The organism is Arthrobacter sp. B0316-1-20 (assembly GCF_059091865.1).
In genome coordinates this window covers 1-56412 of the sequence record NZ_JBNHHC010000004.1, presented here as the reverse complement: position 1 = coordinate 56412, position 56412 = coordinate 1, and the positions used below count along the sequence as shown (strand labels likewise).

Below are 56412 nucleotides of genomic sequence, written 5' to 3'. Positions count from 1 at the left end.
GCACATCGGCCTGGAAGTAGCGGTCCTTGGAGAAGGACGTGTTCTTGCCGCGGGTCTGCATGGCGCCCAAGGAGCCCATGCCGCGGTAGGCCTTGAACTGCTTGCCGTTGACGAACACCAGGTCACCCGGGGACTCGGCGGCACCGGCCAGCAACGAGCCGAGCATCACGGTGTCGGCGCCGGCGACGAGGGCCTTGCCAATGTCGCCGGAGTGCTGCAGTCCGCCGTCGGCAATCACCGGGATGCCGGCCGGGATGGCTGCCTTGGCCGACTCGTAGATCGCGGTGATCTGCGGGACACCCACGCCGGCCACCACGCGGGTGGTGCAGATGGAGCCGGGGCCCACACCCACCTTGATGGCGTCGGCACCGGCGTCGACCAAAGCCTGCGCACCCTCGCGGGTGGCTGCCTGGCCGCCGATGACGTCCACGTGGGCCGCGGCGGGATCCTTCTTGAGCCGGGCGATCATGTCCAGCACGCCCTGGCTGTGCCCGTTGGCGGTGTCCACCACCAGCACGTCCACGCCGGCCTCGATCATGGTCATCGCACGCTCGTAGCCGTCACCGAAGAAGCCGACGGCGGCGCCGACGCGCAGCCGGCCGTCGTCGTCCTTGGTAGCCAGCGGGTACTGCTCCGCCTTGTCGAAGTCCTTGACCGTGATGAGGCCCTGCAGAATGCCGGCATCGTCCACCAGCGGCAGCTTTTCGATTCGGTTCTTGCCCAGCAGTTCGATCACGTCGGGACGGCTGATGCCGACCCTGCCGGTGATCAGCGGCATCGAGGTCATCACCTCGTGCACCTTGGTGGTCGGGTAGTCGGCGCGGGGCACAAAGCGGGTGTCGCGGTTGGTGCAGATGCCCAACAGCTTGCCCTCGGAGTCCACCACCGGCAGCCCGGAAACGCGGTAATTAAAGCAGAGCTCGTCCAGTTCGGCCAGCGTGGCGTCCGGTGCGATGGTCACCGGGTTGGTGATCATGCCGGATTCGCTGCGCTTGACCCGGTCCACGTGCTCGGCCTGGTCCGTGATGGAGAGATTGCGGTGGATGACGCCCAGTCCGCCCTGACGGGCCATGGCGATGGCCATCCGGGACTCGGTCACGGTGTCCATGGCGGCGGAGAGCAGCGGGGTCTGCACGGTGATTCGGCGGGTCAAGCGTGAGCTGGTGTCGGCCTCGGACGGAATCACATCAGTGGGGCCGGGCAACAGGAGAACGTCGTCGTACGTCAGACCCTCGAAAGCGAACGGATTGAATTCTTCGGACACTGCAGGGCCTTTCGAACGATACCGGTGGCGGCCTCCGGGCACGGTCCCAAAGACCGGCTCAAGAGGTTGGTTACATCCTAAACGTTTCCGGCGCACCCGGTATTTCTGCCCGCTGCGGATGTGGTGGAGCTAACGGTCACGGCGGGCAGCACAAAGGGGACCAGGCTTGGCCTGATCCCCTCTGTACTGCGGGCACCGGTGGATCTCCGCGCGGCGCGGCGACCCTGCGGCTGTTAGTGCTGGTGGTTGTGCTCGTCCTCGTCGGCCGGCTTCTCCACGACCAGGGTTTCGGTGGTCAGCACCAGGGCTGCGATCGAGGCTGCATTGCGCAGCGCCGAGCGGGTCACCTTCACCGGGTCGATGACGCCGGCGGCGAACAGGTCCTCGTATTCGCCGGTGGCGGCGTTGAAGCCATTGTTGACGTCCAGTTCGCCCACCTTGGAGACGACGACCATGCCCTCGTAACCGGCGTTTTCGGCGATCCAGCGCAGCGGCTGGACCAGCGCACGGCGGACCAGTCCGACGGCGGTGGCTGCATCGCCTTCAAGGGCCAGCACGTTGGGGTCGGTGTCCAGAGCCTGGGATGCGTGGACCAGGGCGGAACCGCCACCGGCAACGATGCCCTCTTCCAAAGCAGCGCGGGTGGAGGACACTGCGTCCTCAATCCGGTGCTTCTTCTCCTTCATTTCGACCTCGGTGGCGGCGCCGACCTTGATCACGCCGATACCGCCGGCCAGCTTGGCCAAGCGTTCCTGCAGCTTCTCGCGGTCCCAATCGGAATCGGTGCGCAGCACCTCTGCCTGCAGCTGGGCCACACGGTCCGCCACGTCGGCGTCGGAACCGGCGCCATCCACAATGGTGGTGTTGTCCTTGGTGACGGTGATCCGGCGTGCGGTACCGAGTACCTCGAGGCCTACCTGATCCAGTTTCAGACCGACGTCGGCGGACACCACCTGGGCGCCGGTGAGCACCGCGATGTCCTGCAGCATGGCCTTGCGGCGGTCGCCGAAGCCAGGCGCCTTCACCGCGGCAACGTTGAGCGTGCCGCGGATCTTGTTGACCACCAGGGTGGACAGGGCTTCGCCGTCGATGTCTTCGGCGATGATGAACAGCGGCTTGTTGGCCTGCAGGACCTTCTCCAACAGCGGCAGGAACTCCTGCACCGTGGAAATCTTGCCCTGGGAGATCAGGATCAGCGCGTCCTCAAGGACGGCCTCCTGGCGCTCCTGGTCGGTGACGAAGTACTGCGACAGCAGCCCTTTGTCGAACTGCATGCCTTCGGTCAGCACCAGTTCGGTCTCCATGCCGGAGGCCTCTTCGATGGTGATGACCCCGTCCTTGCCCACCTTGTCGAAGGCCTCGGCCAGCAGCTTGCCGACCTCGGGGCTCTGGGCGGAGATGGTGGCGACTTCGGCCACCTTGTCCTCGACCTCGCGGGCGTTCTCCAGCAGGCGGGCGGCCACTGCCTCGACCGACACCTCAATGCCGTGCTTGAGAGCCCCCGGTGCGGCGCCGGCGGCCACGTTGCGCAGGCCTTCCTTAACCAGCGCCTGGGCCAGCACGGTAGCGGTAGTGGTGCCGTCGCCGGCGACGTCATTGGTCTTGGTGGCGACTTCCTTGGCCAACTGCGCGCCGAGGTTCTCGTACGGGTTGTCGAGCTCCACCTCACGGGCGATGGTCACGCCGTCATTGGTGATCGTGGGAGCGCCCCACTTCTTGTCCAGGACCACATTGCGGCCGCGCGGACCGAGGGTGACCTTGACGGTATTGGCGAGCTTGTCGACGCCGGCTTCCAGCGCCTTGCGGGCCGCGTCGTTGAACTCCAACTGCTTTGCCATGAATTTGTTCCTTTCACGCGAAATGCCCCGGTTGCGCTGCAACACAGCGGCAGCCGGGGCATTTCGGTTGTCCGTGGTTCCGGCTGCGGGCGTCGACTGCGCGCGCCCGAGCCGCCGGACTCAGCTGATGGGCCTTACTTGGTGACGATGGCCAGCACGTCGCGGGCAGAGAGCACCAGGTACTCTTCGCCACCGACCTTGACCTCGGTTCCGCCGTACTTCGAGTAGATGACTACGTCACCCTCGGCTACGTCAACGGGAACCCGGTTGCCATTGTCATCGACGCGGCCGGGGCCGATCGCGACAACTTTGCCTTCCTGCGGCTTTTCCTTGGCGGTGTCCGGGATAACCAGGCCAGAGGCCGTGGTCTGCTCTGCTTCGAGCGGCTGGACAACAATACGATCCTCAAGAGGCTTAATGGAGACCGACACTCGGCTCTCTCCTTTTCATGAGCTACGAATAGGTTGGCCAAGGAGATGTCTGCCGTCGTCGCGGTGCCGGCAGGCGGTTCCTTGTATTAGCACCCACACGGGGAGAGTGCTAACAGCGACTCTATGAGACGGGTTAGCACTCGGTCAAGGCGAGTGCCAGCGGGGCGTCGATCCCACCTCTAGCCGGCCCGCATGTGACGCCACGAGGCTTTCCGACCAGCTGGCCCAAGTTGCGTAAGGCTAACCTAACCCGGTAGCTTTCACAGTGCGCGCAAATAGCAAACGTTTATGTTGCCTAATGCCGGTTCCCTCTCGGGGCCCGGATTGACGAACGATGGAGTGTCAGTGAAAAAGCCCCTGAAGTCCGGCCTGATGGTCGTGACCGCAGCCGTTTCCATGCTTGCTCTGAGCGCGTGCGGTCAGCAGACCGATGCCGCAGCAGGCGCAGACGCAGAGACGATCAGCGTTGAACATGCCTCGGGAACCACCGACGTGCCGGTGAACCCGGAGACCGTTTACACCTTCGACTTGGGCGTGTTGGACAGCCTGACCGCTTTGGGGGTCGAGGTGGACGGCGTCCCGGAGGCAGTGTTCCCCGAGTCTCTGGCGCAGTATGGCGAAGACAGCTACACCAAGATCGGCTCCATGAAGGAACCCGACTTCGAGGCGATCAGCGAGGGTGCACCGGATTTGATCATCATCTCCGGCCGTACCGCCGAGGCTTACGGCGAGCTGAGCAAGATCGCGCCGACTATTGATCTGAGCGTCGACGCCGCCGCACCGGTGGAAAGCTTCAAGGAAGTCTCGACGACGCTCGGCGAGATCTTCGGCAAGGAAGCCGAAGTTGACGCAAAGCTTTCTGCCCTCGACACCAAGATCGAGGACACCAAGGCCGAAGCTGCCGACGCCGGCACCGGCTTGGTAGTGATGACCAGCGGCGGCGAGATGACCGCCTACGGCGCCGGATCCCGCTTCGGCATCGTCCACGATGTCCTGGGCGTGCAGCCCGCCGCCGAGGTGAAGTCCGAGGGCCCGCACGGCGAGGCGATCTCCCACGAATTCATTGCGAAAACCAACCCGGACCACCTGTTCGTGATCGACCGCGACTCGGCTGTCGGTGAATCCGGAGAGGCGGCCTCGGCGGTTCTGGACAACGAACTGGTCAACGGCACCAAGGCGGCAAAGAACGACAGCATCACCTATCTGGATTCAGCCTCCTGGTACCTGGTGGGCTATGGCCTGAACAACACGGACGCCATGATCAGCGCCGTTCAGGCAGCCGTTACGAAGTAGCACCCCGTACGGCCGCCGGCAGATTCGCCGGCGGCCTGCGCGGTGGTCCGTCCTATGGCTTCCTCCACGATTTCCACTCCAGCACCGGCTCCGGTTGCAGCCGCCGCCCGGCGTGCCCGCCCCCTGGGATCCGGTGCGCAGCTCGCCTGGGCGGGCACCGCCGTCGTTATTTTGGCTTGTGCCAGCATGTTCGTGGGGGTCAGTGATGTCTCCCTGCCGGCGCTGCTGTCCGGTGACCAGTCCGCCTGGGACATCTTCTGGATCAGCCGGCTGCCGCGGACCCTGTCCGTGGTCTTGGCCGGTGCAGCACTGGGCATTGCCGGGCTGATCATGCAGCTGATGGCGCGGAACAAATTCGTGGAGCCGTCCACCGTGGGAACCGTGGAGTCGGCTTCGCTGGGCATCCTGGTGGTCACGGTGGTGATCCCCGGCGCCTCGCTGCTGGCCAAGATGTCGGTGGCCACCGTGTTCGCTGCGGCCGGAACCGGGCTGTTCCTGCTGGTGTTGCGCCGGATCCCGCTGCGCAACACGCTGATCGTGCCGCTGGTGGGCATCATGCTGGGCGGCGTGATCGCGGCCGTCACCACCTTCTTTGCCTACCGGTACGACCTGCTGCAGTCCCTGAACAGCTGGATGATCGGCGACTTTTCCGGCGTGCTGCGCGGCCGCTACGAGCTGCTCTGGATCGTTGCGGTCCTGGCGGTGGTCGGCTATCTGTGCGCGGACCGGTTCACCATGGCCGGCATGGGCCAGGAATTCTCCACCAACCTCGGGCTGAGCTACGGCCGTGTGATGACGCTGGGACTGGTCATCGTCTCGCTGATTAGCGCTGTGGTTGTGGTCAACGTCGGCGCCATTCCCTTCCTGGGCCTGGTGGTGCCCAACCTGGTATCGCTGGTGTTCGGTGACAGCGTCCGACGCGCGGTCCCCTGGGTGGCCGTGTTCGGCGCCGGCTTCGTCCTGCTGTGCGACATCATTGGCCGCACCATCCGGTTCCCCTACGAGATTCCCGTGGGCGTTATTGTCTCCGCCGTAGGCAGCGCCATTTTCCTGTACCTGCTGTTGAGGACCCGCAAGAATGGCTGACACCGTTCTGCCCGCCGCACTGACGCAGCACAAGCGCCGCACCGTCAAGACCCTCCGGCCGCGGACGTGGATCATCCTGCTGGGACTGCTCACTGCCGTCCTTGTCGCCGTGTTCATGGCCATCGACTTGCGCGGCAATCTCGGCTACATCCTTCCCCGGCGGGCCATCAAGGTCGGGTCGATGCTGCTGGTGGCGTACGCCGTGGGCGTGTCCACTGTGTTGTTCCAGACGGTGACCGCCAACCGGATCCTGACGCCGTCGATCATGGGTTTCGACGCCCTTTACCTGCTGATCCAGACCGGGCTGACGTTCGCCATCGGCGGCCAGGCGCTGCTGAGCATGGGTGCACCTGCTCGGTTCGTGATCGAGGTCATGCTGATGGTCGCGTTCTCCTTCCTGCTCTACCGCTGGCTGTTTACCGGCGGCGGCAAGAGCCTGCACCTGATGCTGCTGGTGGGCATCGTTTTCGGCACGATGTTCCGCGGTATCTCCTCGCTGCTGCAGCGTCTGATCGACCCGAGCGAATTCATCATCCTGCAGGACCTGTTCTTCGCCAGCTTTAACAACGTGGATGGCCTGCTGCTGGCCGTCTCGGCGTTGGCCGTTGCCGCCGCCAGCATCCCCGTCTGGCGGATGCGCCGGGAGCTGGACGTATTGGCGCTGGGACGTGACACCGCTCTGAACCTGGGCGTGAACCACCGGCGGGCCGTTACCAAGGTGTTGATGGTCTGCGCCGTTCTGGTGGCCGTCTCCACCGCGCTGGTGGGTCCGATTACCTTCTTCGGACTGCTGGTGGCGAGTCTGGCGTACCTGCTCTGCTCACATTTCCGCCACATCTATGTGCTGCCCATCGCCGTGCTGTTGGGCGCCATCGCACTGGTCGGCGGCCAGTTGGTGCTTGAGCAAGTGTTCAGCTTCGACACGGCGCTGAGCATTGTCATTGAATTTGCGGGCGGTCTCCTGTTTATCGCCCTGCTATTGAAAGGCTCCGTCAAATGATCCACGTCTCCGGCGTCTCTAAGACCTACGGCACGCAGACGGTGGTGGACGATGTCAGCTGCTACATCAAAGACGGCGGCATCACTTCGATCATCGGTCCCAACGGGGCGGGCAAGTCCACGCTGCTGTCCATGGTCTCCCGGCTGCTGCCGATGGATGCCGGAGCCGTCACCATCGACGGCCTGGACGTCAGCAAGACCGCGGGCAAGGAACTGGCCCGCAAGATGGCCATCCTGCGCCAGGACAACCAGCTGACAGTCCGCCTGACCGTCCGGGACCTGGTGGGCTTTGGCCGTTTCCCGCACAACAACGGCCGGCCGACCGCCAACGACGAAGCACACATCGAACAGGCCCTGGAGTACCTGGACCTGACCTCCATGGCGGACAAGTTCGTGGACGAGCTCTCCGGCGGCCAGCGCCAGCGCGCTTTCATTGCCATGGTCCTGGCGCAGGACACCGACTACTTGCTGCTGGACGAGCCGTTGAACAACCTGGACATGAAGCACGCGGTGGAAATGATGCGGCTGCTGCGCCGGCTCACCGATGAGCTGGGCAAGACCGTGGTGCTGGTGATCCACGACATTAACTTCGCCTCCTGCTACTCCGACTCCATCATCGCCATGCGCTCCGGCCGGCTGGTCCACCAGGGCCCGCCGGCGCAGATCATGCATCCCGAGGTACTGCGCGATGTCTACGAGATCGACATCCGGATTGAGGAAATCGAAGGCAACCGGATCGGCGTCTACTTCGCCTGACCGCCGCCGGGCGGGCGTGGCCAGCTGCGTGCTGAGCGGCGGGCGCAAGCGGCCGCCGCGCCGTCACTGCTTCAGGACCGCAAGGACGTTGCCGGCGGGGTCCTTGAACCAGGCGATGTCCGGGCCGTTGCCACGCATGATGCCCTTGTCATCGGTGGGCAGATCGGGATTGTCGTAGATCTTGGTCTGCACCCCGCGGTCGTTGAGCTCGTCAACTGCGGCTTCAACATCCTCGACGGCGAAGTTCAGGATGGTGAACGTGGCCGGTTGGTGGTCCGGCTTCGGGTACATCATCACTTTGGCGCCATCGGGCAGGCGCAGTTCGACGATGCCCATGGGACCGTCGGCTACGTCGAGCCCCAGAATCCCGTTGTAGAACTGTTTGGCGGCAGCGGTGTCATTGACGCTGAAGCCGCTGAAAACTTGGGTGGGAGTAAATCCGACGTTGTTCATGGCGGTCTCCTTCGCTCTGCGGGCGGGCATCTTCCAGACTGGCACAGCAGCGAGGGCTGGACCAGAGCTCCGCCCGCTAAGTCTGCGGGGCCCTCCCCCGGTGCACAGTGAAGAAAGTGAAGGTGCCGCGCGTCCGTGAAACCAACATCGGGGCGCGGTAGAATCCCGGTTCATGCCTTCGCGCGGCCAGCCGGCTGGTTCCGAACCCCCTGAGTCTGTATCTTTGCGGAGCTTGTCCGGTGAAGCCACCGTCATTCTGGTGGCCATTCTGGCGTCCTTCGTGGCCTTTTTAGACGCCTCCGTCGTCAACGTCGCGCTGCCGGCCATTGACCGTGACCTCGGCGGAGGCCTCGCGGTCCAACAGTGGGTGGTGGGCGGCTACCTGCTCTCCCTGGGCGCGCTGATCCTGGTGGCTGGCGCCCTCTCCGACGCGTTCGGCCGGGTCCGGATCCTGCGGCTGGGGCTAGTGGTCTTCGGTGTGGCCTCGCTGGCCTGCGCGGCGGCACCGGCGGCGGCCGGGCTGGTGGCCGCACGGATTGTCCAGGGTGGGGGCGCCGCCCTGCTGGTGCCGGCTTCGCTGGCCCTAATCACCTCGACCTTCGCCAGGCGGCGCCAACACCGGGCGATCGGCGTCTGGACTGCCTGGACCGGCACTGCCTACATCGTCGGCCCGGTACTCGGCGGCCTGCTGGTGGACACGGTGGGCTGGCGGGTTGTCTTTGCGGTGAATGTGCTGCCCATCGCCGTTACGCTCTGGCTGGTGGCCCGGCTGGCAGACCCACCCCGGCAGGCGCCGCGCGAACGAATCGATCTGCCGGGCGCGTGCCTGGCCGCCGCCGGGCTCGCCGGACCCGTGTTCGCACTGATCGAGCAGCAACGGGTCGGCTGGGCAGACCCCCCGGTGCTGGTCCCGCTGGCCGCCGGGCTGATATGTCTGGGGCTCTTTTTGTGGTGGGAACACCGTGCGCCCTTCCCGATGATGCCGCTGCAGTTGTTCGGCGAGCGCAACTTCGGCGTCGGCAACATCGTCACGGCGGGGGTTTATGCGGGGCTGTCCCTGGGGCTGTTCGCGCTGCCGGTCTTTCTGCAGCAGGCGGCCGGGTTCAGCGCTGCAGCCGCCGGTCTGGCGACCTTGCCGATGAGCGTTCTCTCGCTCGCGTTTGCCGCCTGGTTCGGCCGGCTCTCGGGCCGCTACGGGCCGCGCCTGTTCATGGCCGCGGGGCCGCTGCTGGCCGGGACCGGATTCCTGCTCATGATATCCGCGCACGAGCCTTTGGGCTTCTGGCAGCAAATCCTGCCAGGCGTGCTGCTGGCGGGCTTCGGCTTGGCGGTCACCGTCTCCCCGCTGACCGCCGCAGTGCTCGGCGCGGTAGCGGCGGAACGCAGCGGAATCGCCTCAGCGGTGAACAACGCAGTGGCCCGCATCTCCGGGCTGGTGGCCATCGCCGCGGCCGGTGCCATTACCGGCGGCATGCTGGACTATGCAGGGTTCCGCCGCACTGCCCTGGCCGCCGCGCTGCTGCTCTTTGCCGGCGGCGCGGTCTCCGCCGTTGGCATCCGCAACCGGCCCTAGGACGTGAGGCCTACACCACGGAAAAATCGCCCGGCAGGATGGTCCGGCCGGTCAACGCCAGCAGGACCATCGCGCCGTCCCCGCGTTCGGAGGCGATCTGGATGGCGAGCCGGCCAGCCTCCAGTTCCACGTCGCTGGGCAATTCGGCCACCAGGCCGCACGCACGCGACAAGTCAAGGGTGTGCACGGCCAGTTCGAAGATCCGGGTGGGCAGATAGTCGCTGAACCGCATTCCGCCGGCAGCCGTTTCAATGATCCGGTCTTCGGCCAGCGGCAGCGTGTTCTCCAATTGGGCCAGCAGGCGGTCCACCATGTCCACCGGGTGCGGCCCCAACTCCTTGCCTGCCGCGATGGCCCGCTCGGTGACGCCGGGATCATCAGCCAGTCCGGTGGCCAGATAATAGTCGGCGGCCGACTCCACCTGAACCTTCGCAGCCGGACGCCCCAAGTAAGTCAGCACCGTGGACAGGGCGCGGCTGGTGTGTCCGGCCAAGGTCCTGACGGTCCAGTCATCCAATCCGGGCGCGTTCCACGCGGTAGAGGGCACGTTGGCCAAGACTTCACGGAAGTAGCGGCCCGCGGACAGGAAAGTTGCCGCCGTTGCAATCATGCGCCCATGCTACGGCCGGCGGCTGCCCGCGGCCAGCACCTCGGCGCGGCCAAATGAGGTTCGGGCGGGATGCAGGTGCCTTAGGCCAAGCGCCGCATGTCCCGCTGCCACGCCGGCGCGGGGACGGCGACTTCTTCCCACAGGGCCTGCCATCCGCGGTGGACACGATTGCTGGACGCAATCAACTCGCCCAGTTCCGCTTCAATTTCCGCCTGGCAAGCATCCGTATCGATGTCGCTCCAGTCACAGGGTGTTGACATAATCCGGGCCTCCTCACAGTAAGCTTCCTTCTGATCTTACGGATGACTTGCTGATCCGGCTATGGGGAGAACTACCCATAGCCGGATGCGGCCGCCAGCCCGAACCGGGGCCGTGCGCTGGCCCCAATCTGCTGCACTAGGCTTGAATCCATGGCATCCGAGACCCACGCCGAGAGCATCGCCCCGATTCTGACTCCGGAAGGCTGGGAACTGCTGAATTCTCTCGGCCCCTACTCCGAGGCCGAGAGCCTGCACACCGGAACCGAACTGCGCAAGGCCGGCCATTCCCCCGAACTGGTCTCCGCCGCGATGACGCAATCCCGCCTGCGGGCCAAGGCTGAGGCAAAGTTCGGCCCGTTCGCGGCGAAGATGCTTTTTACGCAGGCAGGACTCGAACAGGCCACCCGGCTGAACATCGCGGCCCTGCACGCCCAGCGGTTCCAGGCTGCCGGGGTGGCCCACGTGGCGGACCTCGGCTGCGGAATCGGCGCGGACTCCATCGCGCTGGCGACCCTTGACCGCAGGGTCACCGCCGTCGAACGTGATGAGACCACCGCCGCGGTGGCCACCATCAACCTGATGCCCTGGCCGGACGCGAGAGTGGTCAACGCCGAAGCCGAAGACGTTGACCTGACCGGGATCGACGGCGTGTGGCTGGATCCGGCACGGCGGACCACGACGACGTCGGGCACCACCAGGATCTTTGATCCGGAGGCGTTCTCGCCGCCGCTGTCCTTTGTGGAGAAGCTCGCCGACCGGGGCCTGCCGGTGGGAGTCAAGATGGGGCCGGGAATTCCCCACGACGCGCTGCCGGAGAACTGCGAGGTGCAATGGATATCCGTCAGCGGTGACGTGATTGAGGCTGCCTTGTGGTTCAACGCGCTGGCCCGTCCCGGCGTGCGGCGCGCAGCCCTGGTGATTGGCGCCCGCGGCACCGCCGAACTGACCAGCGCCATCAGCTTTGATCCGGCACACCAGAACGTGGAGACCGGTCCGGCCGAGGGCTACCTGTACGAGCCCGACGGTGCTGTGATCCGTGCCGGGCTGGTCGCCGACCTTGCCCGCGGCCTGGGTGGGCACCTGCTGGATGAGCACATCGCCTACATCTGTGCCCCGCAGCTGCAGGAAACCCCGTTTGCCCGCGCGTACAAGGTGCTGGAGGTCAAGCCCTACAACGTCAAGAAGCTCAAGGCGTGGGTCAAGGCCAGCCGGATCGGCACGCTGGAGATCAAGAAGCGCGGCACGTCGGTCACGCCGGACGAGTTGCGCAAAACCCTGCTGACCGGTTCCGGCAAAGGACCGAACAAGGCCACGCTGGTGTTGACCCGGATCGGCGAGGACCGGGTGGCGATCGTCGTCGAGCCTGTCCCGTCCGCGGGTGGCCGCAGCCGAGAGCGCGCGGCCCGGCCCTGACGAACTAGAATCAATTGAGTGTCGCCGCCCGTTCCGCGCGAGACGTGCATCAGCCGGCGGCAGCCGGTACCGCCAGATACGGAGCAGCGTTTGAATATCGATTTTGCCCAGTCCGCCCAATCTTCCTTGGGTGTCGAGTGGGAACTGGCGCTGGTGGACGCACAAACCGGCGAGCTCGTCTCCGTGGCCGAGCACGTGCTGGAGGCCGTCCGCGCCGGACACCCAGAACTGCAGGACGACGACGAGCACCCGCACGTGAAGCAGGAGTTGCTGCTGAACACGGTTGAGCTCGTCACCGGCGTCTGCCACACCGTCAGCGAGGCCAAGGCCGACCTGAGCAGTGCGCTGACGGCGGTCCGCGACGTCACCGACCCGATGGGCGTGGAGCTTTTCTGCGCCGGCAGCCACCCCTTTGCCGCACCGCGGTCGCAGCCGGTGACGGACAAGGCACGCTACGCCAAGCTGATCGACCGCACCCAGTGGTGGGGCCAGCAGATGGTGATCTACGGCGTGCATGTGCACGTAGGCCTGGATCACCGGGACAAGGCACTGCCGGTGATGGACGGGCTGCTCAACTATTTCCCGCATTTCCAGGCACTCTCCGCTTCCTCCCCCTTCTGGGCCGGAGAGGACACCGGATACGCCTCGCAGCGCGCACTGATGTTCCAGCAGTTGCCCACCGCCGGACTGCCGTTCCAGTTCCCCAGCTGGGCGCTGTACGAAGACTACGTCCAGGACATGTTCACCACCGGGGTGATCGACACCATCAGCGAGATCCGCTGGGACATCCGGCCGGTGCCCGCGCTGGGCACGATTGAAATGCGGGTCTGCGACGGGTTGTCGACGCTGCGCGACGTCGGCGCCGTCGCCGCACTCACGCAGTGCCTGGTGGACGAGTTCTCCACCGCGTTGGACAACGGCTGGGCCATCCCCACCATGCCGCCGTGGCATGTGCAGGAGAACAAGTGGCGCGCCGCCCGCTATGGCATGGACGCCATCATCATCCTCAACGCCGCCGGCAAGGAAATGTTGGTCACCGAGCACCTGCGCGAGCACGTGCTGAACCGGTTGGAACCGGTGGCCCACAAGCTCGGCTGCGCCGATGAGCTGGCAGACGTGGAGAAAATTATCGACGGCGGTGCCGGCTACCAGCGCCAGCGCCGCGTGGCTGCAGAGCACGACGGCGACCTGCGCGCCGTCGTGCTCGACGTGGTCAGCCAGCTTCGCGGGACTGCTTAAACCCAGATACCTACTCGGCGAGCTTCGACAGCTCGGGGTTGTCGGCAAACACCTTGTGGGCGTTGAGCTGCGTCACCGGTTCGGCTTCGGTGAGATAGGCCGCGACGGTGGTTTGATCGTTGCCGTAAGAATCTTCGTCGTCTGCCTCGGGCGCGTCGTCTTGCGCAAACCCCTTGACGAGCGTCATCGCCTCGGCCACCATGGCTGCCGGGTCGGCGTAGGTGGTGGCGTACTGCTTGCCGGCCATGACCGATTTCACTCCTTCCGGGGCGGATCCGCTGCCCACAACTACGGCAGAGTCCTGCCCGCCGTCTTGGGCCACCCGGATAAGAGCCTGAGCGGTGGCATCATCGGCTGCCAAGATTCCATCCAACTTGTGCGAGGCATAGTTGTCAGCCAACAGGCCCGTCAACCGCTTTCCGGCAGCCTCCGGGCTTTCGCTCGCGGTCGCCTCATAATCCGTCTGCCCGGACATGACGGCCACGGTGCCCTCGTCGATCTTTGGTTGAAGTACGTTCATTACTCCGTCGAACGCAAGGCGTGCCGCGCGGTCGCTAGGGTGGCCGCTGAACAATTCGACGTTGTAAGGTCCTTCGCCGTGTCGTTCAGCCAGCCCGTCGAGCAGTGCCTGCGCCTGAGTCTGTCCGTTTTGGAATGCATCCACACTGACCAGGTACTTGGCCGCGGCAGTGTCCGTGACCATGGTGTCGAAAGCTATCACCGGAATCCGTGCCTCCTCCGCGGCCGCCAACTGCTCCCCCAAGCCTGCCGGGTCTGCCGCGTCCACAATGAGCACTTTCAGTTTTCCATTGAGCATGCTGCTGATCTGTTGCTGCTGTTCTGCGGCATTTGCCGCAACCTGAACGTCCGGTTCAAAGTTCGAATCCTTGATCTGTTCGGTGAACAAGTCTTCAGCGTGCGCTGTGTCTGCGGAGAGGGAAACACTGACCAAGGAACCGGTCTCAAAACCTCCCGCACCTCCCGCTTCCGGCCCTTCGCCGGGTTCGTCGCCGGTTCGGGAACAAGAAGTCAGCAGGAGCGACGCCGCCACCAGCACGGCGGCGGACAGTTTCACAGTTCCAGCTTGAGGTCCCATGGTCTTTGCCTCCGTCGTTCCGGGGCTTCCGCCCGGAGAGAAGAGTTATGGGGAAAAGGAGCAGCGAGGGCCGCCATAGTTTCAGCCTAGAACGCCGTCACTGATTGTGACAGGCAGTGTCGTCGGCCAGGGGTTGCCCGAGCGGGGGGCAGGATTGCCTTACGGAGGTCGCTCTGCCTAAAGGTGCACGCTGGTGACCGGCATGGAGGAATCCGGCGCGAATTCGATGCCGGATGGCTGGCCGCCGGCCATCACCACCTGGGCGCCGAGCGCGGCGACCATGGCGCCGTTATCCGTGCACAGGGACACCGGCGGCACCCGCAGCGAGATGCCGTGTTGGGCGCAGCGCTCTTCGGTCAGCGCCCGCAGCCTCGAGTTCGCCGCCACCCCGCCGCCCAGCAGCAGGTTGCTGATGCCGTGCTCGGTGCAGGCCAGCATGGCCTTGGCGGTGATCACGTCTGCCACCGCCTCTTGGAAGGACGCCGCAATGTCGGCCACCGGAAGCGGCTCGCCCGCGGCTTCGAACTGCTCCGCGCAGCGGGCCACGGCCGTCTTCAGGCCGGAGAAGGACCAGTCGTAGCGGTGCGGTCCCGGCGCCTCGGCCGAGCCCATGTACTTGGGCTGGCTCAACCCCCGCGGGAAGCGGATCCGCTTCGGATCGCCCTCGCGGGCCAGTTTGTCGATGGCCGGACCGCCCGGATAGCCCAGGCCGAGGATGCGGGCCACCTTGTCATAGGCTTCGCCGGCAGCGTCGTCGATGGTGGCGCCGAGCAGTTCCACGTCGTCCGTCAGGGAGCGTACGCGCAGGATCTCCGTGTGGCCGCCGGAGACCAGCAGCGCGCCCAGGTTCTCCGGGAGCACTCCCCCATCCAGCACTCCGACGCCCACGTGGGCCACCAAATGGTTGATCGCGTAGAGCGGCTTGCCGGTGGCCAACGAGAGCGCCTTGGCCGCACAGACGCCGACCATCAGGGCGCCGGCCAGCCCGGGCCCGGAGGTCACGGCGAGCGCGTCCACCTCGTCCAAGCTGACGCCGGCGGTGTCCAGCGCCTGCTCCAGCGTGGGGATGAACGCGTCCAAGTGGGCGCGCGAGGCGATCTCCGGGATCACCCCGCCGAAACGAACGTGCTCGTCCATCGAGGACGAAACCGCGTTGGCCAGCAGGGTGTCGCCGCGGACGATGCCGACACCGGTTTCATCGCAGGAGGATTCGATCCCCAGGACCAGCGGCTGGGTGCGGTTCATCGGGTCTCCTCCGTGGTTTCCGGTTGCTCGCCTGCTGTGCCGGCCGCTGCAGCATCATGGCCGGCACCTGCTGCGCCCCGGCCGGTACCGGGCAGGCCGGTCCAGTCCTTGAGCTTCAGCCGCATGATCAGCGCGTCGGTGCCGCCGCGGTAGTAGCGCGGCCGGACGTGGATCTGCTCGAAGCCGAACCAGCGGTAGAGCCGCTGCGCCCGCGGGTTGTCCGCGCGCACTTCCAGCAGCACGTCGTCCGCCCGCTGCTCCGCGGCCTTCTCAATCAGCAGGGTCAGCAGTCTGGTGCCGATCCCCTGCCCCTCGCGCTCGGGCACCACGGCAATGGTCTGCACGTCGGCGATCGGCCGCACGCACATCAGTCCGGCATAGCCGATCACGTCGCCCAGCGCATCCACGGCCACGTAGTAGCTGCGGGTGTCCTGCGCCAGTTCCTCGTAAAACATTTCGGTGGGCCAGGCATCGTCCGGAAACAACTTCTGCTCCAGCGCATCCACCGCCGGAACATCGGCCTCGGTCATCGCCCTGATGCGGCCCGCGGGCTGCGCGCCGGCGGTCACAGTGCCCGCTTCCGCGGCCCGGGGACCTTCGCGTCAGATTCGCGCAGGTACAGCGGCGCGGTGTCCAGCAGGTCCAGCCCTTTGTCCAGCTTGACGACGGCGGTGCGGCCCAGCGCTTCGGCCGTCGGCTGTGTGCCGCTGTACTCGGTGACGCCGCGGAGTTGCTCCGGGTACAGTCCGGCGCCCATGCCGTAGGCCGGCAGGTCCGGGACCTCGGACGGCGCGCTGACGTGCGGGCCGTCCAGCAGCTCATGCGTGCCGCCGGTACTGCGGTAGCGCGCCCAGTACACTTCCTTGCGCCGGGCATCGGTGGCCACCACAAACTCGTCCACGCCGGCCCGCCAGGCATCCAGCGCCGCATCCACGGCGATGGCATCCAGGCTCATCACGCCGTGCAGCGGCTTACCCCAGGCGAAGGCCAGCGACCGGGCGGTGGCAATCCCGGAGCGCAAGCCGGTGAACGGCCCCGGGCCCACGCCCACCACCAGGGCGTCGATGTCTGCGCCGGTGACGTCCGCCGTCGTCATGATCTTGCCGATTCCGGGGGCCAGAACTTCCGCGTGGCTACGCGTGTCCTCGGTGGCGAAGGCGGCCAGCGTCTCTCCTTGTCCGGTCAGCAGCGCGGCGCTGGCGATGGCGGAGGTATCAAGGGAGAGGATCAGCACGCATCAATTTTACTTGAGGTACTCCGCGGCCCGTGGCATCCGCTCCGGCGGCACCTGCGCACCGTGGGCGCACGGATGGGTTACGACGGCGACTGCCCCGCGATATTGACCATCCAGTGGACGCCGAACTTGTCCGTGCACATACCGAAGGTGTCGCCCCAAGGCGCTTGTTGCAGCGGTTCGGTGACGTTGGCGCCGTCGATCAGCTTGTCCCAGTAGCCACGCAGTTCGGCCTCGTTGTCGCCGCTGAGCGAGAGTGAGTGGCTGGAACCGGGCGTGTAGTCCATGCTGTTCGGCGTGTCAGCTGCCATCAGCACCAGGCCGCGCTCGGTGGCCAGCTGCGAGTGCATGATCTTGTCGGCCTCCGCCGGGTCATCGCTGGCGTGGAAGTCGCCGAAGGTGTTCAACGTCAATTCGCCCCCGAACACCGAATGATAAAAGGTCATCGCTTCTTTGGCCTGGTCGCGGAATCCCAGGTACGGGGTCAGCGCAGTGTCCATGGTTGGCCTCCTCGCGGGTCTGCTCTCGCCATCGATTATGGACCTGTGCCTGCAGGCAGTGAAGACCGAGTGCGTCCGCAGCCCCTCGCGGTGCAGTAAATCGCGCTGAGGACCGCTGCTGCGTCAGGCGAAGATGTACGCCGCCCAGCGCGGCCCGTAGGCCGCCATCCGGATCAGCCGGGGCTCGCCGTCGTCGGGTTCTTCAAAATCGAGCACGACGCCGGGGCTCGCCTGCGTGCCCGCGGCACCGTCGGTGGAACCCTGCTCGGGCCCGCCGCCAGTCGGTGCCGCGCCCTCGGCCGGTCGGTTCATCAGGTCCGCCCCGGTGGGCCGGACCAGCGAAATGTCCAGCCAGTTGTCGGAGAGGTGCTCCACGCGGCCGCGGCCCCACTCCACGACCGTCACGGCCTCGTCCAGGGTGTTCTCCAGGTCGATGTCGTCGATCTCGCCCTCCGACTCCAGCCGGTAGGCGTCCACGTGGACCAGGTCCGGGCCGCCGTTCATGCTCGGATGGCTGCGCACCAGAACGAACGTGGGCGAAATGATGCCCGGGCGAACGCCGAGTCCCTCGCCCAGGCCCTGGGTGAAGGTGGTTTTCCCTGCGCCCAGCTCTCCGCTGAGCACCACCAGGTCGCCTGCCCGCAGTATCCTGCCCAGCCGGGCGGCGAGCGCCTGCGTTTCCTCCGCGGAGCCCACGTGGAACTCGCGTTCCCACACCGGCGTGGGCTGTTGCTCCCGGGCCACGTCTGCCGCGCCTGGCTGGCCCGCCCCGCTGGTCATGCCAGCACCGCGCCGGCATCCCCGGCGCTGTCCGTGTTCCGATCGTCCGTCGTGGCCAAGGCCGCGCGGACCTGTGCTGCTGCGGCGGCCTGCTCCGCCGCGGATGCGGGGAGTACCGCCGCCTCCGCCACGGGAGCGGCTTCCCCGGCGTCGTCCCGTTCATCGGCAGTCCCGGCGTAATAGCGCGGGACGCGCTGGCTCACGCGGGTGACTATCTCATAGTTGATGGTGCCGGCGCCGAGCGCCCAGTCCTGGGCATCGGGAACATCCCGGCCCGGGCCGAAAACAATCACTTCCTCGCCCAGGAGGTCACCGGCGTCGTTGGTCCTCAAGTCCACCACGAACTGGTCCATCGCCACCCGGCCCACCACGTCATACCGCTGACCCGCGATGGCCACCTGCACGCCGGCGGCGCTGCGCGGGATGCCGTCGGCATAGCCCAGCGGCACCAGCACCAGCGTGGTTGGCTCGGTGGTCAGGTAGTTCAGCCCATAGGAGACGCCCTGGCCATGCGGTACCTGCTTGCAGTTGGCCACCCGCGCGCGCAGCGTCATTGCCGGCACCAGCCCCAGTTCCTCGGGGGTCTGCGACTCGAAGGGGGACAGCCCGTAGATCCCCAGGCCCACCCGGACCATGTCGAAGTGCGCATCCGGACGGCTGAGCGTGCCCGGCGTGTTGGCCAGATGCCGGACTTCCAGATCCAGCCCGGCGTTTTCCGCCACCGCCACCGCCTCCCGGAAGCGGTCCACCTGGTCGTCCGTCTCCGGCCGGTGCGGTTCGTCGGCGACGGCCAGGTGGGAGAACACTCCCACCACCCGCAGCAGCCCCAGTTCCTGGTACTCCACGGCCCGATTGACCAGGTCCTCCCACAGCGCCGGCGGGCAGCCGTTGCGGCCCAGGCCGGTATCGATCTTCAGGTGCACGCGTGCCGGCCGTTCCAGCTGCCGGGCGGCCCTGACCACCGGCTCCAGCTCCCAGCCGGACACGCCCACGTCGATGCCCGCCTCAATTCCGGCGGCGAAGTCGGTATCCGGAGTGTGCAGCCAGGCCAGGATGGGAGCGTCGATGCCCGCTTTGCGCAGGGCCAGTCCCTCGGTGAAGTGGGCCACGCCCAGCCAGCCGGCACCGGCTTCCAGTGCGGCGCGGGCCACCGGAATGGCGCCATGGCCATAGGCGTCCGCCTTGACCACGGCCATCACCCGGGCGGGGGCTGCGATCTCTCGCAGCTGCCGCACATTGGCGCGGATCGCGTCGAGGTTGATGACGGCTTGGCGGTCATAGGGCAGCGGCGACGTTGTAGAGCTCACGGATCCATTCTCCCATCCGAAGCTTGCTTTCCAGCTGAAGAGTTACGCACAGCAAAACGTCCGCCTGCACCATGCGGGGCTCTTCAGCCGGGCCGCGCGCTTAAGCGGCCCGAGCCCGGGACGCGCCCTAGCTGGCACAATACAAGCAAGGGCGCGTCCCGGGCTCGGGGCCGCCGATTGTTATCCAACGTCAATGTTCGGGGGAAGCAGTGGCAACACTTGCCATTCTGGGCGGCGGCGGCTTCCGCGTGCCGCTGGTTTACCGCGCGCTGGCCGAGGGGCCGGCTGCGGGGCTGGTGGACCGGCTGGTGCTGCACGACGTGGACCCCGGCCGCCAGCAGGCGATCGCCCGGGTGCTGGCGGATGCTCCGCTGTCCGGAGGTCTCCGGACGCCAAGCATTGAATCAGCGCGCAGCCTCGACGACGCGCTCGCCGGGGCCGACGTCGTCTTCTCAGCCATTCGTCCCGGCGGCACGCAGGGCCGGACGCAGGACGAACGCATCGCCAGCCGGCTGAACCTGCTGGGCCAGGAGACCACCGGAGCAGCCGGCATTGCCTGCGGCTTGCGGGCCGTTCCCGCCGCCCTGGACATCGCCCGGCGGCTGCGCGAGCTGAGCCCCGACGCGTGGCTGATCAACTTCACCAATCCCGCCGGGCTGGTCACCGAAGCGGTGCTGCCGGTACTCGGCCACCGGGTGATCGGCATCTGCGACACGCCCCTCGGGCTGGTCCGGCGCTCCGCCAAGGCCGCCGGCGCGCCGTTGCGGCGCGGCTCGTTGGCGGGTGTGGACTATGTGGGCCTGAACCATTTGGGTTGGCTGCGCGGATTGGAGCACGACGGCGCGGATCTGCTTCCGGGGCTGCTCGCCGACCCCGGCAGGCTCCAGTCGTTTGAAGAAGGACGGATTTTCGGTACCCGGGAGCTGCAGGTCCTCGGGGTGATCCCGAATGCCTACCTGTTCTATTACTACTTCCGCCGCGAAGCGACGATGGCGCTGGCCGGGGCCACGCAGACCCGCGGCGAGTCGATCCACGAGCTGCAGCAGGAGCTGTACGCCAGGCTGCAGGCCTCCGGGGCTCCGTATGCAGAGTGGGAGGACGCGCTGCGGCGCCGCGAGGAAAGCTATCTGTCCGAGGCCCGGGAGATCGGCGTTTCCCGCGACGAGGAGGACCGTGCGGCCGGCGGCTACGAACACGTCGCCGTGGACACCATGCGGGCCCTGCTCACCGGCCAGCGCAGCGAGCAGATCCTCAACGTCCGCAATGCCGGGACCATCCCGCAGCTGCCGGAGGACGCCGTCATCGAAGTGCCTTCGGTGGTCGATTCGGACGGCGCCCGCCCACTGCCGGTGAAACCGCTGACCCTGCACCAGGCCGGCTTAATGACCCAAATCAAAGCGGTGGAGCAGGAGGTCATCCGCGGCGGACAAGGCGACCGTGCTGCCGCGCTGCGGGCCTTCATGATCCACCCGCTGATCACCTCCGGCCATGTGGCCCACCGGCTGCTCGAGGCCTATGAACAGGCCCACGGATACCGCTGGAACTGAGATGGAACGGGCATCGGGCGGTTCACCTTCAAGGCTCCCGGCCGTACTCCAGATTGCGGGCTGCATCCTGGCCGCGGCAGCCAGCGTCTCTGCCTTGCTCCTGCCGGTGATGGCGCAGGAAACTGTGACCAGCTCCCCCGGCACGGAGCCGCAACGCACTGTCGAGTCATTGACGCTGCTGCAGACCCATCCGCCCGCAATCCTTATTCCGCTGGCCGTTCCGCTGATCTTGACGCTGGTGCCACTGCTGGTGCCCCGCCGCACTGCTTGGGCGGCAGCCATCATATGCACGGTCTTGTTGTTTGCCTTCATCGCCCTGGCGATGGCAAGTATCGGCTGGCTCTATCTCCCGGCCCTTGCGGCGGCGACCGCTTCCGCCGTCCTGCACCGGACATCCCGGCCGCCTCACAACCGGCATGCGAAATAAGCGACCCTCGTCGGCCGTTGCTTCCGAGTGGATAATCACACCATGGACTTTGTCGGCAGTCTGATCGCGCTGGGACTGGTGGCGTTGATCATCGCCGCCGCCGTGGCGATGGCGTCCCGACCGTGGCGCGGCTTTCCCGGGTCCACGGGAATTTCCGGCGCGTTCGGCGCCATGGAAGAGGTCTTCGCCCCGGGCCGTTATGAAGCGCGGATGGAACAGGAGCGGCAACAGCAAGCACCTGCCCCGGCCCCGGCTCCCGGCGACAAACCCAGGCCAGGCGAGGACCCTGAGACCGAAGGGCCAGCCCACGGCGACAACAAGGGCGACGGAGGGTAACGGGAATGCCTACCGAGGACGATGTGCGCCGCCTCTGCCTGGCCCTGCCCGGCGTCGCCGAACGGCCCAGTTGGGGCCAGCCGGCGTGGTTCGCGAAATCACTCATGGCCCGCATCTGGGAGCCTGGCGTACTGACCGTCAAGACGAAGGAACGCGAGGCATTGGCCGGCACGGACCCGGACGTTTTCTTCTGGACGCCGCACCACGAGCGGTCACCGCTGCTGGTGCTCCTGCACTTGGTGAAAGTCTCACCGGCGGAACTTGAAGAACTGCTGGACGAATCGTTCCGGATCGCCGGAGGCCGGCACCTTCCCTGAGGTTGGTGCCGGCCTCCGGCATGCTTCGGGTCCGCGTTGCCTAGCGGACTCCGGCCGCCTGAGCCTCGGCGGGCTCGGGCTTGTCCACCTGCTGGACCAGCTTGGCGCCTTCCACATCCACGTCCGGCAGGATTTTGTCCAGCCACCGGGGCATCCACCAGGCTGCTTTGCCGAACAGGTGCATGGCGGCCGGAATCAGCGTCATCCGCACCACGAAGGCGTCCAGCAGCACGCCCAATGCCAGCGCAAAGCCGATCGGCCGGACCATGGTCAGGTGGGAGAAGATGAACCCGGCGAAGACGGAGACCATGATGATGGCCGCGGCCGTGACCACCTTGGCACCGTGATTGAAGCCGCTGACCACGGCGGCCCTGGCGTCTTCGCCGTGCGCATAGGATTCGCGCATGCCGGAGACCAGGAACATCTGATAGTCCATCGCCAGGCCGAAGAGCACACCAATCATGATCATCGGCAGGAAGCTCAGGATCGGCCCCGGGTCATGCACATCGAACAGGTTGCCCAGCCAGCCCCACTGGTAGATCGCCACCACGGCGCCGAAGCTGGCGCCCAGCGAGAGCAGGAAACCGGCGGTGGCCAGCAGCGGCACCAGGATGGAGCGGAAGACCAGCAGCAGCAGGATCAGCGAGAGCCCGATGACAATGGCCAGGTACACCGGCATGGCGTCCGCGAGTTTGTCGGACACATCGATCTGCATCGGCGGCTGACCGGTGACGGAAATCCCGACGCCGGTGCTCTCCTCGAGTGCACCTGTCTCCGCCCGCAGGTTGTGGACCAGGTCCTCGGTGCTCTCGGCCGCCGGGCCTTCCTCCGGGATGACCTGCAGCACCGCGGTGCGGCCGTCCTCGCTGGTTCCGGTCGGAACGGCGGCGGCGACGTGGTCCATGGCGCGCAGTTCCTGCGAGAGCTGCAACAGGGTTTCGTCTGTCTCCGCCCCCTCCAGCCCGGCCGGCAGGTCGGCCACCACGATCAGCGGGCCGTTGATGCCTTCGCCAAAGTTCTCGCCCAGCTGGGTGTAGGACCGGTAGGCCGTCGAGTCCGCCGGTTCGGAGCTGCCGTCCGGCAGGCCCAGCCGCAGTTCGGCCGCCGGCACCGCCATCACGCCCAGCACTGCCACGCCCGCGATCAGCGCCAGCCACGGGTGCTTGGTGACCGACCTGCCCCAGCTGCGCTTCGGATCGTTGTGGAATTCGTGTCCCGGTGTGGAGCTTTCCGCATCGACGGCCACGGGGCCGGTCAGCCCGGCCTTGGCCCAGGCGCGTTTGGACAGAATACGCCTGCCCATGATGGCCAGCAGCGCCGGGGTCAGCGTCAAGGCAACCACGACGGCGACGGCCACCGTGGCGGCGCCGGCCAGTCCCAGCACTGTGAGGAACGGGATGCCCGGCACCGCCAGTGCGGCGAGCGCGATGATCACCGTGAGCCCGGCAAAGAGCACCGCGTTTCCGGAGGTTCCGGTGGCACGGCCGATGGACTCGATCAGTGGCACGCCGGACAGCAGCTGGATGCGGTGGCGGTTGACGATGAACAGTGAATAATCGATGCCCACGGCCAGCCCCAGCATCAGCGCGAGCACCGGCGAAACGGAGCTCATCTCCACCACACCGCTTAGTGCCATGGTGCCGCCGACGCCGACACCCACGCCGACCAACGCCATCAGCAGCGGCAGCCCGGCGGCGAGCAGTGTGCCGAGCATCAGCACCAGCACGGCGGCGGCCACGGCAATGCCGATGACCTCGGCCACACCGAACAGGCTGGAGATATCTTCGACGATGTCCTTGCTGTACTCCGCCTGAAGGCCGGAAACCAGGCCGGCTTCGGTGACTTGCTGAACCTGTTCGCGGTCCTCCTTGGAGACCGACATCATGTCCTGTTCGAACTGGACCTGAACGAAGGCGGCCGAACCGTCCTCGGAGACGAACCGCAGGCCCTCCGATGACTGCTGTTGCAGCTTGGCCGCTTCCAGCTCGGCCACCCCGGACTCGTACTCTGCCCGGCCGTCTTCCAGCCGCTGTTCGGCCTCGTCCAATTGCGCCTGAGCCGCTTCCAGCTGGGCCCGCTGCGGTTCCAGCTGGGCACGGGCCTGCTCGGCCATGGCGGTTTGGCCGGCGGCCTCAAGCTGCTCGATCTGCGCCTCGGCGGCCTGTACCTGCTGCAGCCCAGGCTCTAGTTGCGCCTTGCCCGCGTCCAGTTCGGTCCGGCCGTCGTCGAGCTTCTGCGCTGCCATTTGCAGCTTCTCTTCCCCATCGGCAATCATCTGCGGCGCATCGTCCAGAGACGTTTGCAAGTCCACCGGGTCCGTGGCACGTTCGACGGCGCCCAAGTCCGTCAGGTCGGCCGAGATCTTGGCAATGGTGTCCTCCTGCTTGGCAGTAAATGCCGTGCCGTCCGCCGTCGTGAAGACAATGGTGCCGAGTCCGCCTGAGGCCTCCGGCAGTTTCTCCTGCAGCTCATCCGCCACCGCCTGTGCGGGGGTGCCCGGAATGGTGAAGCTATTGGACAGTGTGCCCATGAAGGCCGCGACGGAACCGCCGACGGCCACCATGATTACCAGCCACGCCGAGACAAACCACCAGCGTTTGCGCGCGGCCAGCTTGCCGAGTCGATAGAGCAGTGAAGCCATGCGATTAGTCCTTGTGGTTGATGTTGAAGCCGGCACGCAGCAGGTCAAGGCTCTCCAGCAGCTGCTGCCGGAAGGCCGATGGACCAGGCGCCTCGCCGTCGGGAGTCTGGGTGGCTGCCATCCGCATGGCGGCTTGGGCGCAGGCAATCAGCGATCCGGCGAGCGCGGTGACGGTCAGTTCGCCGGCGCTCTCCGGCAGCCGGCGGCGCAGCCCGTCTTCGAGCGACTGCTGGGCGTGCCGCCAGATCTGCAGTTGGATGCGTTCCAGCTGCGGGTCGTCGGCACCCATTTGGTAGATCTCGCAGAGCAGCGCCAGCCGTTCCTGGCTGATGTCCCCGCCCAAGGTGGCGAGCACGGCGTCCATGATCGGTTCGTCGGCGGAGCGCTCGTCGAGCCGCGCGAACGACTGTTCCAGGAATTCCTCCACCGGCAGCGTGACCGCTGCCTCGATGGACGGGAAGTAATTGAAGAAGGTCCGACGCGAGACGCCAGCCTCTGCCGCCACCTGATCCACGGTGAAACCGCCTGGCCCCTGCTCGCGGGCGAGCCGCAAAGCGGCCGCGGTGATGGCCGCCCGGGTTGCCAGCTTGTTTTTCTCGCGGCGGCCTTCCAGCGGCGCCGCACTTTCTGTATTCACCGGCCCAGCATAGAATCAAACTTGCACACCATGCAAAATTGCCCACTGTGCATGGATTACCTGTACAAAGCTGCCCTCGGCTAGATTTGATGGGAACCCTGATTCAGAAGCAGGACACCCCCGCACCCAACCATCCGAGGACACGCATGTCTCCGCGCACCCTGTTCCGCACCGTCGCTTTCGCCGAAGCCGTCACCTGGACACTTCTGCTGATGGCCTTGCTGCTGCGGGCATTGCTTCCGGAAGCCCGCGTGGCGGTGAGCATCGCCGGCGGACTGCACGGCTTCGTTTTCCTCTGCTACGTGGTCAGCACCCGCTTCACGTGGGTCAACCACCAATGGCCTGCGGGCCGCGGCGTCCTCGCGCTGGTCTCCGCCGCCATCCCGTACGCGACTATTCCCGTGGAAAAGTCCATGGACCGCCACGGCCTGCTCGGCGACACTTGGCGGCTCGGCGCCGGCGGGGAACAACCCAGCGGTTTCCTCGAGAGACTCCAGGCCGGCGTGCTGGCCCGCCCGGTGGCAGCCATCGCCGTCGTCTTAGTCGCCGTCGCCGCCGTCTTTAGCTTCCTGCTCTTCATGGGTCCGCCGGATACCTGGTTCGCATAGAAGGTTGGACGAACGGGTCCAGCAGCCTGGTTTGGTCATGGTGTTCCTGCATCAGGAAAGGAGCGGCGTGGCGTACGGGAACTCCGCCAAGTTGCGCTGCTGGCCGTGCAACGCCGCTGGTCGGTTACGGTGCCGGCGTCCGAGAAACAGCTGCCCACTGGAGTTCGGACGGCGTCTGGAACGATGCCGCCGCAGCATGTAGCATTCGCTCAAGCTGACCCCGATCGGTAAGCCGGGAGGACCCCGAGGAGGACCAAGGCCCGCAACCTTGGCATCCGCCCCGATGGCGGGTAGCCAAGCTCACGATCGAGAGCAGGACCCGCATGGTGGCGGCGACGACGATACTGACGATCATCCTTCTCTGGAGCGCGTTCTCCGGGCCGCTTGACCGGCGCGGGATCACTTCGGCCCTCTTCTTCACCGCCGCCGGCTTTGTGGTCGGCACGTCAGCCCTCGGCCTGCTCGATGTCTCCTTGGAGTCCTCCGAGCTGGGGCGGGTGGCCGAGGTCGCGCTCGTCCTGCTCCTCTTCAGCGACGCCACCCGACTCGACGTTCGCTCACTCCGCCGCGAGCTCGGGTGGCCGGCCCGTCTCCTGCTGATCGGATTACCGCTCACGATGCTCGCCGGGGCAGGGGTCGGGGCTCTCGTCTTCCCCGGAATTCCCCTGGCGTCCACGGTCCTGCTTGCGACGATACTGGCCCCGACCGACGCGGCACTCGGCCAGAAGGTCGTGTCCGACCCGGCTGTGCCCGCCCGCGTGCGGCAGGCGCTCGACGTGGAGAGCGGCTTCAACGATGGCCTCGCCGTGCCCTTCTTCCTCGTCGCACTCGAGATCGCCAACGCCGAGCTCGAAACGCGCGTCACCTGGGCCGTCGCCAGCAACATGGCTGCACAGATCGGCTGGGGACTCACCGGCGGACTTACCGCTGGCATTCTGGGTGGCATCCTTTACGGCATCGCCGACCGACGTCAATGGATCAGCTCCGACTGGCGGCAGATCGCGCCACTGGGGGTGGCGCTGCTGGCCTACACCCTCGCGTTGCTGCTCGGCGGCAGCGGCTTCATCGCCGCCTTCGCCGGCGGCATCGCATTCGGGAGCGTCTCGGGCGCACGCAGTTCGCTCGTCAACCTGTTCACAGAAGAGACAGGGGGACTTCTCGCCGCCGTAACCTGGATCGGATTCGGAGCGCTGGCCTTCACCCTGGCCATTCCACACATCTCCTGGCAAGTGATCCTCTATGCCGCGCTGAGCCTGACGCTGGTGCGCATGATTCCGGTGGCGATTGCCTTCACCGGCCGGGGCGTGAGACGTCCGACGGTGGCGTTCGTTGGCTGGTTCGGCCCGCGGGGCCTGGCCTCGCTCGTGTTCGCGCTACTCGCCCTCGAGCGCGGCGTCCCCGACGGTGAGACCGTACTCACGACCGTCGTTGCCACCGTCGCCCTCAGCGTCGTCGTTCACGGCCTGACCTCCGTCCCGCTGATCGCCGCCTACCACCGCTGGTATAAGGGCCGCCCGGCCGAACATCCGGCGGCGAAAGAGACCATGCCGGTGACGATGCCTCGCCGGCGACGCCAGCCCGGCACCGGTCCGGCCTGGCCCGGCAGCGGTGGAGGGGCGGACTAAGGCGGTCCGTTACCCAGGCCCGTTCCGCATCGGCACGCCGACATCGGATCCGCCTTCCCGAGTCAATCGAGTCCGCACGGTAACAAGACCCGGCGCTGGGACGAATCCCCCTGCAAACAGGGCCTCGCCCTGCCTAAAAAAGGGCGATTGTTCCAGGAACGTTTGCGGAACAAATCCAAACGTAGACGCCAGCCCGTCCAGATCGCTCGGCGAGCTCATCTTCATGAGCGCGAGATTGTCGCATTGCGAGATGATGTCCGGGTCGAGCTTGGATGGCCGCTGCGTCGACAAGAGGAGCCACAAACCGAATTTCCGCCCTTCGGCGGCAATTTGGACGATTCGTTCACGTACGGCCCGGTGCAAAGGGCTGCCAGGCTCAGCTGAGCAGAGATTGTGCGCCTCATCGATCACAATGAGCAGAGGCTGCCGAGCATCCCGCGCGTTCCAGAGACTGTCGAGGACGGACAGAACAACCACCAGAGACTCTTCGGGGAAATCGAACCCTCCCAAATCAAGTACGGTGGCGTCCGGCCGGTCGCTAAGTATCTCGGAAGCCGCAGCGTTTTGGCGTGCCCACACCCGCCAGTCAGCTAGCCTCAGGTTTTCGATCCGGGATGCCAAGGCAACAGACCCGGGCGTATCGGCTCCCCGCAGTTGGTCGATGATTGACTCCGGCTCGGCTCCCCCGATGAGGGCCTCAATATGAAGGAAGTCGTTGTACTCCGCACGGTCAATCAAGGGGTCGAGTCGCAGTACTGCGGCTTGGGAGCCGGTCGACATTGTTGAAAAACGGGCCCGCAGCGGGTCCGAACCCTCGACATTCGGACGCAAGACGCGAATGTCTCTGGAGCGCAGTAGAGCCGCGGCACCGGCTGTTGCTTCGTCGGTCAATTCACCCAGTCGTACGAAGTCTGCGTTGGGGTCAAGAATCACCATCGGCAGCCCGGTCCGCAGGAGTATCTCTTCAAGCACCACGCCCAGGGCATAGGTCTTTCCTGAGCCACTTTGGCCGCACCAAAACGTATGGCGGTTGAATTTAGTCGGAATCAATCGTGCATCGAAGTGGTCTGTGTTCGTGAAAGTACCGATTTCCAACAATGCGCCTGAGAAAGAATGGAGCAACTCGACCAGCCCTCTGTCGGCGGCGGCGAGCCCTGCCTCACGAAATCCTAAGGCAGGGCTCGGTGCGGTCATGCCTTTTGAGCTGAACGAACCGATGATCCTCCCCGAGCCGCTCATGACCCCGCTTTTCCCCATGCGGAGTTGATGAATCTGGCCCATCATCGGTAGCCGGTCGGGCACTTCGATCGAAACCAGGGAACCGGTTTCCAGCCGTTCCCGGCTCACGCCCTGGAAGCCGAAGGAACGCCCGTCCACTGACGATGCTATGAGACCGTCTTCTGATGGTGAGTAGTCGTCAGCATGGTCTGCGGCCATTGTCCCGGCTTCCGAAAGGTTGGCTTAGATTCAGCGGTCTGCATGACATCCGCCTTGAGTTTCCCAAGCTTTGCGGGCCGGCACAAGGGACGTTGTGGCCGCCGCCTCATAGTGCCGAAAACCGAGGAACGGCCTGCGAATCTCACCCTTGCCGGATGAGGTGCCGGCTCTGAAAGCCGGACGATACTGGCTCTAGTCATCGGAGGCGCCACGAGCCTCCGACGGTCCGGCTGGGAGAGGAGCAGCCGCTTGGGTTGCGTGTGAGGGAAATCATCCCCGGGCCGCTATATCCGCGGCCATGGACCAACATAATGAACAGGATTTCCAATGGACTTTTGGGAGAACTTCTGGAGCGTCATCTGGTGGTTTGTTTGGGTGTTCGCATTCACGACTTACCTGATCGCGGTATTCATGATCATTGGCGATATCTTTCGTGACCACTCTCTCAACGGCTGGCTCAAGGCCGTATGGCTTATTTTCTTGATCTTCGTACCGTTCTTAACGGCTTTGATCTATCTCATCGCCAGAGGCTCCAGCATGACTGAACGTTCAGCCGAGCGTGCACGGCTCAATCAGGAGTACACCGAGTCGTACATACGTAATGTCGCCTCGAGCAGCCCAAGCGAGGAAATCTCGAAGGCTAAAGCGCTTTTGGACTCCGGCACAATCACGGAAAGCGACTACGCGAAGATTAAGACCCGCGTTCTGGCGTGAGGTTTCTTAGGCTCAGAGGAGGTAGCCATGTGCCGTTGGCTGGCGTATTCCGGATCGCCCGTGCGTTTGGACGAGCTTTTGTTCAAACCGGCCAATTCGCTCGTCATGCAGAGCAAGCACTCACGCTTGGGAGCCGAAACCACCAACGGAGATGGCTTCGGTGTTGGCTGGTATGGCACACTGCCAACGCCGGGGATCTTCCGCAGTACGGAACCCGCTTGGAACGACAGTAACCTGCGGGAGCTCTCTTCCCAGGCATCCGCTGGCCGGGTGTTCGCGCACATTCGCGCCTCAACCGGCTCGGCCGTCCAGCAGACGAACTGCCACCCATTCCGCCATGGGCGTTGGCTGTGGATGCACAACGGGGTCATCTCGGACTTTCCAGTAGTCAGGCGGGACCTGGCGCTGGCTGTCGACCCCGACCTGTTTCCCCTGATTGAAGGATCAACGGACTCCGAAGTGTTCTTCATGCTTGCCCTCTCTCTGGGCTTGGAGCAGGACCCGCGCGCAGCGGTCGCTGCTGCGGTCGGGCTCATCGAACGCGTCGGAAGGAGCCACGGCATCGACTACCCGCTGCAGATGACGGTGGCTACAACCAACGGCGACGCCACCTGGGCCTTCCGCTATTCCAGCGAAGGCCGTTCACGAACGCTCTTCCACAACACCGACGTCGCGACTCTCCGGGCCCACTATCCCGACAACGTCATGCTTGAAAAAATCACCGACGATACGGTGGTTGTGGTATCTGAACCATTGGGGGATCTGCGCGGAGCCTGGCAGGAAGTGCCGGAATCAACCTGCATCGCCGTACACGACGGCGGAATAGACTTCCATGCATTCACACCCTCTGATTCAGCCGCCGCGCCGAATGCACGGTAGCGGACTGGAGGGATCCGCCGGAGGCGACCGGCTACAGGCAGCGTCCTGCTGATTCTGTGACCGCGCGGCGCCTGGTTTTCATGATTCCTGAGCCAGTGCGCTCCGGTCCGTGTCCGTGCCACCGCTATCAGAGTTGCAGAAGACTGTAGCCTCCGATAAAAGCGCCTATTGCGAGAATCGCCACCGCGGTCACCATCCGGCCGTTGCGCTGCAGCCAGGCGTAGACAGCCGCAAGTTGCCCCTCGGCTCGTTCCCGGGCACGCACCCAATAGCCAATCGGCAGCACGACCGCCGACTGGGCGACAACTGCATAGCCGAGAACCAACAAGGCCCCCTCAATGCGAGACGGCTCTTGGGCGCTGATCAGTACCCCGGCGGTGATGGCCAGCAGGAGCGCCTTCGGACGCAGATTCAGTCCCAGACCGAGTCCGATGAATTCCCAAGTGCGGGCAGACTGCAATCTCGACGTGATCTTGCCCAGCATGGCGCTCTCCCCTGTGCCCTTGCGCCTGAAAAGGAAAAGAGCGTAGCCGACCAAAAAGGCTCCGATCATCAGGCCCAGCGCGAGCCGCAGCTCGTCCTCGTTCCACCTCGGGACCTTCGGCATGAAGCCTAGCCCTATCGAGGAAAGACCGACGATCACTACTGAACCTGTGATGGTGCCTATCAGAAAGGCAAAGGCGCGCCGGCGTGGATGAGGCGAGAGCAGAATGATGATGGTGATACTGGCCGGAACGGTGCTCATCGCCCCGGCTACGGCGACCGGCACAAGGCTCATCAAGAGTTGCAGCACCCGCAGCTCACCCGGCCTCGATGGCAGCGTGAGGGGATGTCATTTTTTCCGCATGCCACGGCGCGGCGCGCGGTCCGGTCCCCACCGCGCCCGGCGGGACCGGATGGCCTCGTCTTCAAGCTTCAGGGCGGATTCGATGTCCTTCCTGTCCCCCGTCATAGCCCGACGCCAGACCTTCGATGGGTCCGAGTCAAGAAGGATGGTGCGGACCAGCAGGGTGAGCGGAACGGCGAGGATGGCGCCGACTGCTCCTAGCACGGCCGCCCAGAAAAGCACCGAGACAAAGGTCAGAGTCTCACTCAACGACACCGCGTTACCAATGTATTTGGGCTGAATGATCGACTGGATGACACTGTTGATCACGCCGTAGACAAGGATGACGGCGAGGGCAACGGGCCAGCCTCCGCTCAGGGCACCAAAGACCAGCGGCGGGATAATGGCGATGAAGTAGCCGACGTTTGGGATGAAGCTGCAGATGAACGACAAGACCCCCCAGGCCATGGCGCCCGGGACCTGCAGGATGAACAGGACGAGCCAGTTGAACAGGCCTTGGGCAGCTCCCAGGACCGTCGTGGCAACCGTGTACCGGCGTACGTCAGCAGCGAAACCGCTGAAGGCAGTGACCATGGCCGGCCGATAGAACTGCACATGGGTCAGCAGGGCGGCCACCCGTCCTCCGTCAACTGCCATCAAGATGAGCATGGTCAGGATGATCACGAGGACGCCGACCATGCCCGTGATGTTCCCCAGCAAGTCGGTGATGAACCCGATGACGCGACCGGGAGTGAATGCCTGCAGCACGGTCTGCGCCTGTTCGGAGCCGAATCCCACGGACTCCAGGAAGTCTGCGATCGAGGCGCCCAGTTGGTTCAGTTGGGGAGCATATTGCGACAACAGCGCAGAGAACTGGGCGAATGCTGCCATCAGGATAACGGAAAGGCCGATCAGAACGGCGAATCCGGCGGCCATAGTGGTGCCGGTAGCAGCTCCCCGAGGGACTCCGTGCTGTTGCATCCAATGCCGGACCGGATGCACGCAGATGATGATGACCAGTGCCAGGAATATCGGCGTGAAGATGCCCCGGATCGCGGCGATTCCGAAGGCTGCGACGGTCGCACCGCCAAGAGCAAGCAAAATGGTGGTAGCGCGGGGAATGCTAGGACCCTGGACCGGTTCGGACGCGTCGGGTCCCGATGCTTCAAGTTGCATTGCCCCCTCCTTCGCCGCTAGTCGTAGTCTAGGGGCGCGGTTGTGTTGTCAGAAGGGGACGGAGGCTGCTGTTCCGTCAGACGTTCGCCCGGGCCGCGGCTGTAGGACATCGACCTAACATTTGAGCTCACTCGCTACTCCCTTACGAGCCGTGTCGACTTTGGCTGCTTCGTTTTTCAAGGAATCAATCGCTTGGGGAACAGTTGCGTCATCAGGAACAGCGTCTACTGCGGCTTTAAAGTCGTCCGTGGCCGAGGCCAGTTCGTCAGTCCTGTCCTTGGCAACGTTTGCCGCCGCCCCCTTGAGATCGTTATAGGTATTGCTGACCTCTTCCCGCGCCGCACGAATTTCATCAATGGTGGCGTCCGGTGTCAGGGTCTCGCGAAAGTTTTTTAAGGCCGCTGCGAAGGCATCGGAGGCCCCGCACGCTTTCGTAACATTTTCCTCGGGGCTGGCGGAGCAGCCCGAGAGCATTCCCACGGCCAACCCTAATGCCGCAGCTCCTGACAGAATCGAGTGTTGTTTCGACATTGTTTGTTCCTCTCTGGATGCCGGCTGTACCGGCGCATTCGGCCACTGGCAGACATTTCAAGTCTGAGCCTGGCCACCGGAGACGTGCTTCACCCACCCGGGGTGAATTCAGCCTCCTCGCATCAGGGTGCTTTTCGCAGGATGGCTCCGTTCGATGGCGGCGAGGGAGCTGGCTGCCGCCGGATGGGGAGCACGACGGTGGTGTTCAATCCGTGGAGGAACGCGGTTTCAATGCCGGGGATGAGATCCCGGGCGAAGGCGACGGAGTTGGTCGAGCTGACGGGGGTCCGCCGCCAGCCGCCTCATCCGGAATGGGTGAGGTGCCACCTACGACGGACGGCGATCCTTAAGCCTAGAAGGCAGGGAACATGGCCGGACACTCCATCGTTCGGCCTTTGGCTCCAAGGCGCCGCTGAAAGGACTGATCGTGGGCATTTGGGAGAACTTTTGGGAATTCTTCTGGTTCCTCTTTTGGACCGTTGCTTTTATCGCCTACCTCATCACACTGTTTTCCGTCGTGGCCGACTTGTTCAGAGACCGATCCCTTAACGGCTGGTGGAAGGCGGTATGGATAGTCTTCCTGATTTTTTTCCCCTTCCTCGGGGTCCTGGTCTATCTCATAGCGCGGGGAACTGGAATGGCCGAAAGAAGCCAGGAACGCGCATTGATCACACAGGAAGCCGTCAACAAATACATTGGCGACGTCGCCGGATTAAGTCCTTCAGATGAGATCGCGAAGGCTAAATCCCTGCTGGATACCGGCACGATCACAGCTAATGAATATTCGGCTATCAAAAAGCATGCGCTCCATGACCTCCGTGTGCCCTGATTCCCGCAGTCGCCGCGGGAGCAGCCGGAGCGTCAGGCATCGAACCGGGCGAAGGCGCGCAAGGCTCCGCCGTCACTATCAGTAACTTGCGTGTAGCCGAGTGATTCGTAGAACGCCTTCTGGCCGGCCTCGTCGTCGGTTAGCAGGACCTTTTGCCGGACCCGGGCGAACGGCTGCAATACCAGCAGTACTAGCTGCCGACCGATTCCCCGTCGTTGGAAGGCGGGGCGGACCAGCACATCCTGCAGATAGCAGATCGATGCTCCGTCTGATATCACCCGGGCGAGCCCAACCAGTTCGGTGCCGACATGGGCAACTGCGATGGCGTCGGAACCGGACAAGGCGGCTGAGATGGTCTCCGGCGACGAGGTGTAGGCCGTCCAGCCGACGGCGTCGTATAAAGCGAGCACCTGCTCGAGGTCCAGTTCAGCCGCGACGGTGAGGCTGACGTTCAGCGGCGTCTCGCCTGGCGCGGTGGGACGGTCCACGGGTTAGCTCTTCGGCTGCCAGATGTTGATGTCGGAGTCCACGGCGAACTGGTCGATGGCTTCGGCTTCCTCGGCCGTGAATTTGAGTGTGGCCACGGCAGCGAGGCTATCCTCCAACTGCGCCACACTGGACGCCCCGATCAGCGCCGAGGTCACCGGGGCACTCTTCGACTGCTCGCGCAGCACCCAGGCGATGGCCATCTGCGCGAGCGACTGGCCGCGGTTCTGCGCCAGTTGGTGCAACCCGCGGACGCGGTCCAGGTTTTCGTCCGAGAGCATCTGCGGGAACAGTGACTTGTTCTGTGCCGCCCGGGAATCCTCGGGAACGCCTTTCAAGTAGCGGTCCGTGAGCATCCCCTGGGCGAGCGGCGAGAACGCGATGCAACCCATGCCCTCCTCGTCCAGCACTTCCAGCAGGCTCGGGCTGGAGTCTTCCACCCAGCGGTTCAGCATGGAGTATGACGGCTGGTGAATCAGCAGCGGCGTTCCGAGCCCACGCATGATGCGGGCCGCGTCCCGGGTCTGTTCCGCCGTGTAGGAGGAGATGCCGGCGTACAAGGCCTTGCCGGAACGGACCGCCTGGTCCAGCGCTCCCATCGTCTCCTCCAGCGGCGTGTTGGGGTCCGGCCGGTGGCTGTAAAAAATGTCCACGTAGTCCAGACCCATCCGCTTCAGCGAGGCATCAAGGCTGGACAGCAGATATTTGCGCGAGCCCCACTCGCCGTACGGTCCCGGCCACATCAGGTAGCCCGCTTTGGTGGAAATCACCAGTTCGTCGCGGTACGGCAGGAAGTCCTCGCGCATGTGCCGGCCGAAATTCGTTTCGGCGCTGCCCTCGGGCGGACCGTAGTTGTTGGCCAGATCGAAGTGCGTCACGCCCAAGTCGAAGGCCCGGCGCAGGATCGCGCGCTGTACCTCAAGCGGCTTGTCATCGCCGAAATTGTGCCAAAGCCCCAGCGAGACAGCGGGCAGCTTCAGTCCGCTTCGTCCCACCCGGCGGTAGGGCATGTTCTGGTACCGGTTCTGTGCAGCTTCAAACGCCATCCCTTCATCATGCCATCGTGCACCTGCTGGTGCCGACCGGCGATGATCCTGACCACAGCCGGAGGGACTGCGCTGTGGACATCGAAGAGCCGACGGCGGACGGTCCCGCTCGGAGGGCAACGCAGCGGTGGGGAGGGCGGGGGCATTCCGTCCTCCCCACCATCGAGACAACGATTACCTGAGGTGCGAGCTGCAGGGCGGGCTGCTAGCGGTGGTCACAGTGAAAGCGGACCTTGTTGCTCGACACCCAGCCGTCGTTGCGGCTGAAGCTGACAGCCTTGTAGGTGCGGTCGCACCGCAAGCCGTCGTTCCGGCTGGTGAAGTCGCCGTGATGGGTCCGGACGTAGAACTCATTGACAACGCGGTCCCGGGAGACATTGACAACCCAGACATGGACGCGCTTTGCCTCATAGTCCGTTCCCCGTACCCGGTAGTCGCCGTTGCCGAAAATGCGCAGGGACAGGTTGGCGTCGCCTCCGCGTTGTTGTCCTCTGTCCGCCTGTGAATGGGAAGACGTCGCGACGACAGTGCTGGCACCGGCGGGCGCTGCCATGCCTATGCTGGCGAGAAGTCCCAGGAACACGCCGGCGATCATCAACCACGCGCGCCATTTTGCTGGAGTTTTCATCGGTGAGAGTGCTCCGTGCTTTCCGGGGCCTGGACGCGGAAGGCGCGTCCGCCCGTCACAAAGCGGCTTGGCGTACCCCGGCATTCTGTCGCCGCTGCCGCTTGCTGGCGCCGGATAAAACCACGGGGGCTGTCCCGGCCCATCAGTGTTCAATGAGGTTGCCATCCCTCAGGAGGATTCTGCCTCCGGTGCGCCGCCCCCATGCCCCTGCGGTGCGGTTAGCACGTGCCTATAGCGTAGTTGAAACAGGGAACGCCGGGTATCCCCGTGGAGCCACTTTCCCTTCTCAGGCCCGGCACGGCCCATCTTCCCGCCATCCTGGCATCGTGCGGCTACTGGTTTCGACCGGCGATGATCCTGCCCACCACGAACGGGACGGCTGCGCTGATATCGGATGCCGCCAGCGGACGGCCCGGCCCGGATGACGACGGCGGTGCGGACCATCCGCTGCCTGCCTCCGCTGCGTCCGGTTGCGGCGCCGGCGCTGCTTCGCCTCGTCGCGAGGCCTTTGCCCCGGCCAGTCCATGGAGGCAGGCGGCCATGGCGGCGACCACCGCCCAGCGATCAGGTTCCGCAAATCCGACCGCGTCCAACTGCTCCGTACGGATAGTTGCTGCGAGGGCTCCGAGGATCCCGGCGAGTGTGTCGCCAGATCCGGCGGTGGCCAGCCAGTCGGGCCCGTCGTCCTGGCTGAACAGCACGCCGTCCGGTGCGGCGATCACCGTTACTGCTCCTTTGAGCAGCACGGTCGCGCCCGTGAGACCGGCTGCCAGCGCGGCGAATTCGGCGGGCGCAGCCTCAATATGTTCCCGGTCCGTCGCCACGCCCTGGGCTTCCAGGATGCGCACCAGTTCGCCGGCATGTGGGGTCAAAACCACGTGCGGTCCCAGCTCCGCGGGGAGCACGTTGAAGGCGCCGGCATCGGCCACCACCGGCAGCCCGGAAGCGATGGCGTCCCGTGCCCGCCGGCGCTGGTCCTCGTCGCCGTCGGTGCCCGGACCCACCAGCCAGGCTTGGACCCGGGACTCCCCCACCCCGCCCTGAGAACAGACGGCTTCCGGCGTTTCCAGATTGATCAGCCGGCACACCTCCGAAGGCCCCAGGTACCTGATCATTCCGACGCCGGTGGCCGCTGCCGCCTTGGTCGCAAGCAAGGCCGCACCGGGATAAGAAGCGGATCCTGCCGCGATGCCCAGCACTCCGCGGGTGTACTTGTGGTCGGTCCGCCGCGGCACCGGCCAGAGCATGGCCAGGTCCCGCGCTTCGAGCCGCCGCAGGCCCGGCTCCGGGAGCAGGTACCCGATGCCAATGTCCACCGTCTCGATCCTGCCGGCGAGCGCGGCCGCGGGATCGAGGAACAGACCGACTTTGGCCCCGCCGAAGGTGACCGTGAGGTCCGCGGGCAGCACTGGTCCGGCCACCTGTCCGGTTTCGGCGTTGACGCCGCTGGGCAGATCGCACGCCACCACCAACGGACCGCGGCCGCGGCCTAGGCCGGAATCCAGCAGCACCTGCACCAGCTCCCGTGCCCGCCCGCGCAGCCCTCCGGCGGAACCGGTGCCCACAATCCCGTCGACCAGCGCGTCAGCGGCTGCACAGGCTTCTGCCGCCGCCCGAACCGCATCAGTCAGAGCCGCCGCACCAACAGCCGGCTGTCCCAGCCTGATCACCCGGCCGCCTCCCCGCTCGAAGGCAGCCAACGCCTCCGCATGCACGCCCTCGGCGGTGAGCACCGCCGTCGTCATGACACCGCGTTTAGCCACCGATGCCGCAGCGAACAGGGCATCGCCGCCGTTGTTGCCGCTCCCGGCCAGCACCACCAGCCGGGCACCATAGATCCTGCCGGTCACGCGTTTGAGTTCGCGGATGATGCCCGCGGCCAACCCGGCCGCCGCGCGGGCCATCAGCTCCGGCCCGTGTCCGTCGTCGAGCAGCGGGCGTTCGGCGGCGCGGATACGGTCCGGCGTCCAGGCCTCGATCATGCAGTCCTTTCGGCCACGCAGCCAGCGGGCGACAAGTCGGGAGGTGGAAGGTGAGTTACTGCTGCCGCAGCGGCCAGGGCTGCCAGCCGTTGGGCAACAACTTCAGTGTCCGTTCGGCTCGGAGAGCTGGTCGTCGGTGTAATCGTGGGAGGGCTCGCCGCCGCCGCCTTCCCAACCCGAGCCGTCCACCCGCACCAGCTGGTATTCGGCACGCCGGTGGTCCCCCAACGGGTAGCGCTCAGCGAAGCCTCCGGCAGCCACGGAAAGCACCTGCTGCTCCAGTCCGGCCGCTTCGGAGTCCACGGTCTCATCGCAGGCGTCGCAGCCGCAGGACGGAAACGGCGTGCTGTGCAGCAGACCGCTGTGCAGCAGGACACCGGGAAGGTCGGTAAAGGTAAAGACCAGGGGCGCTGCATCCGGGCTCGCGGGATCTACCCGGATTGCCCGGAGCACGTTCCCCTGGCCCCGCATCCGGGCCGCTGTTTCTGCCGTGACGTCCCTGATGCTGGCCGCGTAGGTGGAGACCAGATGTTCAATCAGGCTGTCGGCCACGGCGTGGAGGCCGTTAAAACGCCCGGTATTGCTGGTGACGCTGTAGGAATTTGACGCTGCGCCCCCGTCGCCCCACCGGGTGCCGTACGCAATCTGTTTCCCGTCCGCATCGCGGTAAACCTCCACCGGGAGGTCCGGCCGAACGTACGGTTTCCAGCCGACGGGCAACGGCACCGGCTGCGGCAGATTTCCGTCGTGCTCCTCGAACCGTGGCAGAGGTTCCGGATCAGACGTGGACCACTCGCGGACGGTAGTTAGTGATTCCGCGAACTGTTCCGGGCCGGCAGCGTGCAGCCGCTCCACCAAACCCTGGACGACCAGGCTCATTTCGTGGTCCCCGGCTTCGGTGACGCCGCCTTCCACGCTGCGCCACTGGGCGTCCGCCCGCTGCGCCACCACGGTGTTGCCGGTGAACGCTTCCGCCGCGTTCCCCAGTCCCGGTTCGGCGAGCAGCGCGGCAGCATTGGCCCGCAGGAACTCCAACAGCCTTACCGGGTCGGTCGCCAGCCCGGCAGCGTCCTCACCGCGCCGGGCACAAAACCCGAGGAACGGTGCATAGCCGCCGACGTGCCGGATTTCGGCGCCTTCGGGCTCCGACCGGTAGAGCGCCCGGCTGGAGTAGACAGGTAGCGGCGGCCCGGTCGCGGGTCCTTCGAACACGTCCTCTGCTGCAGCCATGAAGCCGATCCTAGCCTGCGGCCCCGCTGCGGACTATGGCGGCCGAGTGCCCGGGAAGAACCAGCCCGTCAAACGCCCGATTGCTGTCTGTCGAAGTACCTTCAACGGTGCCGGCGGCGTTCCCGGCAGCGGCGAACGCAGCGCCGTCGTCGGTGGCCAGCAGCACCGTCCCCGTCTCTGCCGGGACGGTGCAGGGTTCGGCCGAGAAGTTGCAGCAGATGGCAAACGGGCCACGGTGCAGGATGAGCCATCCGGCCTCCGGGTCCGTTTGCACCGACACCGCCGAGAAGTCCGGTTCGGTTAGCTCGGGATGCTGCTTCCGCAGGGCAATCAGCTGCCTGTACAGCTCCAGCATCCTCGCGTGGTCGCCGGTTTCCGGCTCCGACCAGTCCAGCTTCGAGTTGCGGAAGGTACCAGGATCCTGCGGGTCGGGTACCACGTGCGGGTCCCAGCCCATCCGTTCGAACTCCTTGAGCCGGCCCGCGGAGGTCGCTTCACCCAGTTCCGGTTCCGGGTGCGAGGTGAAGAACTGCCACGGGGTGGACGCTGCGAACTCCTCGCCCATGAACAGCATCGGGGTGAACGGCGAGGTCAGGTTCAGCACCGCGGCGAGCGCCAGTTGCCCGTAGCCGAGGCTGCCGGTGAGCCGGTCGCCGGCGGCACGGTTGCCGATCTGGTCGTGGTTTTGGGTGCAGACCACCAGCTGCGGAGCCGCCACCCGCTCCTTGTTGATCGGCCGGCCGTGGTGCCGTTCCCGGAACGACGAATAGCCGCCGTCGTGGAAGAATCCGTCCCGCAGCACCTTCTCCAGCACGCCCAGTCCGGCGAAGTCGGCATAGTAGCCACTGGTTTCGCCGGTGAGGTTCACATGCACGGCGTGGTGGAAGTCGTCGCTCCATTGCCCGGCCAGCCCGTAGCCGTTGAACTCCCGGGACTCGATGAGCCGCGGGTTGTTCAGGTCCGACTCGGCGATCAGGAACAAGGGCTTGCCCAGCTCCGCCGCGCAGTCATCCGTCGCCGCGGCGATCTCTTCCAAAATGTGCACCGCGCGCTCGTCCCGCAGCGCGTGCACAGCATCCAGCCGCAGCCCGTCCACATGGTAGTCGCGGAACCACATCAGCACGTTGTCGGTGATGAACCGGCGTACCTCGTCCGAGCCGGGCCCGTCCAGGTTCACCGACTCACCCCAGGTGTTGGCGCTGCTGCTGCTCAGGTACGGCCCGAAGCGCAGCAAGTAGTTACCACTGGGACCCAGATGGTTGTGGACGACGTCCTGGATGACGCCGATGCCCTTGGCATGCGCGGCATCCACGAACCGCTGATAGGCGGCCGGCCCGCCGTAGCTCTCCTGGACAGCGAACCACAGTACGCCGTCGTAGCCCCAGTTGTGCGTTCCGTTGAATGCGTTGACCGGCAGCAACTCTACGTAGTCCACGCCGAGTCCGGCCAGGTAGTCGAGCTTGTCAGCGGCTGCATCCAGCGTTCCCTCGGGGGTGAACGTGCCGATATGCAGTTCGTAGATCACCCCGCCCAACCCGGGTGAAACCCAGTCTAGGTCCTGCCAAGGGTGCGCCCCGGCGTCGAACGTTCGGGACAGTCCGTGCACTCCGTCCGGCTGGCGCCGCGACCGCGGATCCGGCAGCGCCCCCTCCTCGCCGTCCAGCAGATAGCCGTAGTCGGTGTCCCCCTCGGGGACGGCGGAGGTGTCCGCCAGCCGCCACCAGCCGCCGTCGGGTCCCTGCAGCGGCAGCCGTGTTTCGCCTGCCTGCAGTTCCACCGTTCCGGCCTGCGGCGCCCACACCGCGAAATCCCTGCTCATTGCCGTTCCTTTCCGCGCACCAGCAGCGCCACCGGCAACTCGGCCAGCACGTCGGACAGCTGGAGCGCACCGTCGCTGGTGTGGTCCTGCCCGGTCAGCTCGTCGCGGTATGGCCCCGGCGGAATCACGACGGCGGTGTCCCGCCACCCGCCGTTCTGCTGCAGCCGTACCGGCAGTCTGGTGGCCAGCGTGATGGCGCCGCCGCGGTCGAAGCCGAACGCGTGATCGGCGGCGGGTCCCCGCACCGACAAGGCCTCGTAGCCGGTGAACAGCTCCGGCCGGTCCCGGCGGAGCTGAAGCGCCCGGGCAACCACCAGCATCTTGGCAGCCGCGGTGTCGTCCACCGGCGGTATCCCGTCCCGGTCCAGGTTCTCGAGCGCCACGCGCCGGGCCTGGAAGTCCACCCGCCGGCGGTTGTCCGGATCCACCAGCGAGTGGTCCCAGAACTCCGTCCCCTGGTACACGTCCGGCACGCCGGGCATGGTCAGCTGGATGAGCTTGGCGGAGAGCGAGTTGCTCCGGCCGAATGCCTTCGTGTCCTCCACCAGTCCTACCAGCAGGCGGTTCACCTCCGGGTCGTCGAAGGCCGCATCCACCGCGGCATGCAGCTGCTTTTCAAAATCAGCATTGGGGTCGATCCAGGACGTGCTGTTGCCGGCTTCGCGGGCCGCCTTCTCCGCATAGTCATGTGCACGTTCCCGGCTGAACGGCCACGCCCCCAGCGCCGCCTGCCACAGCAGATCCGCGAACGGCAGGTCGCCGAACGGGGCCAGCCGGTCCAGCTCCGCCAGCCGGGCCGGCCATTGGTCCGCCAGTTCCGAGAGCACGGAGATGCGGGCGCGGGTGTCCTCGCTGCGTTTCGTGTCGTGGGTCGAGAGCGTGGTCATCGCCAGCGGCTGGTCCTGCTGCCGGCGGACCAGCCGCGTGTGCAGCTCGAACGGCTCCACCGCGAAGATGGACGGATCGGCACCTACCTCGTTCAAGGAGGTCAACCGCGTGTAGCGGTAGAACGCGGTGTCTTCCACGCCCTTGGCCATCACCATGCCGGAGGTCTGCTGGAAACGCACCGCCAGTTCGGTCAGCACGCCCTCCGGCTGCAGCAGCGGCAACAAGGTGGTGACAGCTTCGGCCAGGTCCGGACGGCGGACCTGGGCCGCGATTCCGGCTTCCTCCAGATACTCCGCGCCGACCGGCAGGTAGCTCCGGTACACCGGAAAGCAGCTCAACAGTTCAGCGAGCGCATCGGCTGCCACGCCGAAGTCCACTCCGGCATCGGCGGGAACCAGCCGCGCCAAGCGAAGCACCTCGGAGCGCAGGATGCCGTCGGCGATTGCCCGTTTGGTGTCGTGGATCATGTGCTGGTACGGCTGCACCGGCGCCGCCTCGGTCAGGCGTTCCCGCCCGTCGGGATCGACCAGCAGCCGGTCGACCTCCGCCAGCGCGTCGTACCCGGTGGTTCCCGCGCAGGCCCAGTCCGCCGGCAGTGTCTCCCCCGGCTCCAGGATCTTCTCCACCAGCACGTAGGCGCCGCCGGTCAGCTCCTGCAGCCGCTGCAGGTAGCCTTTCGGATCGGCCAGCCCGTCCGGATGGTCCACGCGCAACCCGTCGACCAGGCCTTCGTCGAACCAGCGTTTGATCTCGGCGTGCGACTCATCGAAGACCCACGGCACCTCCACCCGGACACCGGCCAGCGAATTGACGCCGAAGAACCGGCGGTAGTTGAGCTCCGCATCCGCCCGACGCCAGTTCACCAGCTGGTAGTGCTGGCGCTCGTGGACTTCCCGCGCGGTAGCGCCGTCGTCGGCCGTCCCCTCGGCTACCGGGCACCTGTTCTCGTAGTAGCGCAGCTCGCCGTCGGTCAGCTCCAGCGCATCCAGTTCCGCGTCGCCGTCGCCCAGCACGGGAATCCGGATCTTTCCGCCGCCGGCGTCCCAGTCGATGTCGAAGGCTTCGGCATAACGTGACCCGTGGCCCTCGGCCAGCAGCGACCACCACCAGCGGTTATTGGCCGGAGTCCCCACGCCCATGTGGTTTGGGACGATGTCCACCAGGACTCCCAGCCCTGCTTTCCGCGCGGCTGCCGAGAGCGCGCGCAGACCATCGATCCCGCCTCTGGCCGGATCCACCGCGCCGAAGTCCACCACGTCGTAGCCGTGATCGGATCCCGGTTCCGCGGTGAGCAGGGGCGACAGGTAGACCCAGTCGACGCCGAGCTTGTGCAGGTACGGCACCAGCTCTGCCGCGTCATACAGCGTGAGCGATTCCCTGATCTGCAGTCTGTAGGTCGATGTGGGGGCCCTCATCCTTCCTGCTTCCCCTTCCCGCCCCTGTCAGCCTGCTTCGCATCGGGGTCCGGCGCCTGCTCAGCTTCCGGCGCCTGGTCCGAGTCCGGAGTTTGCTCGGGTTCCGCCGGCCGCTCCGCCTCGGCCATGGCTGCCACCGAAGCCGCCACCGAGTGGTCGGGTTCTTCCTCCGGCGCCGAGTGGGCCCGCAGCACCATCGTGGATTTCGCAGCCACCGGCGCGGTCTCGCCGGCCTTGAGCGGGCCGGTCTGGTCCTCGCCGCCGGCCGTGTTGATGATGACGTCCCACGCCGGTGCGTACTCCCGCGGCGGCAGCACGAACGGCACATCGTCGTCGTCGGCGTTGAAATAGACCAGGAAATGCTCATCGGTGATCCGTTGGCCGCGGTCGTCGCGTCCGCGGATGCCCTGCCCGTTGAGGAACAGGCCGAGGCATCGGCCGAGGGCTTCGTCCCAGTCCTCTGGCTCCATCGGTGTTCCCTCAGTGGTAAGCCAGACGGCGTCGCTCAATGGCTCGCCCTCGCCGCGCCGGACCGGCTTCCCGTTGAAGAACGTGCGCCGGCGGAAGGTCGGGTGTTCGGCCCGCAGCCGGTTCACCGCGGCCACGAATTCAAGCAGCGGCTGGTCCATGTTGTTCCAGTCCACCCAGGACAGCTCCGAGTCCTGGCAGTACACGTTGTTGTTGCCCAGCTGCGTGCGGCCCAGTTCGTCGCCGTGGGCGATCATCGGCACACCCTGGCTCAGCAGCAGCGTCGCCAAGAAATTCCGCTGCTGCCGGGCGCGCAGGGTGAGCACCGCCGGGTCGTCGGTCGGTCCCTCGACGCCGCAGTTCCACGAGCGGTTGTGCGATTCGCCGTCGTTATTGTCTTCGCCGTTGGCCTGATTGTGCTTCTCGTTGTAGGAGACCAGGTCCCGCATGGTGAAGCCGTCGTGGGCGGTGATGAAGTTAATGGACGCGACCGGACGCCGTCCCGTGGCCTCGTACAGGTCGGACGAACCGGTGATGCGCGAGGCAAACTCGCCCAGCGTGGAGGGTTCGCCCCGCCAGAAGTCGCGGACCGTATCCCGGTAGAGCCCGTTCCACTCGGTCCACAGCGGCGGGAAGTTGCCCACCTGGTAGCCGCCCGGACCGATGTCCCACGGCTCCGCGATCAGCTTAGTCTGGGACACGATGGGGTCCTGCTGCACCATTTCGAAGAACGTTGACAGCCGGTCCACATCGTAGAACTCGCGGGCCAGCGTGGAGGCCAAGTCGAAGCGGAATCCGTCCACGTGCATCTCCGACGCCCAGTAGCGCAACGAGTCCATCAGCAGCTGCAGCGAGTGGGGGTGGCGCACGTTCAGCGAGTTGCCGGTGCCGGTGTAGTCCATGTAGTACTGCGGCTGGTCCTCCACCAGCCGGTAGTACGCCCCGTTGTCCAGTCCGCGGAAGGACAGCGTCGGGCCCAGGTGGTTGCCCTCCGCCGTGTGGTTGTACACCACGTCCAGGATCACCTCGATGCCGGCCAGATGCAGCTCACGGACCATCGCCTTGAATTCCTGCACCTGCTGCCCCGTATCACCGGAGGAGCAGTACGTATTCTGCGGCGCGAAAAAGCCGATGGTGTTGTAGCCCCAGTAGTTGGACAGCCCCTTCTCCTGCAGCGTGCTGTCGTTGACGAACTGGTGGACCGGCATCAACTCGATCGCCGTGACGCCCAGCTTCTGCAAATGCCCGATCACCGCCGGATGCGCAATGCCGGCGTAGGTGCCGCGCTGTTCTTCCGGGATCTCCGGATGCAGCTGGGTCAGGCCCTTCACATGGGCTTCGTAGATCACCGAGCGGTGGTACGGCGTGCGCGGCTTGCGGTCGCCGTCCCAGTCGAAGAACGGATTGACCACGACGCCGAGCATCATGTGCTCCGCCGAGTCCTCGTCGTTGCGGGAGTCCTCGTCGCCGAAGTTGTAGCCGAACAGCGGCTGCGCCCAGTCGATCTGGCCGCTGACGGCCTTCGCATAGGGGTCCAGCAGCAGCTTGTTCACGTTGCAGCGCAGCCCCTGGCCGGGATCGTAGGGCCCCTCCACCCGGAAACCGTACTTTTGGCCCGGCTGGATCTGGGGCAGATAGCAGTGCCACACGTAGCCATCGACGTCCTTGAGCTCGATCCGTGTTTCCACGCCGTCGTCGTCGAACAGGCACAGGAACACAGCGTCGGCTACTTCGCTGAACACGGCAAAGTTGGTGCCGTTGCCGTCGTAGGTTGCCCCCAGCGGATAGGCGTCTCCCGGCCAAACTTCCATGCGCTACTCCTGATCATCGATGGCGGATCCCCTCATCCTTCTTACCCCATGGCCGGGACATTGGACATCCCGCTCTGTCCGTTGAAGAGCCCCATAACGACGACGGAGCCCGGCGCCGCGCGGAATCCGCCGTGTACCGGTCCCGCTGAATTGCCCTGGCAGTTGCCGCGGTGGGGAGCCCCGCTCAGGCCGCCGACGCCACCGGACCTACACAACGACTGGTACTACTGTCGACCGGGTCACTGCGAGCGTATCGTTGAGCTACTATCGGTTCTCGTGAAGCGGGGGCTGGCCATGACTGGCGGCGATTCGGGATCCACCGGCCCAGGATCCATCGGCTCAGGATCCATCGGCGTCTCCCGGCGCCAGTTCACCACGGCGACGGCCCTGACCATGTTCGGCGCAGCAGGACTGCTCGGCGCCCTTCCCCGGGCGGTCACTGCCGGCGGCCAGCAAGGCCCCCTCGAGCTGAGCCTGGCGGCGGCGGTTGTCAACAGGATCTACCGCATCACCGCCCGGGAGCCTGCCCGGGTCACGGATATGCCCAAGCACGAGTTCCGCGGCTTCTGGCTCTCCACCGTGCTCAACATCGACTGGCCGTCCCGCCCCGGCCTGACGGCCGCGGTCCAGCAGGCCGAACTGCGCAACTGGCTGGATCTGGCCCGCAACCGAAACCTGAATGCCGTTATGCTGCAGGTCCGCCCTGCCGCTGACGTCTTCTGGCCGTCCACTGCCGGCGAGCCCTGGTCCCGCTACCTGACCGGCACGCAGGGACGCAATCCGGGCTATGATCCGCTGGCTTACGCGATTAGCCAGGCGCATGCACGGAACCTGCACTTGCACGCGTGGTTCAATCCGTTCCGCGTTTCCATGACAGCGAACCTGGCCGATCTGATTTCCTCGCATCCGGCCCGGAAGAATCCCAGCTGGACCTTCGCCTTTGGAGGCCGGCGCTATTACAACCCCGGCATCCCGGCCGTGCGCAGCTTCATCATCAAGGTGATCGCGGAAGTGGTGGCGAAGTACGACGTCGATGGCATCCACCTGGACGATTATTTCTATCCCTATCCGGTCGCGGGGCAGAGTATCCCCGACTCGGCCGCCTACAACACGTTCCGGCAGACCGGCGAGAGCCTGGCCGATTTCCGGCGGCGCAGCGTCAACACCTTCGTCCGGGACCTCAGCGCCAAGATCTTCGCCACGAAGCCGCGGATGCTGTTCGGCATCAGCCCGTTCGGTATCTGGCGCAACAAGTCGACCGACAGCCGGGGCTCGGCCACCTCCGGGCTGCAGAGTTACGACGCTACCTTCGCCGATTCCCGTCTCTGGGTGAAGCAGGGCTGGATCGACTATGTGGTCCCGCAGCTTTACTGGCATCAGGGCAATGCCGCCGCGGACTACAACACGCTGGTGAATTGGTGGGCGGCGCAGGTCAAGGGCACCAACTGCAAGCTCTACATCGGAGAAGGAGCCTACAAAGTGGGTGACGCTGCCCAGGGAGCCGCGTGGCAGAACCCGCGGGAGCTGTATAACCACACCGCCAAGTGCCGAGCGACGTCAGGGGTCAGCGGGCAGGTCTATTTCTCCGCCACATCCGTCCGGGCCAACCGGTTGGACAGCATCGGCTTGGTGAAGAACAAGTTCTACCGGCGTGTGGCAATGACTCCAATGATGTCCCATCTGGGCGCCCAGCGTCCCTACGCACCGCTGATCACCAGCGCACGGTGGAACGGCACCGCCGTCGAACTCATTTGGCGGGGCGCCACCAGCGGAACGCTGCCGCGGCACTATGCCATCTACCGCTGGGAATCCAACGGCGCCGCGGCGGCCGTCATTCCCTCCCAGGCCGGAGCCCTGCGGCGGGTCCACCGGCGCCGCGGCAATCCGGAGCGGTTCGTGGACACGGGCGCTGCTCGGGGACACACCTATTGGTACGTGGTGGTCGGCATGAGCGACCTGATGGTCGAATCCGCTGCAGCCTCCGCCATCTTCATCCCGGCCTAGGAGGATGGCGTGACGCAGCCACCCGGATCAGACGGCAACCAGGACCTTGCCCTGCTCGACACCCTTGCCCGCCGGTTTTTGCATGACCCGCAGGTCGAACAGGGCACCATGTTCCGCAGTCCCGGACTGAGGGTCGCTGGAAAGATTTTCGCGTTCCTCGGCCGCGGGAACCGCCTGATCGTGAAGGTTCCGCGGCAGCGCGCCGAAGCCGCTGTCGCTTCCGGAGCGGCAGAGCCGGTCACCATGGGGCATCGGACCATGAAGGAATGGGTGGCTTTCCCGGCGGTGGCCAACGACGCGTCGGCTACCGAGCAATTGTGGCTCAGCGTCGCCGACGAGGCCTACAGGTATGTTAAAAGCCTTGCCGGCGGTTGAGGCCGGCCCACGTCACTCCGTCGCTTGCTGCGCGGGCTGGAATAGCTCCACTAAATTTCCGGCCGGGTCGGTGAGCAGTATTTGACGGCCACCGGGCCCTTCCACCACGTCGCTGCGGAACTGCAGTCCTGCACCGCGCAGCCGGTCGATTTCTGCGTCCAAGTCCTCGAAGATCAGGTGAATGCGATTGCGTCCCGCAGTCGCGTACTCCGCCGGCGTGGCACGGGCCCCCGAACTGGGTGGCCCGGATAGCAACAGCCGCAGCGGGCCGCGCGTCACGTCGGCAAAGCCGGAAAATTGCATCTGCACGGTGAAGCCGAAATTCTTGGTGTAGAAGTCGACGGCCGCCCCAACGTCGTCCACAAGATAGCGGACGCTTGCGTACTGGTCCGGTGCCGTCACGGCTCATTCTCCTTCGATCATTGCCTGCTGCCAGTGCCAGCAGGATACACACCGCGCTGTTTTCGCGGAATAGGTCCTTCACCCGTTGCGCCGGCCGGTGGCCGCTGCCGTTCCCCTGACGGACAGGGCGGGGAACAATGGGACAACGCTAGCTGCCCTTCCGATCAGCTCAGGAGTCATCGTGGTGAAACTGCTGTATTCGGCCATCATGTCTCTGGACGGCTACATTGCCGACCAGAACGGCAACTTCGACTGGAGCATGCCCGACGAGGAAGTACATGCGTTCGTGAATGATCTGGAGAACCATGTCGGAACGTATCTCCTCGGCCGCCGCATGTACGAAGTGATGGTCTTCTGGGAAACCGTGCCGACCGGCCCCGAGATCCCGGCGGTCGAACGCAACTTCGCCGAGTCGTGGCTGCGCAAGGACAAATTGGTCTATTCCCGAACCCTGGACAAGCCCTCAAGCGCCCGTACCCGGGTCGAGCGGGAGTTTGACCCGGAGGTTATCCGCGGGATGAAAACCGAGGCAGCTGAAGACCTGAGCATCAGCGGACCAAATCTGGCCAGCCACGCGTTCAAGGCGGACCTGGTCGATGAATGCCGGTTCTTCGTCTCGCCAATCGTGGTGGGTGGCGGGAAGCGCTTCCTGGCGGAGGACGTGAAGGTGGACCTCGAGCTGCTGGACGAACGACGCTTCGGCAATGGAGTGGTGTACCTGCGTTACCGCGTGGCCGGCGGCTGACCGCTACTTCTCAGCTACCACCATGGCGGTGGCCAGATCGCCGTCGTGGCTCATGGACAGGTGCCAGTACTTCACGCCCCTGGCCTTAGCTGCCGCGGCAACCGTGCCGGTAAATTCCGGATAAGGGTCTCCGCCTCCGTCGACGCAGATCGTGCAGTCCTGCCAGTTCATTCCCGAGGGAGCCCCCAGCGCCTTGGCGATGGCTTCCTTGGCGGCGAAACGGGCAGCCAAGGACCGTGTGTTGAGCTCACGCTCGGCGGGGGTGAAGAGCCGCTCGAGTAAAGCCGGCGTACGCTGCAGCTGTTGTCGGAATCTGGAAACTTCCACCACATCCACGCCGATGCCGACGATCATTTCCCGGCTCCGGCCCGAACGGCCCACGGCGAGCGGGCGCACCTTGGCGACAGCGCGGGCTCCGCACTGGATCGGAGCGTGCACCGCACCGGCGGCACGGACAGCAGCCGTACCCGCAGCCGCAGCGCTGCACGCCCGGCGCGCACCGGACGCTGGGGAACGGAGCAGTCCCCGATCCTGTTGTACGGGGATCGGGGCGCTGCAAAGAGGAAGCGTGTAGCCATGCTTGCCTGTTGCCCTCTTATTCGACCGTGACGCTCTTGGCCAGGTTGCGAGGCTGGTCCACGTCGAAGCCCTTGGCCGACGCCAGTTCGCAGGCGAAGATCTGCAGCGGAACCGTGGTCAGCAGCGGAGCCAGCAGGGTCGGTGTCTCCGGCACGAAGAAGACGAACTCCGCGAAGTCCTTGACCGCCTCGTCGCCTTCTTCAGCGATGACAATGGTCTTGGCGCCGCGGGCCCGGATCTCCTGGATGTTGGAGACCACCTTGGCGTGCAGCGAGTTCCGCCCGCGCGGTGAGGGCACCACCACGAAGACCGGCTGGCCGTCCTCGATGAGCGCGATGGGTCCGTGCTTGAGCTCGCCGGCGGCGAAGCCTTCGGCATGGATGTAGGCCAGCTCCTTCAGCTTCAGCGCGCCTTCCATGGCGACGGGAAAGCCCACGTGCCGGCCGAGGAACAGTACCGACTTGGTGTCCGCCATGCGGACGGCCAGGTCCTTGATGTCCTTGGCGTTGTCCAGCACAGTCTGGATCTTGGCCGGGATCTTGCCCAGGTCGGCCAGGATGTCCCGGATCTCGCCCTGGAACTTGTTGCCGCGAAGCTGCGCCAGGTAAAGGCCCAGCAGGTAGGCCGCGGTGATCTGCGCCAGGAACGCCTTCGTCGAGGCGACGGCGATTTCCGGGCCGGCGTGCGTGTAGAGCACTGCGTCGGCCTCGCGCGGGATGGTTGAACCGTTGGTGTTGCAGATGGCCAGGACCTTGGCGCCCTGCTCCTTGGCGTAACGGACGGCCATCAAGGTGTCCATGGTTTCGCCGGACTGGGAGATGGCCACAATCAGCGTGTTGGCATCCACGATCGGGTCGCGGTACCGGAACTCGTGCGAAAGCTCCACCTCCACCGGAATCCGGCACCAGTGCTCGATCGCGTACTTCGCCACCTGGCCGGCGTAGGCCGAGGTGCCGCACGCCAGCACGATGATCTTGTTCACCGTCTTGAGCAGCTGCGGGTCGATCCGCAGCTCGTCCAGGGTCAGCCGGCCGTCCAGGTCGGACCGGCCGAGCAGAGTTTGCCCGACGGCCTCCGGCTGGTCGTTAATTTCCTTCTCCATGAAGGACGGGTAGCCGCCCTTCTCAGCGGCTGCCGCATCCCAATTGACTTCGAATTCGGTGCCCTCGGCGGCATTACCGTGGAAGTCAGTGATCTCGAAGGACTCGGGAGTGATGGTGACGATCTGGTCCTGCTCCAGCTCCACGGCGCGGCGGGTGAAGTCGATAAAACCGGAAACGTCGGAGCCCAGGAAGTTCTCGCCCTCGCCCAGTCCCACGACCAGCGGCGAGTTGCGGCGTGCAGCGACGACGACGTCGGGCTGGTCCTCGTGGATGGCCAGCAGGGTGAATGCGCCCTCCAGCCGTTGGCAGGCCAGCTGCATGGCTTTGGCCAAGGTGGCAGTGGCAGGATCCTTGGCCACCAGGGAACGGTAAATATCGCCGAGCAGCACGGCGGCCACCTCGGTGTCTGTCTCCGAGCGCAGCGTGTAGCCCTTGGCCAACAGGGACGCGCGGAGTTCGGCGAAGTTTTCGATGATGCCGTTGTGGATCAGGGCCAGCTTGTCATCGTCGGCCAGGTGCGGGTGCGCGTTCTGGTCGGTGGGTCCGCCGTGCGTTGCCCAGCGGGTGTGGCCGATGCCGGTCAGCGACTTGGGCAGCGGGTCGGCCTCGAGTTCGTCCAGCAGGTTGCTCAGCTTGCCCGACTTCTTGCGCGCTTCGATACCGGATTCGGAAATGACCGCTACGCCCGCGGAATCGTAGCCGCGGTATTCAAGGCGGCGCAGACCCTCGAGAACAACATCCAGGGCGCCGTGATCAGCAACACTGACTCCGGCCCCGTCGTCGCGGCGGCCAACATATCCTACGATTCCACACATGGAGTTAAGGGTACCTGCCCGCAGACCAGCCGCCGACAGCACCTCGTCTTCTTCCTGACCATCCGCGGGCCGGCGCTGGGCCCAAGCCCTCGCGGGGCGAGCCGGCGGCGTAACCCGGCGCGCCGCCGTCGCGCACCTTTTGGGATTTGAAACCCGCAGCAGGCACAATTCATAGGTGACTGATGCGACACCGAAGACGACGGCGTCAAGCGGTGAGAGTAATTTCACACCATACGTTGAGCTGGACCGGCAGACCTGGTCCCGGCTGTCCAATGAGATTGAGCAGCCCCTGGACCAGGACGATATCGAGCGGCTCCGGGGCTTGGGCGATGCCCTGAACCTGGATGAGGTCCGCGAGGTCTACCTGCCGCTCTCCCGTCTGCTCAATTTGTATGTGGGCGCGGCCGGCGAGCTGCACAGGGCCACCACCACGTTCTTGGGCGAAACCAGCCGCCGCACCCCGTTCGTGATCGGCGTGGCCGGGTCGGTCGCCGTCGGGAAGTCCACCACGGCACGCGTGCTGCGCGAGATGCTGCGCCGCTGGCCGGATACCCCGAACGTGGAACTGATCACCACCGACGGGTTCCTCTACCCGAATGCCGAACTGGCACGGCGCGGCCTGATGGAACGCAAGGGGTTCCCGGAATCTTACGACCAGCGGGCGCTGCTGCGCTTCGTGTCCGAGGTCAAGTCGGGAGCCGAAGAAGTGCGGGCGCCCTGGTACTCGCACCTGACGTACGACATCGTGCCGGACAAGGAAGTGGTGGTCCACCGTCCGGATGTGCTGATTGTGGAGGGGCTGAACGTGTTGGCGCCGGCACGCCCGCGGGCGGACGGACGGACCGGACTGGCTTTGAGCGACTTTTTCGATTTCTCCGTTTATGTGGACGCGAAGACGTCCTATATTGAGCAGTGGTACGTCAACCGCTTCCACAAACTGCGGCGGACGTCGTTCGCCGACCCGGAATCCTATTTCCACCGCTACGCCTCACTCACGGACACCGAGGCCACCGAGACGGCGCTGGGCATCTGGCGCCGAATCAACGAACCGAACCTGAGGGAGAACGTGCTGCCGACACGCGGCCGGGCACAACTGGTGCTCACCAAGGATGCGGACCACTCGATCCGCAGAATGCTGCTGCGGAAAACCTGAGATGTCTGCTCTGAGGGCTCCGGTGCTCGCCGCAGGCCTGGCCGCTGTGCTGGCTCTGCTCACCGGTTGCGTTCCGGCGGATGAAACCAAGCCCTCCCCCACGACGACGGCCGCGAAACCGTCACCAAGCGCCACGACCCTGCCGGTTCCGGAACAGAGCCCGAAGGATGCGGGAAAGGGCACCGGAAAGGGCACTGACAAGGACGACGGCGGGGCTGATGCCCGGGAAGACCACACCGATCCGGCGAGTATCGGCGTCGTCGTTAACAAGGCCCGGCCGCTCGTCCCGCTGGACTACCACCCCGACGACCTGCGCCGGCCGGCGGTGAGCATCGGGACCGGCGGCGAGTCTGCCATGCTGCGCGATGCCGTGGCAGACGCCACCGAGAAAATGTTCAGCGCCGCTGCCGCCGACGGGGCGCCGCTGGTCATGGTCAGCGGATTCCGTTCCTATGCCACTCAGGTGGAAACCTACAACCACTGGGTCCTCCAACACGGCAGCCAGGCCGCCGCAGACATGATTTCGGCTCGCCCCGGCTATTCGGAGCACCAAACCGGCCTGTCCCTGGACGTCGGCGACAGCGCTGGAGCGTGCAACCTGCAGCAATGCTTCGCCGACACCGCCGCCGGAGCCTGGGTTGCCCGCAATGCGGTCCGGTTCGGGTTCATCATCCGCTACTCGCCCGGGGAAGAGAATGTGACGGGGTATTCCCCTGAACCATGGCACCTGCGTTACGTGGGCAAGAAAGTGGCGGGGAAGATGGCAAAACGAGGCATCAACTCGCTTGAGGAGTACTTCGGGCTTCCCCCCGCCCCTCACTATAAATGACGGCTGCGGAGGGGCTTGCGGCCTGAAACCGCTACCTGCCTGAGGATGGGCGATACATTGGGCGACATGCTAAACGGGTTTAAAGTATTCATCATGAAGGGCAACGTCATTGACCTCGCCGTCGCCGTGATCATCGGCGCAGCCTTCGGCGCCGTGGTCAATGCCCTGGTGAACAGCGTGCTGATGCCGTTCGTCGCAGGCCTGGTCGGTTCGCCCAACTTCGACAGCTTCCTGCTCTGGAACTTCAACGGCAATGAGGTCGCGTTCGGCGTCTTGCTCACGGCCATCGTGAACTTCCTGCTGATTGCCTCCGCAGTCTACTTTGTGGTTGTCACCCCGATGAACCACCTGATCGAGCGGCGCAACCGCCGCCTAGGCATCAACAAAGACGAAGAAGCCGTGGACCCGCACCTCGCGCTGCTGACCGAGATCCGCGACGAGCTGCAGGTACGCAACCGGATGTAGCCACGAAGTTCGGCACATCAACATCGCCAGGCCCTGACCGCACCACCGCGCCGGGATGAGCCCACCGTTGGGATTAGTCTACGTCGGCCGGCTCCAAGGACAGGTGCTGCTTTACCGTCTGCGCGAGCTCCTCGGCGGTGGCCTGCGCGGTCGCCATGTCGGCTGCTTCCACCATCACGCGGACCACGGGCTCGGTGCCGGAGGGGCGCAGCAGCACCCGGCCGGTCTCGCCCAGTCGCGCCGAGGCGGCCTCGACGGCCTGTTGGAGCGGCTGGTTAGTGCTGACGGCTGCTTTGTCCACGTCCTTGACGTTGATCAGGACTTGGGGCAGCCGGACCATCAGCTGCGACAACTCGGACAGCGGCTTGCCGGTCTTGGCCAGCTGCGCGGCCAGCTGCAGCCCGGTCAGCACGCCGTCGCCGGTGGTGGCATAGTCCGAGAAGATGACGTGGCCGGACTGTTCGCCGCCCAGCGAGTAGCCGTTGGCGCGCATGTTTTCCAGCACGTAACGGTCGCCCACCGCGGTTTCCTCGATCCGGATGCCGGCCGCCCGCAGCGCCAGCTTCATGCCGAGGTTGCTCATCACGGTGGCCACCAGGACGTCGTCCTTGAGCCGTCCCGCTTCGCGCAGGGCAAGTGCCAGGATGGTCATGATCTGGTCGCCGTCCACCACCGCGCCGCGCTCGTCCACGGCCAGGCAGCGGTCGGCATCGCCGTCGTGGGCAATACCCAGATCTGCGCCATGCTCCACGACGGCGGCCTGCAGCTTCTCCAGATGGGTGGAGCCCACGCCGTCGTTGATGTTCAACCCGTCCGGTTCGGCGCCCATCACCACGATGTCGGCGCCGGCGGCGCGGAAGACTTCCGGTGAGCAGCCGCTGGCGGCACCGTGGGCGCAATCGAGGACGACCTTCAGGCCCTCGAGGCGGACGGGCAGGGTCTGCAGCAGGTGCAGGATGTAGCGGTCTTCGGCATCGGAGAAGCGCTGGATCCGCCCGACGTCTGCTCCTGTCGGCCGCAGGCGCGGCCGGGACATTTCCTTCTCGATCGCGTTCTCGACCTCGTCGGGCAGCTTGTGGCCGCCGCGGGCGAAGAACTTGATGCCGTTGTCCGGAGCCGGGTTGTGCGAGGCGGAGATCATCACACCGAAGTCGGCGTTCAGATCCCCCACCAGGTACGCGGCGGCGGGTGTGGGCAGCACCCCGGCGTCGTACACGTCGACGCCGGAGCTGGCCAGGCCCGCCTCGACGGCAGAACTGATGAACTCGCCACTGGCGCGCGGGTCGCGGGCGATCACCGCCGTCGGGCGCTTGCCGTTGTCAACTTGCCGGTGGCCCAAAACCACTGCGGCGGCCTGCGCCACCTCCAGGGCGAGCTCGGCAGTGATCAACCCGTTTGCCAGGCCGCGGACTCCGTCGGTACCAAATAATCTAGACATTGCGGACCATTTTACGGCAGGGTTCCGCCGTGACGTTTCACAGCGTGTCGCCGGTCATATGAAGGTCACATGAAGCTGCCACCGGCCCGGCTGGTGCCTAGCGGCCGCGGGAGTGCGCGCTGGGGTGTGTCCGGTGACAGCGCGGCGGCCAGGCAGCTTAAACGGCCGCGAGGCCCCGCAGCAGATGCTGAGGGGCCTCGCGGTGGAAGCACAGACTTCCGAAGCGGTTTAGCGCTTCGAGTACTGGGGTGCCTTACGGGCCTTCTTGAGGCCGGCCTTCTTGCGCTCGATGATGCGGGCGTCGCGGGTGAGGAAACCGGCCTTCTTCAGCGTCGGGCGGTTGTTCTCGCGGTCGATCTCGTTCAGCGCGCGGGCAACACCTAGGCGCAGCGCACCGGCCTGGCCGGAGGGGCCACCGCCGTGGATGCGGGCGATAACGTCGTAAGCGCCTTCCAGATCCAGGATCTTGAACGGATCGTTCACTTCCTGCTGGTGCAGCTTGTTCGGGAAGTAGTTCGCCAGTTCACGATCGTTGATGGACCAGTTGCCGGAACCCGGAACCAGGCGCACGCGGGCGATGGCCTGCTTGCGGCGACCAACGGCACCTCCGCCGACGGTCAGGGCCGGGCGTTCCTTCTTGGCGGTCTCGGTGGCCTCGGTTGACTCCGAGGTGTAGCTGGTGAGGGTTTCGCCCTCAGCAGCGGTGTTCAGCTCTTCAGCCACGATTCTCCTTGAATTAAGTTTCTAGTGGTGGCCGGCGCTACTGGGCGACCTGGGTGATTTCGAAGGTCTTCGGCTGCTGGGCAGCGTGCGGGTGCTCGGCA

54 protein-coding genes and 1 pseudogene (1 of these 55 only partly in view) are annotated in these 56412 nt (G+C 65.7%); 22 read left to right on the top strand and 33 right to left on the bottom strand.

Features of this window, described 5'->3' with window-relative positions; all coding sequences use genetic code 11:
• From guaB to groES, 3 genes are all read right to left on the bottom strand, one after another.
• Window positions 1-1264, bottom strand: partial view of an IMP dehydrogenase gene (gene guaB, locus AC5RW2_RS07685; RefSeq protein ID WP_493940037.1) — the 5' portion only. It extends 242 nt beyond the left edge of the window; 1264 of the gene's 1506 nt are visible here — the first part of the coding sequence; it begins with the start codon at window positions 1262-1264; its stop codon lies off the left edge, out of view.
• A gap of 233 nt (window positions 1265-1497) precedes the next feature.
• The gene (gene groL, locus AC5RW2_RS07680; RefSeq protein WP_493963047.1) at window positions 1498-3102 is read right to left on the bottom strand and encodes a chaperonin GroEL; all 1605 of its coding nucleotides are present in this window, start codon (window positions 3100-3102) and stop codon (window positions 1498-1500) included.
• Between the two features lie 134 nt (window positions 3103-3236).
• Window positions 3237-3533 carry a co-chaperone GroES gene (gene groES / locus AC5RW2_RS07675; RefSeq protein WP_127511177.1) on the bottom strand — a complete coding sequence of 99 codons (297 nt, stop codon included), beginning with the start codon at window positions 3531-3533 and terminating at the stop codon, window positions 3237-3239.
• Between the two features lie 345 nt (window positions 3534-3878).
• Between groES and AC5RW2_RS07670 the strand changes: the two genes are divergently transcribed.
• The 4 genes from AC5RW2_RS07670 to AC5RW2_RS07655 are packed head-to-tail and all read left to right on the top strand — an operon-like array spanning window position 3879 to window position 7667.
• Window positions 3879-4826, top strand: a complete 948-nt coding sequence (locus tag AC5RW2_RS07670; protein WP_493949561.1) for a siderophore ABC transporter substrate-binding protein — start codon at window positions 3879-3881, stop codon at window positions 4824-4826.
• 54 nt (window positions 4827-4880) lie between these two features.
• Window positions 4881-5912, top strand: a complete 1032-nt coding sequence (locus AC5RW2_RS07665; protein ID WP_493963048.1) for an ABC transporter permease — start codon at window positions 4881-4883, stop codon at window positions 5910-5912.
• Window positions 5905-6912 carry an iron chelate uptake ABC transporter family permease subunit gene (locus tag AC5RW2_RS07660; RefSeq protein WP_493949559.1) on the top strand — a complete coding sequence of 336 codons (1008 nt, stop codon included), beginning with the start codon at window positions 5905-5907 and terminating at the stop codon, window positions 6910-6912. Before AC5RW2_RS07665 ends, AC5RW2_RS07660 begins: the two co-directional genes overlap by 8 nt.
• On the top strand, window positions 6909-7667 hold the full coding sequence (locus tag AC5RW2_RS07655) for an iron ABC transporter ATP-binding protein (RefSeq protein ID WP_493963049.1): 759 nt from the start codon (window positions 6909-6911) through the stop codon (window positions 7665-7667). Before AC5RW2_RS07660 ends, AC5RW2_RS07655 begins: the two co-directional genes overlap by 4 nt.
• A gap of 63 nt (window positions 7668-7730) precedes the next feature.
• Here the strand turns inward: AC5RW2_RS07655 and AC5RW2_RS07650 are convergent, their stop codons facing one another.
• A complete protein-coding gene (locus tag AC5RW2_RS07650) occupies window positions 7731-8120 on the bottom strand; it encodes a VOC family protein (protein WP_493949557.1) in 390 nt (129 codons plus the stop codon).
• Between the two features lie 232 nt (window positions 8121-8352).
• Between AC5RW2_RS07650 and AC5RW2_RS07645 the strand changes: the two genes are divergently transcribed.
• Window positions 8353-9693 carry an MFS transporter gene (locus AC5RW2_RS07645; protein ID WP_494073894.1) on the top strand — a complete coding sequence of 447 codons (1341 nt, stop codon included), beginning with the start codon at window positions 8353-8355 and terminating at the stop codon, window positions 9691-9693.
• A 10-nt stretch (window positions 9694-9703) separates the two neighbouring features.
• Here AC5RW2_RS07645 and AC5RW2_RS07640 read toward each other — a convergent pair whose 3' ends face one another.
• Together AC5RW2_RS07640 and AC5RW2_RS07635 are read right to left on the bottom strand one after the other, a co-directional pair.
• Complete coding sequence (locus AC5RW2_RS07640) at window positions 9704-10303, bottom strand: maleylpyruvate isomerase N-terminal domain-containing protein (protein ID WP_493963051.1); 600 nt, start codon at window positions 10301-10303, stop codon at window positions 9704-9706.
• 80 nt (window positions 10304-10383) lie between these two features.
• Window positions 10384-10563: a hypothetical protein gene (locus AC5RW2_RS07635; RefSeq protein WP_493949552.1), complete on the bottom strand. Its 180-nt coding sequence runs from the start codon at window positions 10561-10563 to the stop codon at window positions 10384-10386.
• Between the two features lie 150 nt (window positions 10564-10713).
• On the opposite strand from AC5RW2_RS07635, the gene AC5RW2_RS07630 reads away from it, so the two are divergent.
• Together AC5RW2_RS07630 and AC5RW2_RS07625 are read left to right on the top strand one after the other, a co-directional pair.
• Complete coding sequence (locus AC5RW2_RS07630; RefSeq protein WP_493963052.1) at window positions 10714-11976, top strand: THUMP-like domain-containing protein; 1263 nt, start codon at window positions 10714-10716, stop codon at window positions 11974-11976.
• 90 nt (window positions 11977-12066) lie between these two features.
• Entirely contained in the window at window positions 12067-13215 is a 1149-nt protein-coding gene (locus AC5RW2_RS07625) for a glutamate--cysteine ligase (protein WP_493949550.1), read from the top strand.
• A gap of 10 nt (window positions 13216-13225) precedes the next feature.
• Here the strand turns inward: AC5RW2_RS07625 and AC5RW2_RS07620 are convergent, their stop codons facing one another.
• From AC5RW2_RS07620 to alr, 7 genes are all read right to left on the bottom strand, one after another.
• Window positions 13226-14290, bottom strand: a complete 1065-nt coding sequence (locus AC5RW2_RS07620; RefSeq protein ID WP_493963053.1) for a substrate-binding domain-containing protein — start codon at window positions 14288-14290, stop codon at window positions 13226-13228.
• Window positions 14291-14488: 198 nt separating this feature from the next.
• Window positions 14489-15556, bottom strand: a complete 1068-nt coding sequence (tsaD, locus tag AC5RW2_RS07615; RefSeq protein ID WP_493963054.1) for a tRNA (adenosine(37)-N6)-threonylcarbamoyltransferase complex transferase subunit TsaD — start codon at window positions 15554-15556, stop codon at window positions 14489-14491.
• On the bottom strand, window positions 15553-16086 hold the full coding sequence (rimI, locus tag AC5RW2_RS07610; protein WP_493963160.1) for a ribosomal protein S18-alanine N-acetyltransferase: 534 nt from the start codon (window positions 16084-16086) through the stop codon (window positions 15553-15555). The genes tsaD and rimI overlap by 4 nt, the downstream gene beginning before the upstream one ends.
• Window positions 16087-16121: 35 nt before the next feature.
• Window positions 16122-16790, bottom strand: a complete 669-nt coding sequence (gene tsaB / locus AC5RW2_RS07605; protein ID WP_493949547.1) for a tRNA (adenosine(37)-N6)-threonylcarbamoyltransferase complex dimerization subunit type 1 TsaB — start codon at window positions 16788-16790, stop codon at window positions 16122-16124.
• A gap of 80 nt (window positions 16791-16870) precedes the next feature.
• Window positions 16871-17290 carry a VOC family protein gene (locus tag AC5RW2_RS07600; protein ID WP_493949546.1) on the bottom strand — a complete coding sequence of 140 codons (420 nt, stop codon included), beginning with the start codon at window positions 17288-17290 and terminating at the stop codon, window positions 16871-16873.
• A 123-nt stretch (window positions 17291-17413) separates the two neighbouring features.
• The gene (gene tsaE, locus AC5RW2_RS07595; RefSeq protein WP_493963055.1) at window positions 17414-18070 is read right to left on the bottom strand and encodes a tRNA (adenosine(37)-N6)-threonylcarbamoyltransferase complex ATPase subunit type 1 TsaE; all 657 of its coding nucleotides are present in this window, start codon (window positions 18068-18070) and stop codon (window positions 17414-17416) included.
• The gene (gene alr / locus AC5RW2_RS07590; RefSeq protein WP_493963056.1) at window positions 18067-19377 is read right to left on the bottom strand and encodes an alanine racemase; all 1311 of its coding nucleotides are present in this window, start codon (window positions 19375-19377) and stop codon (window positions 18067-18069) included. Before alr ends, tsaE begins: the two co-directional genes overlap by 4 nt.
• 209 nt (window positions 19378-19586) lie before the next feature.
• On the opposite strand from alr, the gene AC5RW2_RS07585 reads away from it, so the two are divergent.
• From AC5RW2_RS07585 to AC5RW2_RS07570, 4 genes are all read left to right on the top strand, one after another.
• On the top strand, window positions 19587-20924 hold the full coding sequence (locus AC5RW2_RS07585; protein ID WP_493963057.1) for a family 4 glycosyl hydrolase: 1338 nt from the start codon (window positions 19587-19589) through the stop codon (window positions 20922-20924).
• Between the two features lie 94 nt (window positions 20925-21018).
• On the top strand, window positions 21019-21351 hold the full coding sequence (locus AC5RW2_RS07580; RefSeq protein WP_494073893.1) for a hypothetical protein: 333 nt from the start codon (window positions 21019-21021) through the stop codon (window positions 21349-21351).
• 42 nt (window positions 21352-21393) lie between these two features.
• Window positions 21394-21687, top strand: coding sequence for a hypothetical protein (locus tag AC5RW2_RS07575; RefSeq protein ID WP_493963059.1), 294 nt, complete (start codon window positions 21394-21396; stop codon window positions 21685-21687).
• A gap of 5 nt (window positions 21688-21692) precedes the next feature.
• On the top strand, window positions 21693-22004 hold the full coding sequence (locus tag AC5RW2_RS07570; RefSeq protein WP_493963060.1) for an MmcQ/YjbR family DNA-binding protein: 312 nt from the start codon (window positions 21693-21695) through the stop codon (window positions 22002-22004).
• A gap of 40 nt (window positions 22005-22044) precedes the next feature.
• On the opposite strand, the gene AC5RW2_RS07565 is transcribed toward AC5RW2_RS07570, so the two are convergent.
• The gene (locus AC5RW2_RS07565) at window positions 22045-24645 is read right to left on the bottom strand and encodes an MMPL family transporter (RefSeq protein ID WP_493963061.1); all 2601 of its coding nucleotides are present in this window, start codon (window positions 24643-24645) and stop codon (window positions 22045-22047) included.
• A 4-nt stretch (window positions 24646-24649) separates the two neighbouring features.
• Window positions 24650-25282: a TetR/AcrR family transcriptional regulator gene (locus tag AC5RW2_RS07560; RefSeq protein WP_493963062.1), complete on the bottom strand. Its 633-nt coding sequence runs from the start codon at window positions 25280-25282 to the stop codon at window positions 24650-24652.
• A gap of 146 nt (window positions 25283-25428) precedes the next feature.
• On the opposite strand from AC5RW2_RS07560, the gene AC5RW2_RS07555 reads away from it, so the two are divergent.
• Window positions 25429-25890, top strand: coding sequence for a DUF3817 domain-containing protein (locus tag AC5RW2_RS07555; RefSeq protein WP_494073892.1), 462 nt, complete (start codon window positions 25429-25431; stop codon window positions 25888-25890).
• 323 nt (window positions 25891-26213) lie between these two features.
• The gene (locus AC5RW2_RS07550; RefSeq protein WP_493963064.1) at window positions 26214-27515 is read left to right on the top strand and encodes a cation:proton antiporter; all 1302 of its coding nucleotides are present in this window, start codon (window positions 26214-26216) and stop codon (window positions 27513-27515) included.
• Between the two features lie 9 nt (window positions 27516-27524).
• Here AC5RW2_RS07550 and AC5RW2_RS07545 read toward each other — a convergent pair whose 3' ends face one another.
• Window positions 27525-28952 carry an ATP-binding protein gene (locus AC5RW2_RS07545; protein WP_493963065.1) on the bottom strand — a complete coding sequence of 476 codons (1428 nt, stop codon included), beginning with the start codon at window positions 28950-28952 and terminating at the stop codon, window positions 27525-27527.
• Between the two features lie 327 nt (window positions 28953-29279).
• On the opposite strand from AC5RW2_RS07545, the gene AC5RW2_RS07540 reads away from it, so the two are divergent.
• Together AC5RW2_RS07540 and AC5RW2_RS07535 are read left to right on the top strand one after the other, a co-directional pair.
• Window positions 29280-29666 carry an SHOCT domain-containing protein gene (locus AC5RW2_RS07540; RefSeq protein ID WP_493963066.1) on the top strand — a complete coding sequence of 129 codons (387 nt, stop codon included), beginning with the start codon at window positions 29280-29282 and terminating at the stop codon, window positions 29664-29666.
• 27 nt (window positions 29667-29693) lie between these two features.
• Complete coding sequence (locus tag AC5RW2_RS07535; protein WP_493949533.1) at window positions 29694-30545, top strand: class II glutamine amidotransferase; 852 nt, start codon at window positions 29694-29696, stop codon at window positions 30543-30545.
• Between the two features lie 127 nt (window positions 30546-30672).
• On the opposite strand, the gene AC5RW2_RS07530 is transcribed toward AC5RW2_RS07535, so the two are convergent.
• The 3 genes from AC5RW2_RS07530 to AC5RW2_RS07520 form a co-directional block, all read right to left on the bottom strand.
• Window positions 30673-31338, bottom strand: coding sequence for a GAP family protein (locus AC5RW2_RS07530; protein WP_493963067.1), 666 nt, complete (start codon window positions 31336-31338; stop codon window positions 30673-30675).
• Window positions 31339-31377: 39 nt separating this feature from the next.
• Window positions 31378-32547 (bottom strand): AI-2E family transporter, encoded by a 1170-nt coding sequence (locus AC5RW2_RS07525; protein WP_493963068.1) that lies wholly within the window; start codon window positions 32545-32547, stop codon window positions 31378-31380.
• 114 nt (window positions 32548-32661) lie between these two features.
• Window positions 32662-33078 carry a hypothetical protein gene (locus AC5RW2_RS07520; RefSeq protein WP_493963069.1) on the bottom strand — a complete coding sequence of 139 codons (417 nt, stop codon included), beginning with the start codon at window positions 33076-33078 and terminating at the stop codon, window positions 32662-32664.
• Between the two features lie 427 nt (window positions 33079-33505).
• Here AC5RW2_RS07520 and AC5RW2_RS07515 point away from each other — a divergent pair, with 427 nt between their 5' ends.
• Complete coding sequence (locus AC5RW2_RS07515; protein ID WP_493963070.1) at window positions 33506-33907, top strand: PLD nuclease N-terminal domain-containing protein; 402 nt, start codon at window positions 33506-33508, stop codon at window positions 33905-33907.
• 32 nt (window positions 33908-33939) lie between these two features.
• Here AC5RW2_RS07515 and AC5RW2_RS07510 read toward each other — a convergent pair whose 3' ends face one another.
• The 8 genes from AC5RW2_RS07510 to glgX form a co-directional block, all read right to left on the bottom strand.
• The gene (locus tag AC5RW2_RS07510) at window positions 33940-34395 is read right to left on the bottom strand and encodes a GNAT family N-acetyltransferase (RefSeq protein ID WP_493963071.1); all 456 of its coding nucleotides are present in this window, start codon (window positions 34393-34395) and stop codon (window positions 33940-33942) included.
• A gap of 3 nt (window positions 34396-34398) precedes the next feature.
• Window positions 34399-35439: an L-glyceraldehyde 3-phosphate reductase gene (gene mgrA / locus AC5RW2_RS07505; RefSeq protein WP_493949527.1), complete on the bottom strand. Its 1041-nt coding sequence runs from the start codon at window positions 35437-35439 to the stop codon at window positions 34399-34401.
• A gap of 205 nt (window positions 35440-35644) precedes the next feature.
• Window positions 35645-36067: a hypothetical protein gene (locus AC5RW2_RS07500; RefSeq protein ID WP_493963072.1), complete on the bottom strand. Its 423-nt coding sequence runs from the start codon at window positions 36065-36067 to the stop codon at window positions 35645-35647.
• A gap of 332 nt (window positions 36068-36399) precedes the next feature.
• Complete coding sequence (locus tag AC5RW2_RS07495) at window positions 36400-38049, bottom strand: bifunctional ADP-dependent NAD(P)H-hydrate dehydratase/NAD(P)H-hydrate epimerase (protein WP_493963073.1); 1650 nt, start codon at window positions 38047-38049, stop codon at window positions 36400-36402.
• A gap of 102 nt (window positions 38050-38151) precedes the next feature.
• A complete protein-coding gene (locus AC5RW2_RS07490) occupies window positions 38152-39279 on the bottom strand; it encodes a DUF6226 family protein (protein ID WP_493963074.1) in 1128 nt (375 codons plus the stop codon).
• 10 nt (window positions 39280-39289) lie between these two features.
• Window positions 39290-41098 (bottom strand): malto-oligosyltrehalose trehalohydrolase, encoded by a 1809-nt coding sequence (gene treZ, locus AC5RW2_RS07485; protein ID WP_493963075.1) that lies wholly within the window; start codon window positions 41096-41098, stop codon window positions 39290-39292.
• Entirely contained in the window at window positions 41095-43401 is a 2307-nt protein-coding gene (gene treY / locus AC5RW2_RS07480) for a malto-oligosyltrehalose synthase (RefSeq protein ID WP_493963076.1), read from the bottom strand. Before treY ends, treZ begins: the two co-directional genes overlap by 4 nt.
• Window positions 43398-45680 carry a glycogen debranching protein GlgX gene (gene glgX, locus AC5RW2_RS07475; protein WP_493963077.1) on the bottom strand — a complete coding sequence of 761 codons (2283 nt, stop codon included), beginning with the start codon at window positions 45678-45680 and terminating at the stop codon, window positions 43398-43400. Before glgX ends, treY begins: the two co-directional genes overlap by 4 nt.
• A 276-nt stretch (window positions 45681-45956) precedes the next feature.
• Between glgX and AC5RW2_RS07470 the strand changes: the two genes are divergently transcribed.
• Together AC5RW2_RS07470 and AC5RW2_RS07465 are read left to right on the top strand one after the other, a co-directional pair.
• Window positions 45957-47684 carry a glycoside hydrolase family 10-like protein gene (locus AC5RW2_RS07470; RefSeq protein WP_493963078.1) on the top strand — a complete coding sequence of 576 codons (1728 nt, stop codon included), beginning with the start codon at window positions 45957-45959 and terminating at the stop codon, window positions 47682-47684.
• A 9-nt stretch (window positions 47685-47693) separates the two neighbouring features.
• Window positions 47694-48059 (top strand): MmcQ/YjbR family DNA-binding protein, encoded by a 366-nt coding sequence (locus tag AC5RW2_RS07465; protein WP_493963079.1) that lies wholly within the window; start codon window positions 47694-47696, stop codon window positions 48057-48059.
• A 12-nt stretch (window positions 48060-48071) separates the two neighbouring features.
• On the opposite strand, the gene AC5RW2_RS07460 is transcribed toward AC5RW2_RS07465, so the two are convergent.
• A complete protein-coding gene (locus tag AC5RW2_RS07460) occupies window positions 48072-48461 on the bottom strand; it encodes a VOC family protein (protein ID WP_493963080.1) in 390 nt (129 codons plus the stop codon).
• 181 nt (window positions 48462-48642) lie between these two features.
• Between AC5RW2_RS07460 and AC5RW2_RS07455 the strand changes: the two genes are divergently transcribed.
• Complete coding sequence (locus AC5RW2_RS07455) at window positions 48643-49206, top strand: dihydrofolate reductase family protein (RefSeq protein WP_493949518.1); 564 nt, start codon at window positions 48643-48645, stop codon at window positions 49204-49206.
• Window positions 49207-49209: 3 nt separating this feature from the next.
• On the opposite strand, the gene AC5RW2_RS07450 is transcribed toward AC5RW2_RS07455, so the two are convergent.
• Together AC5RW2_RS07450 and glmS are read right to left on the bottom strand one after the other, a co-directional pair.
• A complete protein-coding gene (locus AC5RW2_RS07450; protein WP_493940073.1) occupies window positions 49210-49560 on the bottom strand; it encodes a holo-ACP synthase in 351 nt (116 codons plus the stop codon).
• 241 nt (window positions 49561-49801) lie between these two features.
• Window positions 49802-51703 (bottom strand): glutamine--fructose-6-phosphate transaminase (isomerizing), encoded by a 1902-nt coding sequence (gene glmS / locus AC5RW2_RS07445; protein WP_493963081.1) that lies wholly within the window; start codon window positions 51701-51703, stop codon window positions 49802-49804.
• Window positions 51704-51878: 175 nt separating this feature from the next.
• Here glmS and coaA point away from each other — a divergent pair, with 175 nt between their 5' ends.
• The 3 genes from coaA to mscL all read left to right on the top strand — a co-directional run bounded on the left by coaA (window position 51879) and on the right by mscL (window position 54150).
• Window positions 51879-52856: a type I pantothenate kinase gene (coaA, locus tag AC5RW2_RS07440; RefSeq protein WP_493963082.1), complete on the top strand. Its 978-nt coding sequence runs from the start codon at window positions 51879-51881 to the stop codon at window positions 52854-52856.
• Window position 52857: 1 nt separating this feature from the next.
• A complete protein-coding gene (locus AC5RW2_RS07435) occupies window positions 52858-53685 on the top strand; it encodes a M15 family metallopeptidase (protein WP_493963083.1) in 828 nt (275 codons plus the stop codon).
• 66 nt (window positions 53686-53751) lie between these two features.
• Window positions 53752-54150 (top strand): large conductance mechanosensitive channel protein MscL, encoded by a 399-nt coding sequence (gene mscL / locus AC5RW2_RS07430; RefSeq protein ID WP_493963084.1) that lies wholly within the window; start codon window positions 53752-53754, stop codon window positions 54148-54150.
• A gap of 73 nt (window positions 54151-54223) precedes the next feature.
• Here the strand turns inward: mscL and glmM are convergent, their stop codons facing one another.
• The 3 genes and pseudogenes from glmM to AC5RW2_RS07415 all read right to left on the bottom strand — a co-directional run.
• A complete protein-coding gene (glmM, locus tag AC5RW2_RS07425; protein WP_493963085.1) occupies window positions 54224-55588 on the bottom strand; it encodes a phosphoglucosamine mutase in 1365 nt (454 codons plus the stop codon).
• 228 nt (window positions 55589-55816) lie between these two features.
• The gene (gene rpsI / locus AC5RW2_RS07420; protein ID WP_493963086.1) at window positions 55817-56311 is read right to left on the bottom strand and encodes a 30S ribosomal protein S9; all 495 of its coding nucleotides are present in this window, start codon (window positions 56309-56311) and stop codon (window positions 55817-55819) included.
• A gap of 37 nt (window positions 56312-56348) precedes the next feature.
• A pseudogene (locus AC5RW2_RS07415) lies at window positions 56349-56412 on the bottom strand (50S ribosomal protein L13); the annotation flags it as partial.

Excerpts from the sequence above, each read along its gene's own strand:
- AC5RW2_RS07545 (WP_493963065.1), bottom strand. The coding sequence starts at position 28,952 with ATGGCCGCAGACCATGCTGACGACTACTCACCATCAGAAGACGGTCTC.
- AC5RW2_RS07665 (WP_493963048.1), top strand. The coding sequence starts at position 4,881 with ATGGCTTCCTCCACGATTTCCACTCCAGCACCGGCTCCGGTTGCAGCC.
- glgX (WP_493963077.1), bottom strand. The coding sequence starts at position 45,680 with ATGGAAGTTTGGCCGGGAGACGCCTATCCGCTGGGGGCAACCTACGAC.
- AC5RW2_RS07650 (WP_493949557.1), bottom strand. The coding sequence starts at position 8,120 with ATGAACAACGTCGGATTTACTCCCACCCAAGTTTTCAGCGGCTTCAGC.
- rimI (WP_493963160.1), bottom strand. The coding sequence starts at position 16,086 with ATGACCGAGGCCGATGTTCCGGCGGTGGATGCGCTGGAGCAGAAGTTG.
- AC5RW2_RS07495 (WP_493963073.1), bottom strand. The coding sequence starts at position 38,049 with ATGATCGAGGCCTGGACGCCGGACCGTATCCGCGCCGCCGAACGCCCG.
- AC5RW2_RS07555 (WP_494073892.1), top strand. The coding sequence starts at position 25,429 with ATGTCTCCGCGCACCCTGTTCCGCACCGTCGCTTTCGCCGAAGCCGTC.
- AC5RW2_RS07660 (WP_493949559.1), top strand. The coding sequence starts at position 5,905 with ATGGCTGACACCGTTCTGCCCGCCGCACTGACGCAGCACAAGCGCCGC.
- AC5RW2_RS07535 (WP_493949533.1), top strand. The coding sequence starts at position 29,694 with ATGTGCCGTTGGCTGGCGTATTCCGGATCGCCCGTGCGTTTGGACGAG.
- AC5RW2_RS07450 (WP_493940073.1), bottom strand. The coding sequence starts at position 49,560 with ATGATCGTCGGCATCGGCGTGGATGTGGTGGAAGTTTCCAGATTCCGA.
- glmS (WP_493963081.1), bottom strand. The coding sequence starts at position 51,703 with ATGTGTGGAATCGTAGGATATGTTGGCCGCCGCGACGACGGGGCCGGA.
- AC5RW2_RS07500 (WP_493963072.1), bottom strand. The coding sequence starts at position 36,067 with ATGAAAACTCCAGCAAAATGGCGCGCGTGGTTGATGATCGCCGGCGTG.
- mgrA (WP_493949527.1), bottom strand. The coding sequence starts at position 35,439 with ATGGCGTTTGAAGCTGCACAGAACCGGTACCAGAACATGCCCTACCGC.
- AC5RW2_RS07550 (WP_493963064.1), top strand. The coding sequence starts at position 26,214 with ATGGTGGCGGCGACGACGATACTGACGATCATCCTTCTCTGGAGCGCG.
- treY (WP_493963076.1), bottom strand. The coding sequence starts at position 43,401 with ATGAGGGCCCCCACATCGACCTACAGACTGCAGATCAGGGAATCGCTC.
- AC5RW2_RS07600 (WP_493949546.1), bottom strand. The coding sequence starts at position 17,290 with ATGGACACTGCGCTGACCCCGTACCTGGGATTCCGCGACCAGGCCAAA.
- AC5RW2_RS07540 (WP_493963066.1), top strand. The coding sequence starts at position 29,280 with ATGGACTTTTGGGAGAACTTCTGGAGCGTCATCTGGTGGTTTGTTTGG.
- AC5RW2_RS07525 (WP_493963068.1), bottom strand. The coding sequence starts at position 32,547 with ATGCAACTTGAAGCATCGGGACCCGACGCGTCCGAACCGGTCCAGGGT.
- AC5RW2_RS07520 (WP_493963069.1), bottom strand. The coding sequence starts at position 33,078 with ATGTCGAAACAACACTCGATTCTGTCAGGAGCTGCGGCATTAGGGTTG.
- treZ (WP_493963075.1), bottom strand. The coding sequence starts at position 41,098 with ATGAGCAGGGATTTCGCGGTGTGGGCGCCGCAGGCCGGAACGGTGGAA.
- AC5RW2_RS07575 (WP_493963059.1), top strand. The coding sequence starts at position 21,394 with ATGGACTTTGTCGGCAGTCTGATCGCGCTGGGACTGGTGGCGTTGATC.
- mscL (WP_493963084.1), top strand. The coding sequence starts at position 53,752 with ATGCTAAACGGGTTTAAAGTATTCATCATGAAGGGCAACGTCATTGAC.
- AC5RW2_RS07635 (WP_493949552.1), bottom strand. The coding sequence starts at position 10,563 with ATGTCAACACCCTGTGACTGGAGCGACATCGATACGGATGCTTGCCAG.
- glmM (WP_493963085.1), bottom strand. The coding sequence starts at position 55,588 with ATGTCTAGATTATTTGGTACCGACGGAGTCCGCGGCCTGGCAAACGGG.
- AC5RW2_RS07490 (WP_493963074.1), bottom strand. The coding sequence starts at position 39,279 with ATGGCTGCAGCAGAGGACGTGTTCGAAGGACCCGCGACCGGGCCGCCG.
- AC5RW2_RS07630 (WP_493963052.1), top strand. The coding sequence starts at position 10,714 with ATGGCATCCGAGACCCACGCCGAGAGCATCGCCCCGATTCTGACTCCG.
- AC5RW2_RS07435 (WP_493963083.1), top strand. The coding sequence starts at position 52,858 with ATGTCTGCTCTGAGGGCTCCGGTGCTCGCCGCAGGCCTGGCCGCTGTG.
- AC5RW2_RS07570 (WP_493963060.1), top strand. The coding sequence starts at position 21,693 with ATGCCTACCGAGGACGATGTGCGCCGCCTCTGCCTGGCCCTGCCCGGC.
- groL (WP_493963047.1), bottom strand. The coding sequence starts at position 3,102 with ATGGCAAAGCAGTTGGAGTTCAACGACGCGGCCCGCAAGGCGCTGGAA.
- tsaD (WP_493963054.1), bottom strand. The coding sequence starts at position 15,556 with ATGAACCGCACCCAGCCGCTGGTCCTGGGGATCGAATCCTCCTGCGAT.
- AC5RW2_RS07655 (WP_493963049.1), top strand. The coding sequence starts at position 6,909 with ATGATCCACGTCTCCGGCGTCTCTAAGACCTACGGCACGCAGACGGTG.
- tsaE (WP_493963055.1), bottom strand. The coding sequence starts at position 18,070 with ATGACCAGCGGGGCGGGCCAGCCAGGCGCGGCAGACGTGGCCCGGGAG.
- AC5RW2_RS07565 (WP_493963061.1), bottom strand. The coding sequence starts at position 24,645 with ATGGCTTCACTGCTCTATCGACTCGGCAAGCTGGCCGCGCGCAAACGC.
- AC5RW2_RS07640 (WP_493963051.1), bottom strand. The coding sequence starts at position 10,303 with ATGATTGCAACGGCGGCAACTTTCCTGTCCGCGGGCCGCTACTTCCGT.